At 68.6% G+C, this 44,019-nt stretch carries 43 protein-coding genes and 1 tRNA gene; 15 read left to right on the forward strand and 29 right to left on the reverse strand.

From position 1 onward, the window contains the following. Positions 1-176: 176 nt before the first annotated feature. The 9 genes from E6C70_RS16110 to E6C70_RS16150 all read right to left on the reverse strand — a co-directional run bounded on the left by E6C70_RS16110 (position 177) and on the right by E6C70_RS16150 (position 10,565). Positions 177-1,079 (reverse strand): endonuclease domain-containing protein, encoded by a 903-nt coding sequence (locus E6C70_RS16110; RefSeq protein WP_136425524.1) that lies wholly within the window; start codon positions 1,077-1,079, stop codon positions 177-179. Positions 1,080-1,386: 307 nt separating this feature from the next. Next, a complete protein-coding gene (locus E6C70_RS17270) occupies positions 1,387-3,051 on the reverse strand; it encodes a M23 family metallopeptidase (RefSeq protein WP_168770995.1) in 1,665 nt (554 codons plus the stop codon). 169 nt (positions 3,052-3,220) lie between these two features. After that, entirely contained in the window at positions 3,221-4,024 is an 804-nt protein-coding gene (locus tag E6C70_RS16120; RefSeq protein WP_136425526.1) for an inositol monophosphatase family protein, read from the reverse strand. Positions 4,025-4,130: 106 nt separating this feature from the next. Continuing rightward, the gene (locus E6C70_RS16125; RefSeq protein WP_136425527.1) at positions 4,131-5,126 is read right to left on the reverse strand and encodes an ABC transporter permease; all 996 of its coding nucleotides are present in this window, start codon (positions 5,124-5,126) and stop codon (positions 4,131-4,133) included. Next, complete coding sequence (locus E6C70_RS16130) at positions 5,123-6,106, reverse strand: ABC transporter permease (protein WP_136425528.1); 984 nt, start codon at positions 6,104-6,106, stop codon at positions 5,123-5,125. Before E6C70_RS16130 ends, E6C70_RS16125 begins: the two co-directional genes overlap by 4 nt. After that, positions 6,103-7,722 carry a sugar ABC transporter ATP-binding protein gene (locus E6C70_RS16135; protein ID WP_136425571.1) on the reverse strand — a complete coding sequence of 540 codons (1,620 nt, stop codon included), beginning with the start codon at positions 7,720-7,722 and terminating at the stop codon, positions 6,103-6,105. The genes E6C70_RS16130 and E6C70_RS16135 overlap by 4 nt, the downstream gene beginning before the upstream one ends. A gap of 110 nt (positions 7,723-7,832) precedes the next feature. Further along, complete coding sequence (locus E6C70_RS16140) at positions 7,833-8,912, reverse strand: ABC transporter substrate-binding protein (RefSeq protein WP_136425529.1); 1,080 nt, start codon at positions 8,910-8,912, stop codon at positions 7,833-7,835. Positions 8,913-9,091: 179 nt separating this feature from the next. Then, the gene (locus tag E6C70_RS16145) at positions 9,092-9,853 is read right to left on the reverse strand and encodes a DeoR/GlpR family DNA-binding transcription regulator (RefSeq protein WP_136425530.1); all 762 of its coding nucleotides are present in this window, start codon (positions 9,851-9,853) and stop codon (positions 9,092-9,094) included. 49 nt (positions 9,854-9,902) lie between these two features. After that, positions 9,903-10,565, reverse strand: a complete 663-nt coding sequence (locus E6C70_RS16150) for a recombinase family protein (protein ID WP_136425531.1) — start codon at positions 10,563-10,565, stop codon at positions 9,903-9,905. Positions 10,566-10,756: 191 nt separating this feature from the next. Between E6C70_RS16150 and E6C70_RS16155 the strand changes: the two genes are divergently transcribed. Continuing rightward, a complete protein-coding gene (locus E6C70_RS16155) occupies positions 10,757-11,350 on the forward strand; it encodes a DJ-1/PfpI family protein (RefSeq protein ID WP_136425572.1) in 594 nt (197 codons plus the stop codon). 25 nt (positions 11,351-11,375) lie between these two features. Here the strand turns inward: E6C70_RS16155 and E6C70_RS16160 are convergent. Both E6C70_RS16160 and E6C70_RS16165 read right to left on the reverse strand, forming a co-directional pair. Then, positions 11,376-11,460: transfer RNA gene (locus E6C70_RS16160), tRNA-Tyr, on the reverse strand. A gap of 85 nt (positions 11,461-11,545) precedes the next feature. Next, positions 11,546-12,565 (reverse strand): LacI family DNA-binding transcriptional regulator, encoded by a 1,020-nt coding sequence (locus E6C70_RS16165; protein ID WP_136425532.1) that lies wholly within the window; start codon positions 12,563-12,565, stop codon positions 11,546-11,548. A gap of 151 nt (positions 12,566-12,716) precedes the next feature. Here E6C70_RS16165 and E6C70_RS16170 point away from each other — a divergent pair, with 151 nt between their 5' ends. From E6C70_RS16170 to E6C70_RS16200, 7 genes are all read left to right on the forward strand, one after another. Beyond that, complete coding sequence (locus E6C70_RS16170) at positions 12,717-14,330, forward strand: glycoside hydrolase family 13 protein (protein WP_136425573.1); 1,614 nt, start codon at positions 12,717-12,719, stop codon at positions 14,328-14,330. Positions 14,331-14,394: 64 nt separating this feature from the next. Beyond that, positions 14,395-15,759, forward strand: a complete 1,365-nt coding sequence (locus E6C70_RS16175) for an ABC transporter substrate-binding protein (protein ID WP_136425533.1) — start codon at positions 14,395-14,397, stop codon at positions 15,757-15,759. A gap of 163 nt (positions 15,760-15,922) precedes the next feature. Continuing rightward, complete coding sequence (locus tag E6C70_RS16180) at positions 15,923-16,936, forward strand: LacI family DNA-binding transcriptional regulator (RefSeq protein WP_136425534.1); 1,014 nt, start codon at positions 15,923-15,925, stop codon at positions 16,934-16,936. After that, positions 16,933-17,427, forward strand: a complete 495-nt coding sequence (locus tag E6C70_RS16185; protein ID WP_136425535.1) for a hypothetical protein — start codon at positions 16,933-16,935, stop codon at positions 17,425-17,427. The genes E6C70_RS16180 and E6C70_RS16185 overlap by 4 nt, the downstream gene beginning before the upstream one ends. Before the next feature lie 56 nt (positions 17,428-17,483). Next, positions 17,484-17,690 carry a hypervirulence associated TUDOR domain-containing protein gene (locus E6C70_RS16190; RefSeq protein ID WP_136425536.1) on the forward strand — a complete coding sequence of 69 codons (207 nt, stop codon included), beginning with the start codon at positions 17,484-17,486 and terminating at the stop codon, positions 17,688-17,690. A 26-nt stretch (positions 17,691-17,716) separates the two neighbouring features. Continuing rightward, entirely contained in the window at positions 17,717-18,205 is a 489-nt protein-coding gene (locus E6C70_RS16195; protein WP_136425537.1) for a YajQ family cyclic di-GMP-binding protein, read from the forward strand. A gap of 3 nt (positions 18,206-18,208) precedes the next feature. Next, a complete protein-coding gene (locus E6C70_RS16200; RefSeq protein ID WP_136425538.1) occupies positions 18,209-18,865 on the forward strand; it encodes an NUDIX domain-containing protein in 657 nt (218 codons plus the stop codon). Here E6C70_RS16200 and E6C70_RS16205 read toward each other — a convergent pair. From E6C70_RS16205 to ubiE, 5 genes are all read right to left on the reverse strand, one after another. Continuing rightward, the gene (locus E6C70_RS16205) at positions 18,850-19,851 is read right to left on the reverse strand and encodes an alpha/beta hydrolase (RefSeq protein ID WP_136425539.1); all 1,002 of its coding nucleotides are present in this window, start codon (positions 19,849-19,851) and stop codon (positions 18,850-18,852) included. The two genes, E6C70_RS16200 and E6C70_RS16205, sit on opposite strands and share 16 nt — an antisense overlap. 56 nt (positions 19,852-19,907) lie before the next feature. Then, positions 19,908-20,924: a glucose-6-phosphate dehydrogenase (coenzyme-F420) gene (fgd, locus tag E6C70_RS16210; protein WP_136425540.1), complete on the reverse strand. Its 1,017-nt coding sequence runs from the start codon at positions 20,922-20,924 to the stop codon at positions 19,908-19,910. After that, positions 20,921-22,300 (reverse strand): FAD-dependent oxidoreductase, encoded by a 1,380-nt coding sequence (locus E6C70_RS16215; RefSeq protein ID WP_136425541.1) that lies wholly within the window; start codon positions 22,298-22,300, stop codon positions 20,921-20,923. Before E6C70_RS16215 ends, fgd begins: the two co-directional genes overlap by 4 nt. Positions 22,301-22,334: 34 nt before the next feature. Further along, positions 22,335-23,399, reverse strand: a complete 1,065-nt coding sequence (locus E6C70_RS16220) for a polyprenyl synthetase family protein (protein WP_136425542.1) — start codon at positions 23,397-23,399, stop codon at positions 22,335-22,337. 106 nt (positions 23,400-23,505) lie between these two features. Further along, positions 23,506-24,210, reverse strand: a complete 705-nt coding sequence (gene ubiE / locus E6C70_RS16225; protein WP_136425543.1) for a bifunctional demethylmenaquinone methyltransferase/2-methoxy-6-polyprenyl-1,4-benzoquinol methylase UbiE — start codon at positions 24,208-24,210, stop codon at positions 23,506-23,508. 25 nt (positions 24,211-24,235) lie between these two features. Here ubiE and E6C70_RS16230 point away from each other — a divergent pair, with 25 nt between their 5' ends. Further along, positions 24,236-24,598 carry a DUF427 domain-containing protein gene (locus E6C70_RS16230; protein WP_491044378.1) on the forward strand — a complete coding sequence of 121 codons (363 nt, stop codon included), beginning with the start codon at positions 24,236-24,238 and terminating at the stop codon, positions 24,596-24,598. 38 nt (positions 24,599-24,636) lie between these two features. Then, the gene (locus E6C70_RS16235; RefSeq protein ID WP_235833589.1) at positions 24,637-25,857 is read left to right on the forward strand and encodes an isochorismate synthase; all 1,221 of its coding nucleotides are present in this window, start codon (positions 24,637-24,639) and stop codon (positions 25,855-25,857) included. Positions 25,858-25,859: 2 nt separating this feature from the next. Here the strand turns inward: E6C70_RS16235 and E6C70_RS16240 are convergent, their stop codons facing one another. Genes E6C70_RS16240 through E6C70_RS16250 form a run of 3 tightly spaced genes read right to left on the reverse strand, consistent with a single transcriptional unit; the run spans position 25,860 to position 28,875 of the window. Beyond that, entirely contained in the window at positions 25,860-26,717 is an 858-nt protein-coding gene (locus E6C70_RS16240; protein WP_136425545.1) for a PPK2 family polyphosphate kinase, read from the reverse strand. A 42-nt stretch (positions 26,718-26,759) separates the two neighbouring features. Continuing rightward, positions 26,760-28,511, reverse strand: coding sequence for a 2-succinyl-5-enolpyruvyl-6-hydroxy-3-cyclohexene-1-carboxylic-acid synthase (gene menD, locus E6C70_RS16245; RefSeq protein WP_136425546.1), 1,752 nt, complete (start codon positions 28,509-28,511; stop codon positions 26,760-26,762). Next, entirely contained in the window at positions 28,504-28,875 is a 372-nt protein-coding gene (locus E6C70_RS16250; RefSeq protein WP_136425547.1) for a PLD nuclease N-terminal domain-containing protein, read from the reverse strand. Before E6C70_RS16250 ends, menD begins: the two co-directional genes overlap by 8 nt. A gap of 89 nt (positions 28,876-28,964) precedes the next feature. Here E6C70_RS16250 and E6C70_RS16255 point away from each other — a divergent pair, with 89 nt between their 5' ends. Continuing rightward, the gene (locus E6C70_RS16255; protein WP_168770996.1) at positions 28,965-29,339 is read left to right on the forward strand and encodes a DUF4229 domain-containing protein; all 375 of its coding nucleotides are present in this window, start codon (positions 28,965-28,967) and stop codon (positions 29,337-29,339) included. On the opposite strand, the gene E6C70_RS16260 is transcribed toward E6C70_RS16255, so the two are convergent. The 3 genes from E6C70_RS16260 to E6C70_RS16270 all read right to left on the reverse strand — a co-directional run bounded on the left by E6C70_RS16260 (position 29,253) and on the right by E6C70_RS16270 (position 32,482). Further along, positions 29,253-30,203, reverse strand: a complete 951-nt coding sequence (locus tag E6C70_RS16260; RefSeq protein ID WP_136425549.1) for a 1,4-dihydroxy-2-naphthoate polyprenyltransferase — start codon at positions 30,201-30,203, stop codon at positions 29,253-29,255. The genes E6C70_RS16255 and E6C70_RS16260 overlap by 87 nt on opposite strands. A gap of 168 nt (positions 30,204-30,371) precedes the next feature. Next, complete coding sequence (locus E6C70_RS16265) at positions 30,372-31,568, reverse strand: AMP-binding protein (protein WP_136425550.1); 1,197 nt, start codon at positions 31,566-31,568, stop codon at positions 30,372-30,374. 2 nt (positions 31,569-31,570) lie between these two features. Then, positions 31,571-32,482 carry a 1,4-dihydroxy-2-naphthoyl-CoA synthase gene (locus E6C70_RS16270; RefSeq protein WP_136425551.1) on the reverse strand — a complete coding sequence of 304 codons (912 nt, stop codon included), beginning with the start codon at positions 32,480-32,482 and terminating at the stop codon, positions 31,571-31,573. A 160-nt stretch (positions 32,483-32,642) separates the two neighbouring features. On the opposite strand from E6C70_RS16270, the gene E6C70_RS16275 reads away from it, so the two are divergent. Next, on the forward strand, positions 32,643-33,620 hold the full coding sequence (locus tag E6C70_RS16275; protein ID WP_136425552.1) for an o-succinylbenzoate synthase: 978 nt from the start codon (positions 32,643-32,645) through the stop codon (positions 33,618-33,620). 13 nt (positions 33,621-33,633) lie between these two features. Here E6C70_RS16275 and ccsB read toward each other — a convergent pair whose 3' ends face one another. The 5 genes from ccsB to E6C70_RS16300 are packed head-to-tail and all read right to left on the reverse strand — an operon-like array spanning position 33,634 to position 38,375. Next, the gene (gene ccsB, locus E6C70_RS16280; protein ID WP_136425575.1) at positions 33,634-34,590 is read right to left on the reverse strand and encodes a c-type cytochrome biogenesis protein CcsB; all 957 of its coding nucleotides are present in this window, start codon (positions 34,588-34,590) and stop codon (positions 33,634-33,636) included. A 45-nt stretch (positions 34,591-34,635) separates the two neighbouring features. Beyond that, entirely contained in the window at positions 34,636-36,393 is a 1,758-nt protein-coding gene (gene resB / locus E6C70_RS16285) for a cytochrome c biogenesis protein ResB (protein ID WP_136425553.1), read from the reverse strand. Further along, entirely contained in the window at positions 36,377-37,132 is a 756-nt protein-coding gene (locus tag E6C70_RS16290) for a cytochrome c biogenesis CcdA family protein (protein ID WP_136425554.1), read from the reverse strand. Before E6C70_RS16290 ends, resB begins: the two co-directional genes overlap by 17 nt. Beyond that, positions 37,132-37,731, reverse strand: a complete 600-nt coding sequence (locus E6C70_RS16295; RefSeq protein ID WP_136425555.1) for a TlpA family protein disulfide reductase — start codon at positions 37,729-37,731, stop codon at positions 37,132-37,134. Before E6C70_RS16295 ends, E6C70_RS16290 begins: the two co-directional genes overlap by 1 nt. After that, positions 37,731-38,375 carry a histidine phosphatase family protein gene (locus tag E6C70_RS16300; RefSeq protein ID WP_136425556.1) on the reverse strand — a complete coding sequence of 215 codons (645 nt, stop codon included), beginning with the start codon at positions 38,373-38,375 and terminating at the stop codon, positions 37,731-37,733. Before E6C70_RS16300 ends, E6C70_RS16295 begins: the two co-directional genes overlap by 1 nt. Positions 38,376-38,485: 110 nt before the next feature. Between E6C70_RS16300 and aspS the strand changes: the two genes are divergently transcribed. After that, positions 38,486-39,826 (forward strand): aspartate--tRNA(Asn) ligase, encoded by a 1,341-nt coding sequence (gene aspS, locus E6C70_RS16305; protein ID WP_168770997.1) that lies wholly within the window; start codon positions 38,486-38,488, stop codon positions 39,824-39,826. A gap of 45 nt (positions 39,827-39,871) precedes the next feature. Here aspS and E6C70_RS16310 read toward each other — a convergent pair whose 3' ends face one another. Continuing rightward, positions 39,872-40,543 carry a GAP family protein gene (locus E6C70_RS16310; RefSeq protein WP_136425558.1) on the reverse strand — a complete coding sequence of 224 codons (672 nt, stop codon included), beginning with the start codon at positions 40,541-40,543 and terminating at the stop codon, positions 39,872-39,874. A gap of 13 nt (positions 40,544-40,556) precedes the next feature. Next, positions 40,557-42,203, reverse strand: a complete 1,647-nt coding sequence (locus E6C70_RS16315; protein ID WP_136425559.1) for a SulP family inorganic anion transporter — start codon at positions 42,201-42,203, stop codon at positions 40,557-40,559. A gap of 90 nt (positions 42,204-42,293) precedes the next feature. On the opposite strand from E6C70_RS16315, the gene E6C70_RS16320 reads away from it, so the two are divergent. Next, complete coding sequence (locus E6C70_RS16320) at positions 42,294-43,193, forward strand: formylglycine-generating enzyme family protein (protein ID WP_136425560.1); 900 nt, start codon at positions 42,294-42,296, stop codon at positions 43,191-43,193. A 310-nt stretch (positions 43,194-43,503) separates the two neighbouring features. Further along, positions 43,504-43,905, forward strand: coding sequence for an SHOCT domain-containing protein (locus E6C70_RS16325; RefSeq protein ID WP_136425561.1), 402 nt, complete (start codon positions 43,504-43,506; stop codon positions 43,903-43,905). Positions 43,906-44,019: the final 114 nt, after the last annotated feature.

Here is a 44,019-nt window from a genome sequence, read left to right on the forward strand (position 1 = left end):
TCTTCGTTGCGGCCGATACCCTCCGTTCGCGTCTGATGCCGTCCGTTCGCGTCCGATGCCGTCCGTTCGCGTCCGATGCCGTCCGTTCGCGTCCGATACCCTCCGTTCGCGGTCGTTGTCTTTTCGTTTACAGGATGAGAGCCGACCCACCCCGCACAGCAGGCGTGGGTCGGCTCTCATCCTGTGAACGGAAGGACTAGCGGAGCTGTCGGGCTCTTGCTGCCCCACCGGTGCTCTCCTCGGGCAATCAGTTCGAGGATGGCGGCCGACGTCTGCGGCCAGTCCGCCACGATCTGGCGATACGACAGTCGGACGACCGCGTAGCCCCTCCGCACCAGGGCGAGGTCGCGACGGCGGTCCTCCTCGAAGTTGGCACCGACATGGAAGGTCTCGCCGTCCAACTCCAGGACGAGCCGATCGCCCACCAGCAGATCGACCCGCCCGACCCCGTCGATGTACGCCTGGCTCCGGAACCTCACCTGCCGACGACGGAGGAGGAGACGCACGAGGGTCTCCAATCCTGACTGCGACTGCGGATCGGCCCAGTCGACGAAGCGCCGGAGATCGCGCGAGACCAGGTCGCGCATGTCACTCAGTCCCGTGATCAGGCGCTTGTTGAGCGCCGAGTCGAGGGCAACGAGCGCGGCTTCCGGCCCGTTGCAGCTGAACATCTCGGCGAGGGCGACGACGACGGGATCGCAACCGATGTCCATCCCGGACGACCCGCTGTAGTGCACGCAGACCGCGTGCTTGTCGGCATCGAGGGGGACCTTCCGGGCGTGAGGGGCCGCGAGACGACTCGCCGTCAGTGGCACCCGCACGTGCAGGCGGGAGTCATTCATGGTCCACAGTCGATGACGTCTCGCGACCGATGCCCCGGTCAGCGTTCCACCGACGCGCACGGCGCGGAGGACGTCGTCGGGCGCAGACGGGGGCCCGAACCACCGGGCGCGCACTCGTGTCACGACGCCGGCGCGCACGGCTTCGGCAATCTGCTGCCGGGGGACTCCGAGTCGGTCGAGGGCGCGGTAACTGGCGGCGCCGCCACAGACGTCGATAGCTGAGATCACGTCGTACATGACTGAACGATCGAACGGACGAGCTGCCAGGAGGACGCGCGGCGCCTGAGCTGGGGATGACAGCCGTTGAGCCGCATCTGTGGAGGAGACAGCACGGCGCGCGGCCGGCCGTCGTGCAGGGGACGTTTACAGGACGAGAGCCGAGCCGACGCCGCCAGGAGTGGTCGGTCGGCTGTGGTCCTGTAAACGAGAGTTCACCCACCCCCACCGGGAGATACGTCTGATCAGGCGGCTGGACGTGCTGGCAGAGCAGAGCTGGCCGGGCCCGGTCTGCTTGGACGTGCTGGCCTATAACCGGACCAGCAGGTCAGTTGGTGTTGGCGTAGAGCCAGACGAGCGGATCGGTCCACGGGCCGGTGATGCCGCCCAGCCGGATCTCGAAGTGCAGGTGCGGTCCGGTCGACATGCCGGTGTTGCCGACGTTGCCGATGACGTCGCCGACCTTGATGGTGTCGCCGAGCTTGAACTTCATCGAGCCATGGATCATGTGGGCGTAGACGCTGGTGACGGTCTGGCCGTTGATCTGGTGGGTGATCATCATGTGCACGCCGAGCGAGCCGTCGCCGTCCTCCACGTAGGAGACCACGCCGTCGGCGATCGCCTGGATGGGCGCGCCCAGGCCCGGGTTGAAGTCCTGACCGTGGTGGTCTTCCGAGCAACCGGCACAGTTGCGGTAACCGAAACGGTCGCCGATGTGAACGCCCACCTTGAACGGCCACTGCACCGTTCCGTTGGGATCGTTCGTGAAGGTCGCCTCGAGGCGGATGCCGCTCTCGGCCGCCACCTGGGCGATCGACTCCGCTCCATAGCCGTCGCGCTGCACCGTCGAGTCGCCGACGCCGTCGCTCACCCGAACGCTCTGGGCGATGCTGTCACCATTGCCGTCGCCACCGGCCGCTGGAGCCTGCGCCGCGAGCGACGCTGCCTGCACGTCGGCAGAGGTCAGTAGGGCGTTCGCCGGGGTGGATGTGGCGACGGCGATGAGGGTGACGAAGATGATGGCCGCCGTCGCCATGCCCTTCGCGGCGAGCCGTCGCGACAGGGGCGCCGCCGCCGGGCGCCTCGTGACCGGAACGCTCACCGCTTGAGCGGGCGAAACCGGCGCAGGGGCTAGGGGAACGGACGGTACCGATGCGGATGCGGCAGACACGGATGCAGCAGAGGGCGCGGATGCAGTCGGGGCGGCCGCGCGACGACCCTGCCGCGGGCGGACGGTCTCGGCGTCAGCGGGAGTGCTCGCATCAGCGCGAGTCCTCGCGACACCTGGCGTGCTCGCATCGGCAGGCGTGCTGGCGTCGGCAAGCGTGCTCGCGTCGACGTCCGCGCTCGCGTCAGCGCGAGTGCTCGCGTCCGCGGGCATGCCCGTGTCGGCGTCCGTCTCGGCCAGGAAGATCGAGAGAGGGTCGGTGTCGGTGAACGTGTCGAGCGACGCCGCGTAGCCGTCTGGCTCGCTCGGAACGACCAGTCGAGCACGGGCTTCACGACGCGAGAGCGGTGCATCGGGCTGTGGCAACGGAGGTTCCGCGATGGACGTAGTGGGCGCCACCGCGAGGGGCGCATCCGTCACGGCGCTCGCAACCGGAGTCTCAGGCTCGGCGGGGACGGAGTGCTCAGGCGCGAGGATCTCGTCGAAGGAGACGACGGTGGGCCGCTCCACGAGCCGGGACTGCACAGCGGCGGGCTGCACAGCGGCGGGCTCGACTGCGGGCCGCTCCACGAGCGGGGGCTGCACCGGGGCCGACTGTGTCACGGCCGGCTGCGACGCCACGAGCTGCGACTGTGCGTCCGCCTGCGACTGTGCGTCCGCCCGAGTTTCCGCGGCCGGCCGCGGCATCACGATGCGCGAGTCGAGCGCGAGGAAGGCTTCGAGTCCCGTGGCCGGAGCGATGACGGCCGGCTGGTTCTCCCGTTCGCGATCACGCAGTTGCCGCCGGGTCAGCGCCTCAGGCGGGGTCTCCCGGTCACCAGGCACAGCTGGGTACTGGGAGTCGTGATGCAAGAGAGAAAACCTTCGGCACAGTGAGGGCGAAAACCGGCGAGGGGACCGGTAACGGATCGATAAAGCGTAACGAACGGATGCTGGAAACTCTATGAAAGCGAATCAAGTCACCCCCAATCGGGTGGCGACCCGGATCAGTCTTTCACACCATCGCTCCACTCTCCACGAGCAACGCCTCCAGCGCGTCGAACAGGTCGGGCGATGCCGCGACCGTCATCCCCACGCCCTCTGCAGCGCCCCGCAGACCGCCCACCTTGGCACCCGCCTCCCGCGCGATCAGTGCGCCCGCCGCGTGATCCCACGCGTTCAGCCCACGCTCGAAATGCGCGTCGAGGCGGCCTGCGGCGAGGAACGAGAGGTCGAGCGCGGCCGATCCCAGTCGACGGATGTCGCGCACGCGCGGCAGGAGCCCGGTCAGGATCCCGGCCTGCCACGCGCGGGTCTCCGAGGAGTACGAAAATCCCGTGCCGACGAGGGCGAGCGGCAGCTCGACGCCGTGGTTCACCTCGAGGCGGCGGTCACCGAGCCACGCCCCGCCGCCGGCGCTCGCGACGAAGGTCTCGCCCGAGCTGGGGTTCACGACGACTCCCGCGAGCGTCGTCCAGGTCGATGGATCGGGATCGCCCTCCACGACGGCGACGCTCACCGACCACGACGGGATGCCGTAGAGGAAGTTGACGGTGCCGTCGATGGGGTCGACCACCCAGGTGAGTCCGCTCGAGCCGCGCGAGGCATCCGACTCCTCTCCGAGGAAGCCGTCGTCGGGTCGCGCATCGGCGATGAGCGAGCGGATGAGCGCCTCCGTCTCCCGGTCGGCGAACGTGACGATGTCTTCCGGAGCCGACTTGGATGCCGCGACCTCGACCCCCTCGGCGCGGCGACGGGCGGCGAGAGCTCCTCCTTGCTCGGCGATGCCGCAGGCGATGGCCAGGAGTGCGCTGCTCATGCGTCCACGCTAGCCCTCGTGAAACCCTCCGTTGGGCAGTAGATGTCCCCTCGGGCCTCAACGCGCGACACCTACTGCCCAGCGGAGACAAGCAGCCAGGCGGGCGTCAGAGGCGCTGCGTGCGCGACAGGACGGTCTGGATGATCACGACGATCGCGAGGAACGTGCCGGACACCACCGCTTGCACCGACGAGGTCAGCGAGCCGACCTGGTTGATGAGGTTCTGGATGACGGTGAGCAGCAGTACGCCGGCGAGCGTGCCGATCAGGTTCCCGCGGCCGCCGGAGAGCAACGTGCCGCCGATGACGACAGCCGAGATCGCGGAGAGCTCGAGCCCGACGCCGACGGTCGGAACGCCCGACGACGAATATGCGGCGTTCAGCGTGCCTGCCAGCCCGGCGCACAGGCCGCTGATGACATAGACGGTGAACGTGACCCGCGCGACCGGCAGGCCCATCAGCGTCGCGGCACTCTCGGATCCTCCGACCGCGAGCACCGCCTGACCGCCGCGCGAGCGGGAGAGCAGGATGCTGCCGATCACCACCGCGGCGAGAGCGAAGAACACCGGCAGCCGAAGCCCCAGCACGTCGCCCTGCCCGAGGAAGACGACCGCGCGGTCGGCGATGAGGGGGGTCGCGGATCCGCCATCCGTCACCGCCAGCACCAACCCGCGAACGCCCAGCAGCCCGGCGAGGGTGACGATGAACGGTGCCATCTTGCCGTACGCGACCAAGGCGCCCTGCAGCACCCCGATCAGGCCGCACACCACCAACGGCAGGGCGAACGCGCCGAACAGCCCCCACGCCGATCCGTAGGCGGCGAGCACACCGCCGAGCGCATACACCGAGCCCACCGAGAGGTCGATGCCGCCGGTGAGGATGACGAACGTCATGCCCACCGCGATGATCATGAGGAAGGAGGACTGCGTGGCGATGTTGGTGAAGTTCGACACCGACAGGAAGGTGGGGAACGCGATGCTCCCGAACACCAGCAGGATCACCAGCACGATGGCCGCGCCGTAGCTCTGGACGATGGCGGCGATGCGCTCGCGGCCGATCTGGCGGGCGGTGGCCGGCCCGGCCTCGCTCTCGAGAATGGTCATCGCACGGCCGCCCTTCCCCGCTGGATGTAGACCGCCAACAGGATGATGACCGCCTGGGTGATCTGCGAGTAGGCATCCGGCACGTCGTGCTTGACGAGCGTCGCGGTGATGAACTGCAGCAGCAGCGCGCCCGCGACCGTGCCCCCGACCTTCACCTGGCCGCCGGTGAGCGGCGTGCCTCCCACGACGACGGCCGTGATGGCGGAGAGCTCGATGAGGTTGCCGAGCGTGGAGGGAACGGATGCGCCGAGCCGGGCGGTTCCGATGATCCCCGCGATGGCGGCGAGGGCGGCGCAGAGCACATAGGTGAGCAGCAGGATGCGCTTGACCGGCAGGCCCGCGAGCTCGGCGGCGCGACGGCTGCCTCCGATGGCGATCAGCTGCTTTCCGAACGTCGTTCGATTCACCAGCAAGGCCACGATGACCACCAGCACGGCGGCGACGATGACGGCGTAGGGGATGCGGAACGCCTCCCCCTCGAACAGGCTTCCGCGGCCGAGGCTGAGCACGCCGGGGTCCGTCACGCTCCGCAACTGCTCGTTGGCGATGAGCAGCGCGATGCCGCGGCCCGCCACCATGAGCGAGAGGGTTGCGACGATCGGCTGCACGCCGATGAACGCGACCATCGACCCGTTGATGACGCCGACCACCGCGCCGACGACGATCGCGAGGATGGCGGCGGGAATCAGTCCGTACCCGATGTAGAGGGGAATGACGGCCGCCGCGAGCGCCATCACGGCACCGACGGACAGGTCGATGCCCTCGGTGCCGATGACGAGCGCCATGCCGAGCGCGACGATCATGACGGGCACGACCTGCACGAACTGCGTGCGGAAGTTGTCGAGCTCGAAGAAGTTCGGCGTGAAGATGAGGTTGTAGATCAGCAGAGCGGCGATGGCGATGTAGACGCCGTAGCGCTGCATGATGCCGAGGGCGGTGCCCCGCCGCGGAAGCGTGATGGTCACGGTGGCCTGGCTCATGCGCGCTCTCCCCGCGAGTCGGTGACGGATGTCGGTGCGTCGGCATCCGTCTGCGCGTCGTGGGTGCGCGGATCCTCCGCGGCCTCGCCGGCGTCCCCGGCGAGAGCTGCGAGCAGGTGCTCCTCGTCGACCTGGGCGCCCGTGAGCACCGTCTCGACCTCGCCGTCCCGCAGCACGATCACCCGACCGGAGCCCTCGACGACCTCCTCGACCTCGCTCGAGACCAGCACGATCGCGAGACCCTCTCCCGCGAGTTCGTCGATGAGCGCCTGCACCTCGGCCTTCGCCCCGACGTCGATGCCGCGGGTGGGCTCGTCGAGCAGCAGAACCTTGGGGCTCATGGCGAGCCAGCGGGCGATCATCACCTTCTGCTGGTTGCCGCCCGAGAGTTCCGAGACGATCTGGTCGGGGCCGGATGCCTTGATGTGCAGCCGCTTCATGAACACGTCGACGACGGCGTCCTGGTTCCTGCGCGACGAGAAGCCGGCCTTCGACAGGCGCGGCAGGGCGGCGAGCACGATGTTGTCACGCACCGACAGGCCCGGCACGATGCCCTCGGCCTTACGATCCTCGGGCAGCATGACGATGCCGGCTCGGATGGCCGCTGGCACGGATCCGCTGCGCACCGTCTTGCCGTCGATCTGGACGGATCCGCGATCGAGCTGCATCACGCCGGCCATGGCCTTGAGGGTCTCCGACCGCCCCGATCCGAGCAGGCCGCCGAGCCCGACGACCTCGCCGGGCTTGATGGTGATGTCGATGCCGTCGATCTGGTGACGCCTGCTGAGGTCCTCGGCGACGAGCACCGGCGGTGCGTCGCTGGTGTTGTCCGAGCCGAACGCGGTCACTCCCCCGCGGTCGCTGCTCTCGATCGTGCGTCCGAGCATGAGGGAGACGAGCTCCATCCGCGGCAGCGCGTCGAGCGCTCCGACGTGCACCACCTTGCCGTCGCGCAGCACGGTGGCACGGTCGCAGACCCGATAGATCTCGTCCATCCGGTGGCTCACGTAGACGATGGCGATGCCCTGCTGCCGCAGCAGGCCGATCACGGAGAACAGGGTCTCCACCTCGCGCGCCTCGAGCGACGAGGTGGGCTCGTCCATGATGACGACCTTGGCGTTGATGCTGACGGCGCGCGCGAGGGCGACCATCTGCTGCACGCCGAGCGCGAGGCTGCGCAGCGGCCGGCGCACGTCGACGTCGATGCCGTAGGTGTCGAGCAGGGCGCGGGCATCCGCGTACATCCGCTTGAAGTCGATCAGGCCGAGCCGCGTGCGCGGCTCGCGGCCGATGTAGATGTTCTGCGCCACCGACATGAGCGGAACCAGGTTGACCTCCTGGTAGATGGTCGAGACCCCCGCCTTCTGCGCGTCGAGGGGACGAGCGAAGGTGACCACTGCTCCGCCCAGACGGATCTCGCCCTCGTCGGGCTGGTAAACGCCGGTCAGTACCTTGATGAGCGTCGACTTGCCGGCGCCGTTCTCGCCCATGAGGGCAAGCGACTCGCCGGCCCGCAGCTCGAAGTTCACGTTGTCGAGCGCGGTGACGCCCGCGAATCGCTTGGTCACGCCGCGTGCCTCGAGCACGGGTGGGTCATCGGTGAGGGGGGACTCCATCGTCACGCCGGTGGCCTTTCTGGTTGCTGGGCGAAGCGGATGCCGCGGCATCCGCTCACAGGAGTCGTGCCGGCGGCGTCCTCCGCCGCCGGCACGATCATCCGTTCGGATCAGAAGGCCGAGTCGACCTTGTCCTTGGCGTTGCTGGGATCGTACTCGCTGTCCTCGATGATGATGTCCTGGCCGACCTTGTCGCCCGACTCGAAGGACTGCAGCGTCTTGAACGCCAGCGGGCCGAAGCGCGGGTTGGACTCGATGACGCCGTTGTAGGCTCCGGCGACGATCTGCTCGACGGCGTTCTTGGTTCCGTCGATCGAGTAGATCTGGATGTCCTTGCCCGGCGTCTTGCCTGCGGCGATGATGGCCGCCTGCGCTCCGAGGCCCATCTCGTCGTTCTCGGCGTAGATCACGCTGATGTCGGGGTTCGACTGCAGCAGCTGCTCCGTGACCGACTGCCCCTTGTCGCGGGCGAAGTCCCCGGTCTGCTGGGCGACGATCTTGAGGTCGGGGCCCTTGGCGGCGATCTCGTCGACGAATCCCTTGGTGCGGTCGGTGGTCACGCCGTTGCCCGACGAGCCGAGCAGGATGGCGATGTTGCCCTTGCCGCTGGTGCCCTTGATGAGCTGGTCGGCCGCGCGCTTGCCCTGCTCGACGAAGTTCGATCCGAGGAAGGACACGTAGGTGTCGCAGGCGCCCGAGCTGAGCTTGCGGTCGATCGTGATGACGGGGATCTTCTTCGCCTTCGCCGCACTCAGGGCCGGCTCGAGCCCGTCGGAGTTCAGCGGCGCGACGATGAGGGCCTGAGCGCCCTGCGAGATCATGTCCTGGATGTCGGAGATCTGCTTCGACAGCGTCGACTGGGCGTTCGTGGTGATGAGCTTCTTGACGCCGATCTTGGCGGCCTCGTCCTTGATCGACTGCGTCTCGGCGATGCGGAAGGGGTTGTCCTCCTTCTCGGACTGCGAGAAGCCGACGACGGCGTTCTTGAGGTCGAGCTTCTCTCCGCCGTAGGTCGCGAGGTCGCAGGTGGGACCACTCGCGGCCTGCGCGGTCTGCGCCGTGTCGGTGGATCCGCCGGTCGATCCCGACCCGCTCGTACCGGTGTTCGTGCAGCCGGTCAACGCAAGGCCGAGAGCCGCGAAGATCGCGACCGCCCCCGTGACGGACTGAACCTTGCGGTTCGTGTTCATTGATTCCAACTTCCTCGTTGTGTGGTGCGTCGCAGGCGTTCCGGCGGGAACCGAAACGATCAGAACGTGGCAGAAGGGAACAAAACCTTCCGCCTCCGAAACAGATTGTTGCTAAAACATGTCCAAATGTCCAGAACCCTGTCCGAAAGTTCTCGAATCGTGTCGTGATTCGTTATGCATCAGCTCGCGATGTGCAGTGACACACCCAGCCTGCCGAGCCCGTCCAGCTCGGTTCCGCGTGCGCCGGCATCCGTGACCAAGTGCGCGATCGCGTCGGCCGGCAGGGTCTGGATGGCGGTGCGTGCGCCGATCTTGGTGTGGTCGGCGAGCACCACGATCTCGCGGCCGGACGCGGCGATCGAACGATCGGTGTCGGCCACGGTCAGGTTGGGGGTCGAGAGTCCGAACTCGGCGTCCAAGCCGTTGCCCGATAGGAAGGCGAGGTCGGCGTGCACGGCGCGGAAAGTGCGCGCGGCGGCCTCGCCGACGAGGGCACGGATGGGGCCGCGCAGCGTCCCGCCGGTCATGATCACCTGATTGTCGCGGGAATCCACGAAGGCCTGCGCTACCGGCAACGAGTTGGTGACGACCGTGAGGTCCGTCCGCAAGCGCAGTTCGAGCGCGAGCGCCTCGGTGGTCGTCCCCGGCCCGATCGCCACGACGTCGCCGTCGTGGACCAAGGTGGCGGCCAGGCGCCCGATGGCCAGCTTCTCGGTGGCGGCCTGCGTCACCTTCTCGGTGTAAGGGGATTCCGGCTGCGGGGTTCCGGCCACCGCCCCGCCATGGGTGCGCGCGATGAGGCCGAGCGAGTCGAGGTGGTCGAGGTCGCGGCGGATCGTCACGGGCGACGTGTCCAGCCGCTTGGCGAGGCTCGCGATCGACGCCGCCCCGTCTGCACGCACGATCTCGACGATGAGGTTGCGTCTCTGGGCGGCGATCACGCACTCATGCTACGCACGCGATGCGAGATTGTGATCTGTTTTGATCGAATCAGTTCTCGGAGGCGGCGATCTGATCGCCGTCGTGGTGGAGCTTCGGCGGGGTGAACGTGACGGTGAGCGCGTGCCGCTCCTCGGCATCCGCTGCCGCGATGGCATCTGTGTTCACGGACTCGAGCGCCCGGTACACCGTCGCGCGCGAGGTTCCGAGCTCCTCGGCGATCTCGCGAACGGATGCGCCCTGCTCGCGCAGCGCGACGACGCGCTCGACGTTGGTTCCGGAGAGCGCTCGTGGGCGACCGGCCACCCGGCCACGGGCCTTCGCCGCGTAGACGCCGACCATCGTGCGCTCGCGGAGCAGGTTGCGCTCAAGCTCGTTGAAGGCGGTAATGATGGTCAGGAGCGAGGCGCCCTCATCCCCCGATGTGTCGAGGTTCTCGGCGATCGCTGCGACGCCGACTCCCCGGTGTCCGAGCAGTTCGAGCAGCGAGAGCACCGAGGGCGAGGTGGTACCGAGCCGGTCGAGGCGCCACACCACGAGGGTGTCGCCCCGACCGATCGCGTCGATGGCGTTGGTCAGCTCAGGACGGCGTGGACTGGTGGTGTTCGGGCTGATGTCCTCGAAGACGCGCGTCACCCCGCGCTTGCGCAGCAGGTCGCGCTGGAACTCGGCATTGTGCTCGAGCGGGCCGACGTAGAGGTACCCCACCTTCATGCCGCGTACCCGCCTCCCGTCGTGACCGGCATCGTATCACCGCGGTATTGCAGGACCATTTCACCCGGCTCGTCATAACCGCTGGGCACTCGTTGTCGTCCCCGGGCGCCGAACGCGACAACTACTGCCCAACGGACGGGCGGGACATGACAACAACTGCCCAACGGATGACGGGGTGGATGATTGGTGCCGTGAGAATAGAGATCGTCGTTTTCGACGGCTTCGATGAGATTGACGCCTTCGGTCCGTTCGAGGTGCTGTCGACAGAAGGGTTCAGCACCTCGCTCGTCGTCATCGGTCCGCCGCGGACGATCATCAGTCAAGGCGGTCTGCAACTGGTGATCGCCGACTCCCTCGGTGACCCGGACGGAGTGGTGGTCCCCGGTGGCGGCTGGCTGAACCGGGCGGTTCGCGGGAGTTGGGCAGAGGTCGAGAAAGGGGATCTCACCGAGGCACTCCGAGGCAAGGCGTCCCAGGTGCAATGGCTCGCCTCGGTATGCACGGGCGCGCTCGTACTGGCCGCAGCCGGCCTGCTGGAAGGGCGTTTCGCGACGACGAATCGCAATGCGTTCGATGAGCTTCGTCCCCATGTTCGCGACGTCCTCTCGGCCAGAGTCGTCGACGAAGGGGACCGCATCACCGCTGCAGGCCTGACGGCCGGCATCGACCTGGGCCTGTGGATCATCGAGCGCACTCTCGGCAGAGAGCGTGCCGACCAACGCGCCGGCGAGATCGAGTACGAGCGGCAGGGTCGCGTTTGGACGAAGCGGAACAGTAACGACTGACTTTCGCTGTTCACGGAGCCCGGAATGGTGGCGAGTGAGGGATTCGAACCCCCGAATGCTGAGCAGTCTGATTTACAGTCAGATCCCTTTGGCCGCTTGGGTAACTCGCCAACGCGCACCCGACCACGTGATCCACATGACCGAAGACGCGTCCTCAGGATACCTGCCGTCGCCGCCCTCGTGAAATCGTGCCGATCACGCCTCTCGCGGACTCCCGACCGACCCCCGTTCGAGCACCCGGACGGGCAGGGTGATGCCGGTTCGAGGAGCGGCCGGGTCGTCGATCGCGTCGAGGAGCATGCGGGCCGCGACGGCCACCTTGTCGCCGATGTCCTGCGCGATCGTGGTCAGCCTCGGGGTGACGTACGCGCCGATGTCGAGGTTGTCGTAGCCCACCACCGACACGTCCCGGGGCACCCGGCCGCCGGCATCCGTGACGCCCTCGATGATGCCGATCGCGAGGATGTCCGCGGTGGCGAACACCGCGGTCACGTCCGGATAGCGCGCCTTCAACTCCCTCCCGAGGTCGACGCCCGAGTCGTGGGTGGTCGTGACGGATGCGACGAGCCCGTCATGCCAGGCGATCCCCGCCTCGACGAAGGCCGCGCGGAAGCCGTCGAAGCGCTGACGCACGACGCCGATGTCGGTGAAGGTCGGGCCCGCGAAGAGGACCTCGCGGTGGCCGCACGCGAGCAGCAACCGCCCGGCCAGCAGACCCCCCTGATAGTCGTCGGTGCGAACCCCCGTCGCCAGCGGATGTGAGGCGTAGCTGTCGAGCGCGAGCAGGGGGACGTCGGCGGGCAGGTCGAGGGCGTCGATCTCCTCGTCGAGGAACCCGAGCAACAGGGCTCCGTCGAGATCCCACGCCTGCACGGCCTCCGATACCTCTCGGGGGTCTGCGATGCCCCGCAGCAGCAGGTGATAGCCGCGCTCGCGCAGGGCGCGCTCCATCCCGCCGATGACGGCGACGTTGTGCGGGCTCATGAGCAGGCTGTCGTCGGCGGCCACCGGCACAAGGACGCCGATGACGTGCGATCGTCGGGCGGCGAGGTTGCGCGCCGAGACGTTGGGCACGTACCCGCGCGCCTCGACGATTCGCTGCACCCGGTCAATGGTGGTCTGCGACACCCGTGACCGATTGCCGTTGATGACGTTGGACACGGTCATCACACTCACGCCGGCCTCGGCGGCGATGTCCCGCAGCGTCACTGCCATCCGGCCTCCCGTCGTCATCCTATGGCGCTTGACACCGAGCTCCCGCCCTGCATATGCTCTGGCCGTTGACCAATTGGTATAACGCTAAACCTCAATCGATGAGGATGCCGTGCACTCCGAGCTCACTGCCGAGCAGTCCGATAAGACCATCATGGTCGCGGGCGACAGGATCGCCCCGCACGAAGCCTGGTGGCGCGACGCGGTGGTCTACGAGATCTACGTGCGCAGCTTCGCGGACGGCGATGGCGACGGGACCGGCGACCTGGCGGGAGTGCGATCTCGGCTCGACCACCTCAGCGACCTGGGAGTGGACGCGCTCTGGTTCACGCCGTGGTACCTCTCCCCCCTCGCCGACGGCGGCTACGACGTGCAGGATTATCGCGCCATCGACCCCGCCTTCGGCGACCTGGTCGAGGCCGAGGTGCTCATCGCCGAAGCGGCGGAGCGCGGCATCCGCACGATCGTCGACATCGTGCCCAATCACGTCTCGAGCGAGCATCCCTGGTTCCGCGCGGCTCTCGCCGACCCGTCGGCTCCGGAGCGAGCCCTGTTCTGGTTCCGTCCGGGTCGAGGCGAGAACGGCGACCTGCCTCCCACCGAGTGGACGTCGAGCTTCGGGGGACCCGCATGGACGCGCACGACGGATCCTGACGGTTCGCCCGGCCAGTGGTACCTCCACCTGTTCGCACCCGAGCAACCCGACTTGGACTGGGGAAATCCGGCGGTCCAGCGCGAGCACGCCGACGTGCTGCGCTTCTGGTTCGATCGGGGAGTCGCCGGCATCCGCATCGACTCCGCCGCGTTCCCCGCCAAGGATCCCGCGCTGCCCGTCACGATCGACGCCGACGCTCACCCGCACCTCGATCGGGACGAGGTGCACGAGATCTACCGGGAGTGGCGGGCGATCGCCGACGAATATTCCCCGCCGCGCATGCTCGTCGGCGAGGTGTGGCTGGCTGACGACGAACGCTTCGTCCGCTACCTGCGCGACGACGAGATGCACGGCGCGTTCAACTTCGAGTTCATGGTGACGCCGTGGGACGCCGCCGCGTTGCGATCCTCCATCCAGCGCACTGTCACCGCCCACGCGAGCATCTCCGCCAGCCCGACGTGGGCCCTCGGCAATCACGACGTGACCCGGGCGGCGACGCGGTACGGGCGCGCTGACAGCTCCTTCTCGTTCGATGCCAAGCGGTTCGGCACCGAGACGGACGCCGCACTCGGCCTCCGTCGAGCGCGCGCGGCCGCGCTCCTCGCTGCCGCCCTGCCGGGGTCGCTCTACATCTACCAGGGCGACGAGCTCGGTCTCCCCGAGGTCGAGGACCTGCCGCTGCACGCCCTGCGCGATCCGATGCACGAGCGATCGGGCGGTGTGGACCCGGGTCGTGACGGATGCCGCATCCCCCTGCCGTGGACGGCGTCCGAGCCGGCCAGCGGCTTCGGAGGCGACCCGTGGCTGCCGCAACCGGACGGGTGGAGCGAGCTCGCCGTCGATCGCCAACTCGCCGACCCGCTCTCGACCCTCGCCCTCTACCGCAGCCTCTTGCGCATCCGCCGGGCCGAGGCGGCCCTGCACGATGCGCCGCTCGAGTGGATGCCCTCCGACGCGCACACCATCGCCTTCCGGCGGGGCGACCTGCTCTGCCTCACGAACTTCGGCTCGGAATCCGTCGCCCTGCCGTTGCACCACCGACTGCTCATCAGCAGTGCTCCCCTCGACGGCGGGCGCCTACCGGGCGATTGTGCAGCGTGGCTGCGCCTATAGTCCTGCTGGCCCCGGCATCACCCCACCCACCCGCACCACCACCTCGATCCAAGGAGACAAGACAATGAAGTCGCTACGAATCGCGGGCGCCGCCGTCGCAACGGCCGCCCTCGTCGGAGGCCTCGCCGGCTGTGCAGCATCGGGCGGTGATTCCGCCGACGGCAAGACCAGCATCACCGTGTCGATGGACGCCGGGCTCGAGAAGCCCGCCAAGCAGGCGTTCGACGATCGCATCGCGCAGTTCGAGAAGAAGTACCCCGACATCACGGTCAAGGCGAAGGAATTCACCTGGGACGGCACCACGTTCGCTGCCGCGCTCGCCGGTGGCACCCTGCCCGACGTGTTCCCGATCCCCTTCACCGACGGCCGCAGCCTCATCGCCAACGGTCAGGTCGCCGACGTCTCGGCCGAGATCGCCAAGCTGCCGTATGCGGACAAGTACAACCCCAAGGTCGCCATCGCCGGCGAGAACACGGATGGCAAGCTATGGGCCGTGCCGATTGCCGCGTACAGCCAAGGCCTGCACTACAACCGCACCCTGTTCACGGAGGCCGGGCTCGACCCCGACAAGCCCCCGACGACGTGGGACGAAGTTCGCAAGGACGCCAAGATCATCGCCGACAAGACGGGCGTGGCGGGCTACGCGACCATGACGCAGTCGAACACCGGCGGATGGATTCTCACCACCCTCGACAACGCCTTCGGTGGCAGCGTCGAGACCGGCGCGGGCAAGACGGTCAAGGCGGCCGTCGACACACCGCAGATGGAGGCCGTGCTCGAGATGCTGAAGACCATGCGGTGGACGGACAACTCGATGGGCGCCAACTTCCTCTACGACTGGAGCGGCATCAACCAGGCGTTCGCATCCGGCCAGCTGGCCATGTACGTGTCCGGAGGCGGCAACTACGGCAACCTCTTCACGCAGAACAAGATGAACCCCGACGACTACGGGCTCAGTGTGATTCCGCTGACCGACTCGAAGAACGCCGGAGTGCTCGGCGGCGGCACGCTCGCCGCGGTGAGTGCGAAGGCCGACAAGGCGCAGCAGGCCGCAGCCGTCAAGTGGATCGACTTCTACTACATGGGAAAGCTGACCGACAAGGACGCCGCGGTGCAGGACGCCAAGGTGAACGCCGCGCAGGCCACCCCGGTCGGCGCTCCCCAGATGCCGATCTTCGACCGGGCCACCTACGAGGAGTCGCAGACGTGGATCAAGGACTACGTCAATGTGCCCCTCGACCAGATGACCAGCTACACCGACAACATCTTCAACCAGCCACTCCTGCCGGAGCCGGGCGTCAAGACGCAGGAGCTCTACGCACTCCTCGACCCGGTGGTGCAGGCCGTGCTGACCGACCAGAACGCCGACATCGACAAGCTGCTGTCGGATGCTCAGAAGCAGGCTGAGACACTCCTGGCTTCGAGCTAGAAAGCTCCCGACTCTGTGGAGGAGTCGGGTGGATGGGGGCGGCCGGGGGCGGCCGCTCGGGGGTCGGAGCTCACGCTCCGGCCCCTTTCCCATGCGCCCGCGCTGCTCATCGGCGCGGCACCCCGCCAGTAGGATTTCCTGCAGACCGCACGGAGGGCAGCTGATGGCCGGCATCGAAGAGGTCGCCCGGTTGGCGGGCGTCTCGACTGCGACGGTCTCGCGCGCACTGAGCGGAAACGTGCACGTCTCCCCCGCCACCCGCTCCAAGGTCGAGGCCGCCGCCCTCGAACTCGACTACGTGGTGTCGTCGAATGCGTCGAGCCTGGCATCCGGTCGCACGCGCAACATCGCGGTGGTGGTGCCGTTCCTGGCCCGCTGGTTCTTCTCCTCCGTGCTCGAAGGAGTGCAGAGCGCTCTCCTCCGCCACGGCTACGACCTCACGCTCTACAACCTCTCCGGAGACGCGGATGAGCGCCACAGCGTCTTCGAGCACTTCCTCCTCCGCCAACGCGTCGACGCGGTGATCGCCATCTCGCTCGAACTCACCGAGGCCGAGGTCAAGCGACTCCACACGCTCGCCAAGCCGCTCGTGGGCATCGGCGGCCCGATCTCCGGTGTGCGCACGCTGTCCATCGACGACACCCTCATCGCCCGCCTTGCCACCGAACACCTCATCTCCCTCGGCCACACCGAGATCGCCCACATCGGCGGGTCGCCCGAGTTCGATCTCGACTTCCACATGTCGACGAACCGGCGGCTGGGCTACGAGAGCGCGCTGGAGGCGGCCGGCCTGGCCGCGGACCCCGCATCCTTCGCCCCTGCCGACTTCACCATCCACGGCGGCTACCACGCGGCGAAGCAACTGCTCGGCGCACCGCAGGGGCGCCCGACCGCCGTGTTCGCCTCATCGGACGAGATGGCGATCGGCGCCATCCTCGCCGCCCGCGACCTCGGGCTGGTGGTGCCGCGCGACGTGTCGATCGTCGGCGTCGACGACCACGACCTCTCCGACTTCTTCGGTCTCACCACCGTCGCCCAGTTCCCGCGCGGGCAGGGCGAGATGGCGGTGGAGATCCTCATGGAGGAGCTGAAGCCGACGACGGAGGCCGCGCCCGCGGCGCCCGCCCTGCCCTACGAGCTGATCGTGCGCTCCTCGACGGCCGTGCCGCCCGCGTGAGTGCGGATCATCAGACCGCTCCGGCGCCGGCGTCCTTCGGCGCGACGGTGTTGTCAAAAGGCTGGGTTCGCGCGCTCGCTCGCCGCGCGGGAGTGCTCGGAATGCTCGGCATCGCGGTCATGTTCGAGGCTCGATCCTCTTTTCCGCGCATCGGGTGGATGCCGTACGGCGACGGCGGATACCACTCCGCAGAGATGAACGGCTATGCGGCACTCGTCGCTCTGGTCGCTGCGATCGCGGGGCGCGTCGTGCTGGGGCGAACCGCTCCGCTCCGGGGACTCGTGTTCGCGATATGGGCGCTGCTGACAGCGTGGCTGTCGGCATCCGCCGCCGTCGCCGACCTCTGGTGGACGAGCACCTCGACCGTCCTGATCTGGTGGAATGAGTACCTCGGCACGTCGATGATCGGCGCCGCTCTCTTCTTCGCCGCCGTCGGCACGTTCGGGTTGATGCTCGTCCTGGGCCCACGGCTGCTCGACCCGCAGCGCTGACGACGCGATCCGTCAACCCCCGGGCGAGGATGACGCCACCGGATTACCGTCGCTTCATGGTTGACCTATCCAAGGGCGACTCCGTGAGCTGGTCGACGTCGCAGGGCACGACCCACGGACACGTCGTCGGCAAGCGAGTCAAGGACTTCACGTTCGACGATCAGCAGTTCCGGGCGAGTTCCGATGAGCCGATGTACATCGTCGAGAGCGAGAAGACAGGAGCCCAAGCGGCGCACAAGGCATCCGCTCTCCACAAGCGGTGATGGGCTTGCGTCGCTAGGCTCTCACCATGGCTGATTCCACGTTTGACATCGTCTCCAAGGTCGACAAGATGGAGGCCGAGAATGCCGTCAATCAGGCGCGCAAGGAGGTCGAGCAGCGCTACGACTTCAAGAACGTCGGCGCATCCGTCGAGTGGAGTGGCGAGAAGATCCTCCTGAAGGCCGCGACCGACGAACGCGTCAAGGCGGTACTCGAGGTCGTCGAGTCGAAGTTCATCAAGCGCGGCATCACCCTGCGCTCACTGGACACCGGAGAGCCCTACCCGTCGGGCAAGGAGTTCCGCGTCGAGATCGCGCTCAAGAACGGCATCGACAGCGACAACGCCAAGAAGGTCTCGAAGATCATCCGCGACGAGGCGCCGAAGAGCGTCAAGAGCCAGATCCAGGGCGACGAGCTGCGGGTCTCCTCCAAGAGCCGCGACGACCTGCAGGCGACCATGGCGCTGCTCAAGGGCAAGGACCTCGACGTCGCCCTGCAGTTCGTCAACTTCCGCTGACGGATGGCGGAGGGCGTCGACACTCCCGACCGTCGCGGGCGCACCGGCCTGGATCGCGCGGGGCGTGACCTCACCGGCAATCCACGCGTGCGCGTGCGCGACGTCGAGGTGGTCTCGTCGAACTGGTACGTGACGCGTCGGACGACGTTCGACTTCCAGCACTCCGACGGCACCTGGTCGGTGCAGGAGCGCGAGACCTACGACCGCGGCAACGGCGCGTGCATCCTGCTCTACAACCGCTCTGCCCGTACCGTGCTGCTCACGCGCCAGTTCCGGTTCCCGGCGTACGTGAACGGGCATCCCGACGGCGAGCTCATCGAGGTGGCGGCTGGCCTGCTCGATGAGGACGACGCGGAGACCGCCATCCGTCGCGAGGCCCAGGAGGAGACCGGGCTCGAGGTCGGTGACGTCGAGCGCGTCTTCGATGCCTTCATGAGTCCGGGCTCGGTGACCGAGGTGCTGCATTTCTTCGCGGCTCCCTATGAGCGCTCCATCGGCGAGCGCGCCGGTCTCGTCGACGAGGGCGAGGACATCGAGATCCTCGAGCTGGCCTTCGATGACGCCCTGACTCGAATCGGCGGCGACATCATCGACGCGAAGACCATCATGCTGCTGCAGTGGGCTGCCCTGCGGGGGCCGTTCTCTCAACGGGGGGCGTAGCCGGCCATCCAGCGGGTGATCGCGGCGAACGCCTCCTGCCGCGGGCGCGGCGCCGAGAGCACGACGTCGTGCAGCGCGCCGTCGATCCGCGCGACGGTCACGGTGCTGCCGAGGTGCAGGGCCGCCCGAGCGGTGTCCTCGACGTCGAGGACGATGTCGCTCCGGGTCATGGCGGGCGACCACGTGGCGGACATGGTCGACCGGGCCGACAGCAGGGTGAGCGCCGGCGTCGGCATCGCGAGCCCCGCGGCCACACGTGCCTGACCGGCGAAGATGGCCGCCATCCATCCCGGATGCGTGTCGAAACCCCGCGCCGGCCGCCAGGTGGTGTCGTACTCCCACTCCCCTCCGAGCGCGGCCGAGACAGAGCGGGTGTAGTAGCCGAGGTCGACCTTGGGCTGCACCCCGAGCGGATCGAGGCTCGCGCGCGCCCGCTCGATGGGCGTGATCACCGTCCGCGCGAGGGCGCGCGCCTGGAACTCGAGCCACGGGCTGTTGAGCACGAGGGCGGCGACGCGCTCCGGATGGCGGGCCGTCCAGAGGCTGAGGGTGAGGCCGCCGGTCGAGTGCCCCATCAGGATGAGGGATCGCTCGCCGAGCGGATCCGCGAGTCCGTGCCCCATCACGTCGAGGGCGGCCTCGATGTCGTCGTCGTAGGTGCCGAGATCGGTGACGTAACCCGGGGTCTGTCCCGGGCGAAGGCTCCTCCCGTACTTGCGCAGGTCGAGCGCGAAGAACCGGGCTCCCTGCTCGCGCCAATACGCGGCGAGTGGCTTCTGGAAGAAGTAGTCCGACCAGCCATGGACGTAGAGCACGTCCGTCCCGCGCAGTGGACCCCGATGCAGGTCGGCCAGCGCGCCCACCTGATCCGCGCGTCGCACGAGCGTCGCCACGACATCGCCCTCATCGTCGGCCGCGAGCGGCAACGTCAGCTGTTGGTACGGCGCCCCCAGAACGTCGGGCTGCCAGTCGTGATGCTTGGCCACGGTGCCAGCCTATGGTCCGCCCTCACGCCCCCGAAAGCACCAGGCTTTCCGAAGGACTAGAGCGAGCGCAGCCGCGGCGCGAGGTCGCGCTCGAACAGGGTGAGGAACCGCCGCTGGTCCTCGCCCGGAGCGTGGAAGACGAGATGGGTGAAGCCGGCGTCGACGTACTTCGCGATCTCGGAGGTCACCGCATCCGGGTCGCTGCCGACGATCCAGCGCGAGGCGATCTTCTCGATGGGCAGCGCGTCGGCCGCCTTCTCCATCTCGATCGGGTCGTGGATGCTCGACTTCTGTTCGGCCGAGAGCGCGAGCGGGGCCCAGAACCGGGTGTTCTCGAGCGCGGCGTCCTCGGTCTCCTCGTACGACAGCTTGATCTCGATCATGCGATCGATGTCGTCGTAGGAACGGTCGGCAGCCGCAGCGCCCTCCTTCACGGCCGGCACGAGCTGCTCGGTGTAGAGGTCCCACCCTTTGCCCGACGTGCAGATGAAACCGTCCCCGGCACGGCCGGCGTACTTGGCGACCGTGGGACCACCCGCGGCGATGTAGATGGGGATGCCGCCCTCGGGGCGGTCGTAGATCGATGCGCCGTGGGTCGAGTAGTACTCGCCCTCGAAGTCGACGCGATCCTCACTCCACAGCGCGCGCATGAGCCGAACGCTCTCGCGGAGGCGGCCGAAGCGCTCCTTGAACTCCGGCCAGTCCTGCTCGCCAGTACCCCGGAAGCCGGTCGCGATCTCGTTGAGCGCCTCACCGGTGCCGAAACCGGCGATGATGCGGCCGGGGTAGAGGCAGCCGAGAGTCGCGAAGGCTTGGGCCAGCACGGCCGGGTTGTAGCGGAAGGTCGGCGTCATGACGCTCGTGCCGATGCGGATCGTGGAGGTGCGCTCGCCCACCGCCGCCATCCACGCCAGCGAGAACGGCGCGTGCCCGCCCTCGTGGCGCCAGGGCTGGAAGTGGTCGCTCGCGAACGCCGATTCGAACCCGTGCTCCTCGGCCGCGACGGCGAGCTCGACCAGCTCGCGGGGCGCGAACTGCTCGGCGGATGCCTTGTATCCCAGCGTCAGTGTCATGCGCTCAGCTCCGCTCGTGAAATGTCGACCATCTCGTCGCGGGGAACGACCTTGATGCGCGTGCGTTGCGCATCCGTTCCCAGCGCGAGCTCGTGCTCGTCGAGCCGGTGCCAGCCGTCGAGGTCGGTGTAGCGGATGCCACGGGACTCCAGCAGCTCGACGACGCTCTCCTCCGACGGCGACTCGGGACGCCACCAGTTGCCGAGGTCGTTGATGAGGTGGCGGACGGTCTCCATCGCGTCGCTCTTGGTGTGCCCGATGAGGCCGACCGGGCCGCGCTTGATCCAGCCGGTGGCGTACACGCCGTAGAGCTGGCGCGACTCCCCGGTCTCCTTGTCGCGGACGAGCACCTGGCCCTCGTGGTTCGGGATGACGCCGAAACGCTTGTCGAACGGGATTCCCGGCAGCGAGGAGCCGAAGTAGCCCACGGCACGGTAGAGCGCCTCGATGGGTATCTCGCGGATCTCGCCGGTTCCGACCACTCCGCCCTCTCCATCCGGAGCGGTCCGCTCGTAACGGATCGCTCCGACGCGCCCGTTGCCGTCGTCGAGGACCTCGAGCGGCTTGGCGAAGAAGTGCAGGTGGAGTCGGCGGGATGCCTGGCCCACCTCGCGCTGGCGCCACTGCTGCAGCACCTTGTCGATCACGAAGACCTGCTTGTTGCCGGCCACGGCCGCCCGGGCGGCGTCGTCGTAGTCGAAGTCCTCGTCGTGCACGATCATGTCCACGTCGCGCAGCTCCCCGAGCTCTCGCAGTTCGAGCGGCGTGAACTTGACCGACGTCGGTCCGCGGCGACCGAACACGTGCACGTCGGTGACGGGAGAGTCCGCGAGGCCGTCGTAGACGTTGGCGGGTATCTCGGTCGGCAGCAGGTCATCGGCGTGCTTGGCCAGCACGCGCGCGACGTCGAGGGCGACGTTCCCATTGCCGATGACCGCGACGGATCGGGCCTCGAGCGGCCACTCGCGCGGGTAGTCGGGGTGCCCGTCGTACCAGCTGACGAACTCGGCCGCGCCGTAGGAGCCCTCGAGCTCGATGCCCGGGATCCCCAGGTCCGCATCGCGCACGGCCCCCGTGGCGAAGATGACGGCGTTGTAGTGCTTCTTGAGGTCGTCGAGGGTCAGGTCCTCGCCGAAGCGCACGTTTCCGAAGATGCGGATGTCGCCGCGGTCGAGCACGTCGCGGAGGGCTGTGATGATGCCCTTGATGCGCGGGTGGTCGGGCGCGACGCCGTACCTCACGAGCCCGTACGGTGCCGGCAGGTGGTCGAACAGGTCGATGGACACGTCGAAGTTGCGCTCGGACTTGAGCAGGATGTCGGCGGCGTAGATGCCGGCCGGGCCAGCGCCGACGATGGCCAGACGGAGCTTGGTCATGTAAGCCTTCCGGAGGGGTCGAGGGGTGTCGTTGCTAGTTGCTGCGTTCGACGACGGTGTCGGCGAAGCGGGTGAGCGCCTTGGTGACCTGACCCTGCGGCAGCGGGTCGAGGGACGATACGGCGTCTCGGGCCCAACGGTGCGCCTCAGCGAGGGTGTACTCGGTCGCCGGATGCGCGCGCAGCTCGGCGATGAGCGCGTCGGCGACCGGATCGTCACCCTCGGGCACACCGATGACGTCGCGCTCGAGGCGGTCGAGGAGGTCGGCGGATGCCGCATCCGTCTGGGCGAGTTCGCGAAGTCGCAGCAGCGGGAGGGTGACGACGCCTGCCCGGAGGTCGGTGCCGGGAACCTTGCCCGTGTCGCGTGGTTGCGGCGAGAGGTCGATGACGTCGTCGATGATCTGGAACGCGACGCCCACCCGCTCGCCGTACTCGACGATGGGCTGCTCGAACTCGTCGGGCGCTCCGGAGAAGATCACGCCCGAGCGCGCTGCGGCGGCGATGAGCGAGCCGGTCTTGTCGGCGAGCACCTGCAGGTAGTGCTGCACGGGGTCCTCGCCGTCTGGCGCGCCCACCGTCTCGTGCAACTGGCCGAGCACGAGGCGCTCGAAAGTCGCGGCCTGCAGACGGATGGCCCGCTCCCCGAGTTCGGCCATGAGCTGGCTCGCGCGGGCGAACAGCAGGTCGCCCGCGAGGATGGCGACCGAGTTGCCCCACACCGTCTGCGCCGACGGCACGCCTCGACGCTTGTCGGCGTCGTCCATGACGTCGTCGTGGTAGAGCGAGCCGAGGTGGGTGACCTCGATGGCCGTGGCGGCAGCGATGACCTCGTCGGTGATGCCCCGGCCGAGGTGTGCGGTGAGCAGGGTGAGAACCGGCCGAACGCGTTTGCCGCCCGCTTTGAGGAGGTAGCTCGTGGTGGTGTCGGCGATCTCGTCGGCGAACCGAACCTGTTCGGCCAGGTCGGCCTCGACCCGGTCGAGACCCGCGTCGATGTCGCGGGCGAGTTCACGGTCGGCGGGCGTGGATCGAAGTCGGTCCACGAGTCCGAGTTGCGCTGCGAGCGCTGTACTGCGCCGGACGGCCCGAGGATTCACCCGTCCAGCCTACCGGGGCGCGCTGGTACGTTCCGCTCTGGGTCGGATGCCCAGATGGATGCGTTGCCGGATGCTCAGCCGATGCCCGAGGGGGCGCCGCCGGGCCTCAGACCGGCTTCACTCCGCGATGCAGCGCCACGACGCCCGCGGTCAGGTTGCGGTGGGCGACATCCGTGAATCCTGCCTCCCGCAGCCAGGCCGACAGGGCCGCCTGGTCGGGCCACGCGTTGATCGACTCGTTGAGGTACTCGTATGCGGAGTCGTTCGAACTCGACAGCCTCACGAGCGGCGGCATGACGTAGCGCTGGTAGAAGCCGTAGCCGAACCGGACGAGCCCGACGGGAGGCGTCGAGAACTCGCAGATGACGAGCCGGCCGCCCGGCCGCAGCACGCGCAGGAACTCGGCGATCGCCTTCTTCGGCTCGACCACGTTGCGGAGCCCGAACGAGATCGTCACGGCGTCGAACGACCCGTCGTCGAAGGGCAGCGCCGTGGCATCCGCCTCGACGAAGACGATGTTGGGCACCCCGGCCTGGCGCCGCCGACCGACCTCGATCATGCCCGGCGAGAAGTCTGCGGCGGTCACGTAGGCGCCGCTGCGAGCGAGCGATGCGCTGGACGTGCCGGTACCAGCTGCGACGTCGAGCACCGACTCACCGCGCTGCGGGGCGACGGCCCGCGTGGTGGCCGCGCGCCAGAGCGCGGCGTTGCCGACCGAGAGGACGGTGTTGGTGCGGTCGTAGCTGGCGGCGACCTCGTCGAACATCGCCGAGACCTGCTCGGGCTGCTTGTGGAGGTCGGCGCGCATCATGCATCGAGTCTAGGCACGGCGGGGAATGGGATGCCGGGTCGGGCGGTTGCACCCAACGACCAGCGGGCATCCGTCCGCCGCTTGCGAACTTCCGAGGAGAAGAACGATGAAGGCCATCTGGAACGGAACCGTGCTCGCCGAATCCGACGAGACCATCGAGGTCGAGGGCAACGCGTACTTCCCGCCGAGCTCGATCAACCGCGAGTACTTCAGCGACAGCCAGCGCCACACCGTATGTCCGTGGAAGGGCCTTGCGAGCTACTACCACGTGAGCGTGGACGGCAAGGAGAACCCCGACGCCGCGTGGGTCTACCCCGAGCCCAAGGACGCCGCGAAGGAGATCACCGACTACGTGGCCTTCTGGCGCGGCGTCGAGGTCGTCGCCTAGCGCCGATCCCCGGCCTGCCCGCGCGTAGGCTGAGAACCGTGACGGATGCCCAGGCCCTGACGGTGCGCACGCGCCACACGGCCGGGCTCCGATCGCTGGTGTTCCTCGCAGACCCGCGGCATCCGCTGCTGTGGATGCGCGGAGGCGATGGCATCGCCGGCTACGGCGAGGCCCTGAGGCTCGAGTTCTCGGGCCCCGATCGACTGACGGATGCGGCTGCCGCGTGGCGGGACGTGGTCGCGCGGGCGCAGATCGACGACGATGTGCGGCTACCCGGCAGCGGACTCGTCGCGTTCGGCACGTTCGCCTTCGCCGACGAATCGAATGCGACGAGCGTGCTCATCGTGCCCGAGTTGATCGTCGGCCGGCGGGGCAGCAAGGCGTGGGTGACGCGCATCGGCGACGGAGCGGGCATCGACCCCGTGATGCGGGCGTTCGGCGACGACTTCCGGGTCACCCTCCGCGCCGGGCAGACGTCTCCCGCCGACTACGTCGACGCCGTATCGACCGCGGTAGGCCGGATCAACGACGACGAGCTCGGCAAAGTCGTGCTCGCCCGCGACCTGATCGGCCGGCTGCCCGCCGGATCCGACGTTCGCCGGATCGCCGCGGAGCTCGCCATCGGCTACCCGGACTGCTGGACCTTCTGCGTCGACGGCATGGTCGGCGCGAGCCCTGAGACCCTCGTGCGCAGCGAGAAGGGCACGGTGTCTGCGCGCGTGCTAGCCGGAACGCTGCCTCGTGGGCGCGACGACCGCGCGGACGCGGAGGCGGCGGACTCCCTCGCCCGGTCGCCCAAGAACACGGCTGAGCACGCCTTCGCGGTGCGGAGCGTTCTCGACACCCTGGGTCGCCACACGATCCGGCTGCAGAAGTCGCAGCCGTTCACCCTGCGGCTGCCGAACCTGTGGCACCTCGCCACCGACGTCGAGGGGGTGCTGCACGACGGATCGACCTCACTCGACCTGGTCGCCGACATGCATCCGACCGCCGCGGTGGCGGGAACACCGACGGATGCCGCGCTCGCCGTCATCCGCTCGCTCGAGAAGTTCGACCGCGGTCGCTATGCGGGACCTGTCGGATGGATCGACGCCCACGGGGACGGGGAATGGGCGATCGCCCTGAGGTGCGCACAGGTGGACGAGGACGACGTGGTGCACGCCTACGCCGGATGCGGCATCGTCGGCGATTCCGACCCCGCGGCCGAGCTCGCCGAGTCGCGCATCAAGTTCCGGCCGATCGTCGAGGCCCTGGCGTAGCGTCAGGTGGCGGCGAGGCGCTTCTTCTCGAGCTCGACGTCGTAGTCGGCGGTCGGATAGGCGGGGTCGATGTCGCGGAGCGCGTCGATGAGCAGGTGCTGCACCGCCAGCCGGGCATACCACTTGTGGTTGCCCGGGACGACGTACCACGGAGCGTTGGCGGTGGAGGTCAGGTCGAACACGCGCTGATACGCCTTCTGGTACTCGGCCCAGCGCATCCGCTCGTCGACATCGGTCGGGTTGTACTTCCAGTGCTTGTCTGGCCGATCCAGCCGAGCGGACAATCGCTCCTTCTGCTCGTCGCTCGAGATGTGCAGCATCACCTTGATGACCGTCGTGCCCGTCTCGGTCAGCCGACGCTCGAAGTTGTTGATGGCGACGAAGCGTTCGTCGATCTCGGCGGGCGGTGCCAGCTGGCGGACGCTCCCGATGAGCACGTCCTCGTAGTGCGATCGGTCGAACACGCCGATCTGGCCGGCGGGCGGCAGCTCTCGGTTGATGCGCCAGAGGAAGTCGTGCGCGCGCTCCTCGGCCGTCGGCGCCTTGAACGCGTGGTAGGCGATGCCTCCGGGGGCGACCGCACCCATCACGTGCTTGGTGATGCCGCCCTTGCCCGCGGTGTCCATCGCCTGCAACACGAGGAGGATCGAGCCGCGTGCCCCGAGAGTGCTCGCGGCGAAGAACATGTCCTGCAGGTCGGAGAGCACGTCCGCGCCCTCGGCGAGTGCCTTCTCGGCGTCCTTCTTCTTGCCCGAGAACCCGGGCGTATCGGCCGCCCGAGCCTCGTCGAGCACGAATCCGTCATGCACGCGCAGCAGCGACGTCGGGTCGTCGTCCCAGAACTTCTCGATACCGGCCATCGACTGCCTCCTCGCACACGCGTGTGAGGCCATCCTGCCGCATCACCGCTGCAGCGGCACCTCGAGAATCGTGGGGGCGGTGACGGATGCGGTCAGCGCGTCGATGAGTCGAGCCTGCGTCTCGGCGCGGCGGTACTCCCAGCCGTACGCTGCGGCGAGCGCTGCGACGTCGACGGACTGCGGCGTGAACATCACCCGATCGAAGGCATCGCGGGGAGCGGATGCGGCCACTTCGAGTGTGTCGAAGATGGTTCCGCCGCCGTCGTTCCCGACGATGAGCAGCACCCGCGGGCGGATCTCCCCGTCGCCGATCAGCAGCGACCCCGCGTCGTGCAGGAGGGTGAGGTCGCCGATGAGGGCACGCGTGACGCCGGGCGACCCGTCGGCCTGGCTGGCGAGCGCGACCCCGAGCGTGGTGGCGACCGTCCCGTCGATGCCCGCGAGGCCGCGATTGGCGTGCACGGTGATGCGCTTGCCCGGCGCCGACCGGTCCACATCGCGCACCAGGCGACTGGCTCCGAGCACGAGTCGGTCGTGCGGCCACGTCGCGTTCCACACCGCCTCAGCGAGCATGCGGCGATCGATCGCCCGCTTCGCGACGGCCAGCTCGGTGGCGAGGAACTCGCGGCGCGCGTCGACCCCACTGCCGAGGGGGACGAGCGGATCGGTGGTCCGGCTCTCGTCGAGCAGGCGTCGGCTGGCCGACACCCATCGCCCCGTCCATCGCCGCTCATCGGGCGTCTGCTCGTGGTCGGCCACCCGGGCGGACGACACGAAACGATCGACGGCGTGCCCGGGGTCGTAGCGGTCGGCGCCCGCAGAGTGGACGACGACCGTCTCGACATCGCCCCGACGCACGAGAGCGGGAACCTGCCGGCTGAGCGAGGGGGTACCGAAGACGATGGCGCGCTCCACGGCACCACCGAACTCGGCGTCATCCAGAAGCTCGCGATAGGCCACGACCAGGTTCGGTCCGAAGTGCGCTCCGCTGACGACCTCCGCCAGCAGCGGCCAGCCGCCCGCACGGGCGAGCGCCTCCGCCTCCTCCCCTGCCCCACTGCCGGCGACCACCACGGTGCGCGGGCCGTGCTCGAGCACGACGGGCTCGCCGATGTCGCGCCCAGGCGAGGAACGGATGGCGGACACGTCGACGGCGTCATCCTCGGAGGCCACCGCAGCAGTCACCTCGACGGCGAGAGGCGCCGCCAGCGCGGTCGGCCGAGTCGCGGCGGCGGAGAGCGGTTCGCGGTACTGCAGGTTGAGATGCACCGGCCCCGGATCGCGGACATCGGTGGCAACGGCCACCGCATCCAGCGCCAGCCGGCGCACCGCCCCGAGCTCGCCGTCGGCACCCGTCGGAGCCGCCACATCCACCTCGTAGCGGCGGGTGTCGTCGAAGATCCCGGCTTGGCGCGTGGTCTGGTTCGACCGGATGCCCCGCAGCTCTTCGGGCCGATCGGCGGTCAGCGCGATGAAGGGCACGCCCGAATGGGTCGCCTCGAGCATCGCCGGGTGCAGATTGGCGACCGCTGTCCCCGACGTCGTGATGACGGGAGCCGGCACCCCGCTCTCGCGTGCCATGCCGAGCGCGAGGAAGCCCGCCCCGCGTTCATCCAACCGCACGTGCAGCCGCAGGGCTCCGACGCGATCGAGCTCGGCGGCGGCCAGGGCGAGTGCCTGCGAGCGCGAGCCGGGGCACACCACGACGTCTCGGATGCCGGCATCGACGAGGGCCTCGAGCAGCACGAACGCCGCATCCGTCGCCGGGCTCGCCGAGCGACCGGCTTCAGGCATCCGTCCTGCCGGGCTTGTCGCCGTCACGGCGATCGGTGGAATCCGGCTTGTCGTCGTCGAGGTCGGCGAGCTCCTGCTCCAGGCGGCGGATGCGCTCCTCCTGTGCGGCGTCGCGCCCCAGCTGCCCGAGGAATTCGGGGTCGTCGTCTGGGGCCATGCTGCGGGCTCCGCCCGACGAACGCCGGCCGCGTCCGATGATGAACCACAGCACCCCGCCGATGACCGGGAGGAGAAGGATGACGATGATCCAGACGGCCCGAGGCACGCCGCGGATGCGCGTCTTCTCGAAGAGCGCGCAGTCGACGAGCGAGAAGATCGTGAAGACCACGACCGCGACGCCGAGGCCGAACAACAGGCGGACCATGCACGTAAGTCTAGGTCGGAATCCTGCGACATCTCCGGGGAGCGGGCCGTGAGATCCGCTCCCAGTCGGCGAACGTAGAATCGAGGATCGTGAAGGCATCATCCTGGGTAGGGTTCACCGTTCTGCGGTTGTTGGCGTTCTTCGTGCCGCTCGCGGTGCTGCTCATCGCCGGAGTGAACCCGTGGCTCTCCGCCCTGCTCTCGGCCATCATCGGCCTGTGCGTGTCGTACATCTTCCTGCGCCGCCCGCGCGAGAAGGTCTCGACCGCCATCTACGACGCCCGCCACCCCGACAAGCCCGTCGTCCACGTCGACGACGAGAGCGAGGATGCCGCCATCGATCGGGCCCAGGCCGATGCGCGTCAGCGCGCTACGGCGTCAGAACGCGAACGCGGCCCCCAGACCGACGCCGATGATCAGGCCGACGAAGCTCGTGAGCTTCAGCGCAAGGATGAGCTCGGCTGAGGTCTTCGCCGTGCACGTGATGAGCGCGGCGGGAAGAGCGAGCAGCAGCCCGAACAGGGTGAGCCAGCCCAGCGGATACACCAGTGCGATGAGCGCGACGATCACGAACGGCGCCAGCAGGAACACGCAGTAGACGACCTTCGACGCCGTGCGGCCGATGAGCACCGAGAGGGTGCGCTTGCCCGCGAGCCGGTCCTGGTCGCGATCGCGCAGGTTGTTCACCATGAGCACCGCGCAGGCCACGAGGCCGATGGCGACGCCGGCGAGCCAGCTCTCCAGGCTCACGTAGAGCACCTGCACGAAGGTGGTGCCCGCCGTTGCGACGAGGCCGAAGAACACGAACACGGCGAGCTCGCCCAGGCCCGCATAGCCGTAGGGGCGTCGGCCGCCGGTGTAGAACCAGGCGGCGACCAGAGCGACCGCACCGACGGCGAGGAGCCACCACTGCTGGGTCAGCACGACGAGAGCGAGACCGGCGACCGCGGCGATGCCGAAGAACACCAGCGCCACGACCAGCACCCGTTTCGGGCTCACGGCCCCCGACCCCGTGAGGCGTGCCGGGCCGACGCGGTAGGCATCCGTCCCCCGGATGCCATCGGAGTAGTCGTTGGCGTAGTTGACCCCGATCTGCAGGCCGAGCGCGACGACGAGGCACAGCAGCGCGCGCACCCAGTGGAAGACGCCCGGGCCCGCGATCACGATGGCCGCGCCGGTTCCTGCGGCAACGGGTGCGATTGCGAGAGTCAGGGTGCGGATGCGGGCGCCCGCGATCCAACCGGCCGCCCCGGCCGGAACGGCCGCTGCGCGTTCGGCGACGGCCCTCTTGGCCGGGTTGCCGCTGCGGGAGGGGTTGCTGGAGCTCACTCTGGTCGCCTGTCGGGGTTGCGCGGGTCGTGTCTCCGCCGGTCGAGGATGCGCTGGTCGCGATTGCGAGGGTCGAGGTTGTGCCACGAGGAGGATTGTAGAGGGCGCCGGCCGGACGGACGACGGGCGCCGCTATGAGTCGCCTCTGCGTTCATGAAGCGGGCCGATTCATGAGGTCGCACCGCTCCGGACTTCACCAACACTCGAAGCGTCGGCGGGATCCAGCAGAACGGCCACCGCGCGTCGGTCGGGCTTGCCCGTGCTCAGCAGCGGTATACGGTCGACGACCAGGATGCGATCGGGTCGGGCGGCCGGCCCCAGCTCGGCCCCGACACGAGCGCGCACGTCGGCGATCGTCGCTCCCGCCGAGGTCGCGACGACGACGGGCACCTGGCCCCACTGCGCGCTCGACGTCGATATGACGACGGCATCCTGGAGTCCATCGAGGCCACGAACGGCGCGTTCGACCGCGTCGAGCGACACCTTGGTGCCTCCGCTGATGATGACGTTGTCGGCGCGCCCGGTCACCCGCAGCGATCCGTCGCCGCCGAGGCCGCCGAGGTCACCCGTGCGGTACCAGCGCCGGTCGTCGTGCACCGTGAACGCGGATGCGGTGCGTTCGGCATCGTGAAGGTAGCCCTCCGCGAGCACCGATCCGCTGAGCTCGACCGCTCCGCCGACGATCGCGATGCGGGTGTCGCCGATCGGTCGGCCGTCGTACACGCAGCCGCCCGACGTCTCGCTCGATCCGTACGTCCTGGTCACGGCGAGTCCCAGAGCCCGGGCCCGATCGAGCAGGTCGCGCGGCGCGGCCTGGCCGCCGATCAGGATGCGGTCGAACCGCGCCGCCACAGCTCGCACGGCGTCGTCGCGTTCGGACGCGTCGACGATGCGGGCGAGTTGCACGGGGACGAGGGCGGTGTAGCGCCCGACCTCCTGCATCCGCTCGGCGGCGACGGAGAACTCGTGGGCGTCGAAGTGGCCGACGGTCATGGGCACGGGCTCGCTACCCGCGACGATGCTGCGCACGAGCACGTTGACCCCGGCGATGTAGTGCGTGGGCAGCGCCATCAGCCACTGTCCGCTACCGCCGATCGCCGCTGCGGACGCGTCAGCCGACGCCAGCAGTGCGGCGGCCGAGAGTGCCACGCGTTTCGGGCGGCCGCTCGACCCGCTCGTCTCGATCACCAGCGCGACCTCGTCGGCGACCTCCGCAGGCACGGCGATTGCCGCGTCGGCCCCGTCTGCCGCGTCGACCACGTCTGCCGCCGGGAACACCGCCGGCCCACCGTCCAACGCCGAGCGGAGCGCATCCGTCACGGCGCGCGGATCGCCTCCGTCGACGCGCAGGAGCGGGCGCGCCATGCTCAGAACTGCCAGGGGTAGGGCGACCAGTCGGGTTCGCGCTTCTCGAGAAAGGCGTCGCGGCCCTCGACCGCCTCGTCCGTTCCGTAGGCGAGCCGGGTGGCCTCGCCGGCGAACACCTGCTGGCCGACCAGTCCGTCGTCCACCGCGTTGAAGGCGAACTTGAGCATGCGGATGGCGGTGGGCGACTTGGTGAGGATCTCGCGCGCCCACTCGATGGCCGTCGCCTCGAGCTCGGCGTGAGGCACGACGGCGTTCACGGCGCCCATCTCGTAGGCGCGGCGGGCCGAGTACTCCCGGGCGAGGAAGAACACCTCGCGCGCGTTCTTCTGACCGATCTGGCGCGCGAAGTAGGCGCTCCCGTAGCCCGCGTCGAAGGAGCCGACATCGGCATCCGTCTGCTTGAATCGGCCGTGCTCCTCGCTCGCGATGGTGAGGTCGCACACCACGTGCAGGGAGTGTCCACCGCCCGCCGCCCAGCCGGGAACGACGGCGATGACGACCTTGGGCATGAAGCGGATGAGCCGTTGCACCTCGAGGATGTGCAGGCGCCCGGAGCGGGCGGCATCGATGCCCGTCGCGGTCTCGCCATCCGCGTATTTGTAGCCGTCCCGGCCGCGGATGCGCTGGTCGCCGCCCGAGCAGAAGGCCCAGCCGCCATCCTTCGGGCTCGGCCCGTTGCCGGTGAGCAGTACGACGCCGACGCGCGGGTTGCCGCGGGCGTCCTCGAGGGTTGCGTAGAGCTCGTCGACCGTGTGCGGGCGGAAGGCGTTGCGCACCTCCGGTCGATCGAACGCGACGCGGGCGATGCGCCCATCGACCGAGTGGTGGTAGGTGATGTCGGTGAGGGCGCTGAAGCCGTCGACCTCGGTCCATGCGCTCGCGTCGAACAGCTCGGAGACCTCTGCGCTCATGTCACCCAGCCTATTCCGCGTCCACATCGGGCACCGCCCCGTCTCATCCGCTCACGTTCCCTCGAAAACGCAGGACGTGAGCGCCGATGGCTGCGATATGCGTCCATCGCCGCTCTCATCCTGCATTCTGCGATCATCGCGGGGATGACAGACTGGGCGGGTGCCACTGCCGCCGCTCGCCGAACTGCTCGCCACCGCGCGAGTGGTCGCGCTCCCCCTCCGCACCCGCTTCCGCGGCATCGACGTGCGCGAGGCGATGCTGCTGCGCGGACCCGAGGGGTGGACCGAGTTCTCTCCGTTCGCCGAGTACGACGACGTCGAGTCATCCGCGTGGCTGTCGGCGGCGATCGACTTCGGCTGGCGGGCGATGCCGGTGCCGCTGCGTGACCGCATCCCCGTCAACGCGACCGTTCCGGCCGTCGACGCGGATGCCGTGGCGGGCGTCCTGGAGCGCTTCGCCGGGTGCCGCACCGCGAAGGTCAAGGTGGCCGAGTCGGACTGCACCCTCCCCGACGATGTCGCCCGGGTAGCGGCGGCGCGGCGGGTGCTCGGACCGGAGGGCCGCATCCGCGTCGATGCCAACGCCAACTGGAACCTCGACGAGGCCGAGCACGCCATCCACGCCCTCTCCGCCTACGACCTGGAGTACGTGGAACAACCCTGCGCGAGCGTCGACGACCTCGCCGAGCTGCGTCGGCGCACGAAGTACATGGGCATCCCGATCGCGGCGGACGAGAGCGTTCGGCGGGCGGAGGATCCCCTCGCGGTGGCCGAGGCGGGGGCGGCCGACCTGCTGGTGATCAAGGCCCAGCCACTCGGCGGCATCCGGCGCGCGCAGGAGATCATCGGCGCGGCGGGCCTGCCGGTCGTCGTCTCGAGCGCCCTCGACACCAGTGTCGGGCTGGCGATGGGCGCCTACCTCGCCGCGTCGATCTCCGACCTGGAGTACGACTGCGGCCTCGGCACGGCCGAGTTGCTCGCCGCCGACGTCACGCGGGATCCGCTGTCCGTGCGGGACGGCGCGATCGACGTGCGGCGGGTCGACGTCGATGAGGCACTTCTCGATGAGCACGCCGCCTCGCCCGAGCGCACGCAGTGGTGGCTCGCCCGCCTGAAGCGGGTCTACGGCCACCTCTGAGCGGCCGCCGGCATCACAGGCCGGAGTAGGCGTGCAGGCCCTTGAAGAACAGGTTCACGATGGTGAAGTTGAACATCACGGCCGAGAAGCCGATGATGGCGAGCCACGCCGCGCGTGAGCCGCGCCAGCCGCGGGTGGCCCGCGCGTGGATGTACCCGGCGTAGATCACCCAGATGATGAAGGTCCAGACCTCCTTGGTGTCCCACCCCCAGTAGCGCCCCCACGCCTTCTCGGCCCAGATCGCTCCGGCCATGAGCGTGAACGTCCACAGGATGAAGCCGATGATGTTGATGCGATAGGCCAGCGCCTCGAGTCGCTCGGCCGACGGCAGCGTGGCCATCAGGCGCTGCACCGCCGAGGTCGCGCCGGCCGCGATCGACTCGCGCCGCGCCTGCAGCAACTGCGCCACTGACAGGCCGAAGCCGAGGGCGAAGAAGCCCGTGCCGGTCGAGGCGACGAAGACGTGGATGATGAGCCAGATCGACTGCAGCGCCGGTGGCAGCGGCGTGACGGCGACGTAGAAGTTGACGGATGCCAACCCCAGCAGGATGAGCACGAGCCCGGTGATGAACGTGCCGAGGAACCGCAGGTCGATCTTGATGTTGACGATGAGGTACACGGTGACGATGACGAGCGTTCCGGTCATCGCGAACTCGTACATGTTCGCCCACGGCACCCGCCCTGCCGCGACTCCCCGCAGCACGTCGGCCGAGAGGTGCAGCACCCAGGCGATGACCGTGAGCGCGACGCCGATGCGCAACGAGGGCGAGCGTCCATAGCGAGCGGCACCGGCATCCGTCGTGTCGAGGGTTGTCGTGTCGCGCACGAGCGTCGTCGTCACTCCGGCGGCCTGCGCGCCCGCTGCCCGATCAGCTGCGACCGGCGACGCGCTCTCGACCACACCGACCGCGGAGGAGCGGCGGGCCAGGTCGACCGCATAGAAGATGAAGGCGAGCGCGTAGACGGCCATCGCCGAGTAAAGGGCGATGACGGATATCTCGTCGAAGTTCACGGCCTACGCCTCGCTGTTCTTCTCGGGTACTGGCTTCTCGGCAGCGGGAGGGGCGGATGCGCCGAGCCCGGCTGCGTGTCTGTCCGCGACGGCGGTGACGGCGGCCTTCAGGCCGGGATCCTCGCCTCGTGCAAGTCCAGCGTATTCGATGATGAGCGCGCCATCGCGGCCTTCGTCTGCACGAACCTTCACCCAGATGCGCCGGCGCGGGATGAACAGCGAGACGATGAGGCCGCCGAGGATGAGTGCGGCGAACAGGGCGACCCACCCCTGCGTCGGGTCGTGGTGGAAGTCGAGCGACGCGAACCGGGAAACGGACTGCGAGTAGTCGTCTGTTGATGCGGTCGGCGACGCGTTCTCGAAGGTGACGGATCCGAGGCCGTTCGGCAGCTGCTGGGTCTGGCCGGGCATGAGCTCGAGCGCCTTGGAGGCAGCCTTGCCGCCCGCGATCTCGGTCATCGTGTCGGTGTTCAGCGTGTACACCGACGTCGGCGTGCCCTTGTCGATGCCGAGGTCGCCCTCGAACACCTGCATGGTCAGCACGGGGTACTCCAGGTCAGGGTAGCTCGAGAAGAAGGGGGGTTGCTTGGCGCCTTGAGTCGGGTAGAACAGCCCGATCATGCCGATCTGCTTGGCGAGGCCGTCGGGCACCTTGACGATGCCGATGGAGGTGAGCTGGGGGTCCTGCGGAAGAAACGGGATGCTGTCGGTGAAGACGACCTTGCCGCTCGGGTCCTTGACCGTGATGGTCGGCGCGTAGCCGTTGCCGAGCAGGTAGATGTCGGTGCCGCCGGTGCGGAGCGGCTCGTTGACCTTGATGCGCTGCTTGGTCGGCTTCTGGCCCTGGTGCGAGACCGAGACGGAGGCGAGGTAGTCGATCGGCTGCCCGAACGCCTTCGCGTTCTTCTGCTCGTACGTCACCGACATGTCATCGAGGGTGAGGGAGTACGGGTCGAGCGCGTCGGGGCTGAAGAACCGTCCGGGGTTGAACGAGTCGTAGGCGGAGAGGGTGTTGACGAACGTCTGGCCCTCCACGAGCACGCGCTGGCCCGTGAATCCCCATCCGCTGCCGAAGCCGACGGTGATGAGCATGCCCACGAGCGCGGAGTGGAAGATGAGGTTTCCGGTCTCGCGCAGGTACCCGCGCTCCGCCGAGACGCTCTTCTCGCCGCGGGACTCGAACAGCGCCACGCGGTAGCCCGCCGACTTGAGCTGCGACCGGGCGGCCTCGATCGCCGCATCAGCGTCGGCGTTCGCCGTCCGTTCGGTATGCACGTCGAGGCGGGAGAGGCGGGCCGGTGTGCGGGGCGGCTTGGCGCGGAGCGCCTCGAGGTGGTGCTTGGTGCGCGGGATGACGCAGCCGATGAGGGAGATGAACAGCAGCAGGTAGATGGCCGAGAACCAGGCCGAGCTGTAGACGTCGAACGCCTGCAGCTTGTCGAGGAAGGGCGCGAGGTGGGGGTTGTCGCGGAAGTACTGCGTGACACCGTTCGGGTCACTCGAGCGCTGGGGCACGAGGGAGCCCGGCACCGCCGCGATCGCGAGCAGCAGCAGCAGGAACAGCGCCGTTCGCATGCTCGTGAGTTGCCGCCAGAACCAGCGCAGCCAGCCGACGAAGCCGAGCTTCGGGCTGGTGACGGAATCGTCGACGGATGCCGGTGCCTGCGAATCGACGTGGTCGTCGGGCCGGGCGAGGTTCGCCTCGCCGTCGCCGTCGTGCGCACGCTCGTCGGGAGTGCGGTCGTCAGAGGAAGAGGTCAAAGCTCGCCATCACCGCCTGCAGGCTCGACATCCACGCTGTCCAGACTCCCGTCACCATCAACAGGCCCACCACGATGAGCAGTGAGCCGCCCACGATATTGATCGCCCGAATATGCCGCTTGAAGAATGCCACGGCGCCCGTCACCCAGCTGAAGCCGAGAGCGACCAGGAGGAATGGGACGCCGAGGCCGATGCAGTAGGCCACTCCGAGGAGCGCCCCTCGCCAGACCGACGCCGAACTGAGCGAGAGGTTGAGCACGGCGGCGAGCGTCGGCCCGATGCAGGGCGTCCACCCGATGCCGAAGACGATGCCCAGCAGCGGAGCGCCGGCGAGGCCGGTCGCCGGTCGCCAGCCCGGCTTGATGGTGCGCTGCAGGAAGGTGAACTGGCCGATGAAGACGAGTCCCATGAGGATGACGACGACGCCGAGCACGCGGAAGATCAGGTCGGAGTACACCTTCAACCAGATTCCGATCGCGCCCGCCGCGGCCGAGAAGGCGACGAACACGAGGGTGAACCCGAGCACGAACAACGCGACGCCGAGCAGAAGCCGGCGGCGGTAGTGACGTTCGACGCGCGCGTCGCCTGAGGCATCCGTGAACCCGCCGACATAGCCGAGGTAGCCGGGCACCAGCGGCAGCACGCACGGGGAAAGGAAGGAGACCAGCCCTGCGGCGATGGCGATGGGCACGGCGGCGAGCAACTGCCCGCTCATCACGATGTCTCCGACTCCGCCCATCAGTCGGTTTCGGCGATGGTGTCGCGCACAAGGGTCTCGAGGATGTCGGGGCTCTGCAGCTGACCCAGGATGCGCGCGGCCACGCGATGCTTCGCGTCGAGCACGAGCGTGGTCGGCACGGCGTTCGGCGGAACGGTACCGGCGAAGGCGAGCTGAACGCTTCCGGTCTGGGCGTCGATGATCGACGGATAGCCGACCGAGTAGGTCTGCTCGAAGGAGGCGGCGGTGGCGGCCTGGTCCCGCACGTTCACGCCGACGAAGGTGGCACCCTTGCCGCCGAACTCCTTGTTGATCTTCTCGAGGTCGCCCGCCTCGGCACGGCAGGGCGCGCATGCGGCGTACCAGAAGTTGACCACCATGACCTGGCCCGCCTGGTCGGCCGAGGAGAACGGGTCGCCGCTCTCGGTGGTTCCGCTGAACTCGACCGCCGCAGCGCGATCCTTCTGGGCGATCTCGGTGACCGTGCCGTCGCCGGCGACGTAGTTCTTGCCTGAGCCCGCCTTGTACTGGTCGGCGAGCGGCTCACTCGAGCAGCCGGCGAGGGCGAGCGTCGCACTCAAGGCGAGAGCCACGACCGCGGTGAGGTGGCGCCCGCGCATCAGACGGCGCCCACGTCGGTGGCCGAGCCGCTGAGGTGCGCCGCGGGGTCGGAGTAGCCGACCTCGACGTAACGGTCGCCGTGCTTCTCGAGGCTCGTGATGCTCGACAGGTTGCAGCGGCGAGTGCCCGGGTTGTGCGCGAGGCCCTTGCCCGCGACCGATCGGGCGACCATCGTGATGCAGGCCTGGTGGCTGACGATCACGACGTCGCCTCCATCGACCGAGGCGTCGGCATCCGCGATCCCCGCCATCATGCGAGAGACGATGGACGAGAACGGCTCACCCCAGCTGGGCTTGAACGGGTTGGCCATGTACCGCCAGTTGCGTGGGTCACGGAGGGCGCCGCCCGGTCCGCGCATCCGCTTGCCCTCGAAGGCGTTGGTCGGCTCGACGAAGCGCTCGTCGGTCTGAATGGGCAGCGCGAAGGCGGTAGCAATGGGGGAGGCCGACTGCTGGGCGCGCAGCAGGGGCGACGCGAACAGGGCGCTCACCGGGCGACCGGATGCGGTGAGCTCATCGCCTGCCGCCTGGGCCATCTGCACGCCGAGCGGCGACAGGCCGAAGCCGTCGAGTCGTCCGTAGAGCACGTGCTCGGGGTTGGCCACCTCGCCGTGCCGCACGAGATGGATGCGGGATGCTGGCACCCCCCAATACTACGGAGCGCCTTGCCGCGAGTTCGCCGAGAGCGCGGGGCGCCGTGCTGAGCAGTCCGGGCCGACGGGCGCCCGGCATCGCGCGGGTAGAATCGTCGCTTGTGACTTCCCGCACCCTTGTCAAGAACCTCGCCTCCCTCGCCGACGGCCCTGTGACCGTCTCCGGATGGGTGGACACCGTGCGCGACCAGAAGAAGGTGCAGTTCGTCATCCTGCGCGACGAGTCCGGTGCCGTGCAGCTCGTGAACCCCGCCGTACGCGAACTCGATGAGGCCGACAACGCCTCGGCTGCGCGCCTGGCGACGACCGAGGCCATCTCGGCGCTCTCGCACGGCTCGTTCATCACGGTCTCCGGAGAGCTGAAGAAGGACGAGCGCGTCAAGCTCGGTGGCCTCGAGGTGAAGATCGGGTCGCTCGAGATCGTCGCCGAGGCGAACCCCGAGACGCCGATCGCCGCCGACTCCAGCCTCGACAAGCGGATGGACTGGCGCTTCCTCGACCTCCGTCAGCCGCGTCAGGCGCTCATCTTCCGCATCCAGACCACGTTCCTGCACGCGCTGCGCACGTACTGGGTCGAGAACGACTTCGTCGAGATCCACACCCCGAAGCTCATGGCGAGCGCCAGCGAGTCGCGCGCCGAGCTCTTCGAGGTCGGCTACTTCGAGGGCAAGGCCTACCTCGCCCAGAGCCCGCAGTTCTTCAAGCAGATGGCGCAACCGGCCGGGTTCGGCAAGGTGTTCGAGGTCGGTCCCGCGTTCCGCGCCGACCCGTCGTTCACCTCGCGTCACGCGACCGAGTTCACGTCGGTCGACGCCGAGATCAGCTGGGTGGGTTCGCATGAGGACGTCATGAAGCTGCACGAGGAGCTCATGGTCGCGGGCTTCAGCGCCGTCAAGGCCAAGCACGGCGCCGAGATCGCCGAGCTGTTCGGCATCGAGCTCGAGGTTCCCACTACCCCGTTCCCCCGCATCCCGCTGGCCGAGGCGAAGCAGATCGTCGCGGACCGCGGCTACGAGATCCCGCGCGCGGACGACGACATGGACCCCGAGGGCGAGCGTCAGATCTCCGCGTACGTCAAGGAGGAGTTCGGCCACGACTTCGTGTTCCTGACCGACTACGCGTCCAGCATCCGGCCGTTCTACCACATGCGCAACGCGGCGGATGAGTCGATCACCAACTCGTACGACCTCATCTACAACGGCACGGAGATCTCGACGGGCGCGCAGCGCGAGCACCGCATCGACGTCCTGGTCGAGAACGCGAAGTCGAAGGGCCTCGACCCCGAGGAGCTGGGTTTCTACCTCGACTTCTTCCGGTATGGCGTTCCGCCGCACGGTGGATTCGGCATGGGCCTGGCCCGAGTGCTGATGCTCATGCTGGGCGAGTCGTCCATCCGCGAGACCACCTACCTGTTCCGCGGACCGACGCGACTGCTGCCGTAGCACCGCGCTAGGCGCGTGGCCCCTCGGGAGGCCGCGACGACAGGATCAGAAGCTGCCGATTCCCTTGCCGACCATGACCACGCCGATTACCAGCAGGAGGATGGCCATGACCGTCGTGTTGTTGTGCACCAGCCACCCCCGCAAGCTTTGGAGCGGCGCAGCCATTCGGTCTGCCGCGACGAGGTAGGCGATGACCGGCACGGCGACCGAGCTCGCGGCGATGACGATGAAGACGACGATCGCGATGACCTCGGCGCCGACGGATGCCCCGGCTCCGCCGATCGCCACGCCCCCTCCGGCCGCCATCAGCAGGTTCTTCGGGTTGACGGCCGAGAGCAGGAAGCCGAGCACGAGGGCGCGCTGAACGTTCATCGTGTCGATCGCGCTCATCCACTTGGGCAGAGCGGGCTCGGCGTCACCCGTCGGTCGGCCGCGGAACTGCCGCGCCGCGAGCAGGAGGAGGAGCGCTCCGAGGATGATCTTGATCCAGCCGGCGATCGGCTTCGACGCGTCCGGATCGGATGCGGGGATGATGGACGCGAGCAGTGTGAAGACGACGACCGCCACGGTGATGCCGACCACCCAGCCGATCAGGAACCCGACACTGGTGCCTCGCGCCTTCGGCGAGAGCAGCATGAGGATGGCGGCGATGATCGGGATCGGGCTGATCGCGACGCCCAGCGCAAGGGGGAGGATCTCCCCGATGATCGAACCCATTGTCGTTCTCCTCTCAGCGAGTCTCCGTCAGCGCCCCGATGGCTGAGCGGTTGGTCGCGTACACCTGTTGGTCGCCGAGGATGCCGAGGTGTCGCATCCGATCCGCCACGGGAGGCCGCAGGCGACTGAAGCCCAGCGTCACGTCGTTGTCGTCGAGCCACTGCGTCATCGACTCGAACGCCTCCGCCGCCGTCACGTCGACATCCGTCACGCCCTCCATGTCGATGACCAGATGCTGCACGGACCCGTCGGGTGCTGCCGTGATCGCCCGCTTGACGGCATCCGAGAAGACGGTCCCGTTCGCGAAGAAGAGGGGTGCGGCCATCCGCACGACGATGACCCCGGGCGCCGTGACGGAGCCGACGGGCGCGTCCTCGAGGAGCGAGCTCTGCGGGTCGTCGTCGGAACCGAGAACGTCGATCGCGGGGTTGGCGGCACGCTTGGCCAGGTTGATGAGAGCCAGCACGAAGGCGACGACGATGCCCGGAATCGATCCCACGAACAGGGTGACCAGAAAGCAGACGGCGCCGATGGCGAACTCGAAACGATCGGCGCGCCAGAGGGCGATGAAATCGCGGATGCCGAGCAGCGGCAGCACGGCGACACCCACGATGGCGCCGATAGCCGGAGAAGGGATGTCCGCGAGCAGTGCGGTGCCGAACAGCAGGAGCAGGAGTGTGCCGACCGCGAGCACGAGGGACGGCAACTGGGTGCGAGAGCCCGCCGAGTCCATGGCCGCGGTGCGGGAGGTCGACGAGCCGACCGCGAAGGATCCGCTGGCGCCAGCGGCGACGTTGGCGACGCCGAACGCCAACAGGTCGCGGTTCGGGCTCGTGGGGTAGTCCCTCTTCTCTCCGAAGGAGCGCGACACCAGGAGGCCTTCGGCCGTCGTGACGAGCGTCAACGCGATCGCCGACGGCACCAGCAGCAGCCACGTCTTCCAGTCGATGATGGGCCAGGTCAGTGCCGGCGGTCCGGCCGGAACCGCCCCGAGCACCGAGACGCCGGCCGCATCGAGGTGGGCGATGACGACGACCAGGGTCGCCACGACGAGCACGACCAGCGCCCAGGGAACCGCCGCCGCGAAGCGCTTGCCGAGCAGGAGCACGATGACGGAGATGACGGAGATGGCGAGCGAGATCAGGTTCGTCGTCCCGATGCCGGAGACCAGCCCGACCACCTTGTCGACGAACTCACCGCCGGAATCGATCGTGACGCCGAGCATCTTGGCTATCTGGCTCACCAGGATGTCGAGTGCGAGGCCGCCGACGAACCCGACCAGGATCGGCTTGGACAGGAAGTTGGCGAGGAATCCGAGCCGGAAGAAGGCGAGCAGCAGGAACATCCCGCCGCAGAGGATTGCCTGAGCGAGCGCGAGGGTTGCGTAGTCGGCGCTCCCGGCAACGGCCAGCCCGCCGATGGAGGATGCGACCAGCGCGGCGGCCGCGGCATCCGGAGACGCCACCAGCTGACGGGACGACACGATCAGGGCGTACAGGATCGTCGGCACGATGAGCGCGTAGAGGCCCGCCGTGGGAGGCAGCCCGGCGATCTGCGCGTAGCCGATGTTGAGCGGGATGGCGATCGCCAGCAGGGTCACGCCGGCCACGAGCTCACGGACGATGTTGCTTCCGTTCAGGCCGGCCAAGGGCTTCTGCATGGGTCCGCTCCTCCTCTGGCCAACCTATCGGGAGGAGACGTCGCGTGGCAGCATCCTGCGCCTTAGGCTCGGATGGTGAACGAGACGCCGATGGCACTCATCGATGGGGGAAGCTTCCGGATGGGATCCGCGGCGTTCTACGCCGACGAGACGCCGGTGCACGAGCGGACCGTCACCGCGTTCGAGATGGACACGCATCCGGTGACGAATGCCCAGTTCGCCGCGTTCGTCGATGAGACCGGCTATGTCACCGTCGCCGAGCGGCCGCTCGATCCGGCGGACTTCCCGGGCGCCGATCCGGCCGACCTGGTGCCCGGCGGACTGGTCTTCGCACCCACAGCCGGCCCGGTCGACCTGCGCGACTGGCGGCAGTGGTGGCGGTGGGGCGCCGGCGCGAGCTGGCGGCAGCCTTTCGGCGCGGAATCGGGCATCGACGACCGGCTCGACCACCCGGTCGTGCAGGTGAGCTTCGAGGATGCACAGGCCTACGCGTCATGGGCAGGCAAACGGCTGCCGACCGAGGCGGAGTGGGAGTTCGCCGCCCGGGGTGGCCTCGACCAGGCGCTGTACGTGTGGGGCGATGAGCCCGATTCGCCCGGCGCCCTCGGCGGCAACCATTGGCAGGGGCGATTCCCGTACCTGAACACAGGGGCGAACGGATGGGTGGGCACATCGCCCGTCGGGACGTTCCCGCCCAACGGCTACGGTCTCTTCGACTGCGCCGGAAACGTGTGGGAGTGGACCACCGACTACTACACCGAACGTCACGTGCTGCCGGGTGCTGCATCCGTCGACGCCGGCAGTCGGGTCAACCTACTGGCCGCTGCGAGCGCCGAACCGGGATCGCGCATTCCGCGGCGCGTGCTCAAGGGAGGCTCGCACCTGTGCGCGCCGGAGTACTGCCTGCGATACCGGCCGGCCGCGCGATCCCCCCAGGCCGACGACACGGCAACGACGCACATCGGCTTCCGGTGCGTGCGCGACATCTGAACGGCTCGCACGAGGGTGATCCTCGAAGCGAAGGAGCACGCATCCCGATCGGATGTCGAGGCTCTCACGTCCAGCTTGATCTCACCGCGGAATTGGACGACTCATGCTGACCAACCCGCCGTTGTCGCGTGCTCCGCCGACGCGCCCGCGTCCGATCTGTGACGATAGCGCGCCGTGTGGGAAAGGGCGGGAACCTACGGAACGCGAATCAGCGCCGTTCTCCACCGTCAGCGGATGCAGCGCTAGATTGAACCAGCAGCCGTAGGCCGGCCGGTCCGCGGATACCCTCACTCAGAGAAAGGAGATCTCCATGGACTGGAGCAACTTCTGGAGCATCATCTGGCTATTCTTCTGGAGCTTCGCGTTCATCGCCTACCTGATGGCGCTGTTCTCCATCATCGGAGACCTGTTCCGCGACCACACCCTCAACGGATGGTGGAAGGCCCTGTGGATCATCTTCCTGATCTTCGCTCCCTTCATCACCGCACTGGTGTACCTGATCGTCCGCGGGCAGGGCATGGCCGAGCGTTCGCAGAAGGCCGCGAAGCAGGCCCAGTCGCAGGCGGATGACTACATCAAGTCGGTCGCCGGAACCAGCGCGTCCGACGAGATCGCCAAGGCCAAGAGCCTGCTCGACGCGGGGACGATCACCCAGGACGAGTACAACCTGCTGAAGGCCAAGGCGCTGCAGCACCCGGCTCAGACCGTCTGACCCACGGTCTCACGGAGGGCGTCGGCTTCGGCTGGCGCCCCTCGTCGTGTCGGGGCGGGTTTCGAAGCTTCTATATGTCAATGGGGGCAGAGGAGTGGGAAGAGTTCGCGGCAG

Origin of the sequence: Orlajensenia flava, assembly GCF_004801905.1 — a bacterium.
GTDB lineage: Bacteria > Actinomycetota > Actinomycetes > Actinomycetales > Microbacteriaceae > Orlajensenia > Orlajensenia flava.

Bases quoted from the DNA above. Each gene is read 5' to 3' on its own strand.
- E6C70_RS16110 (WP_136425524.1), bottom strand. From the start codon at position 1,079: ATGTACGACGTGATCTCAGCTATCGACGTCTGTGGCGGCGCCGCCAGT.
- E6C70_RS16120 (WP_136425526.1), bottom strand. From the start codon at position 4,024: ATGAGCAGCGCACTCCTGGCCATCGCCTGCGGCATCGCCGAGCAAGGA.
- E6C70_RS16125 (WP_136425527.1), bottom strand. From the start codon at position 5,126: ATGACCATTCTCGAGAGCGAGGCCGGGCCGGCCACCGCCCGCCAGATC.
- E6C70_RS16130 (WP_136425528.1), bottom strand. From the start codon at position 6,106: ATGAGCCAGGCCACCGTGACCATCACGCTTCCGCGGCGGGGCACCGCC.
- E6C70_RS16135 (WP_136425571.1), bottom strand. From the start codon at position 7,722: ATGGAGTCCCCCCTCACCGATGACCCACCCGTGCTCGAGGCACGCGGC.
- E6C70_RS16140 (WP_136425529.1), bottom strand. From the start codon at position 8,912: ATGAACACGAACCGCAAGGTTCAGTCCGTCACGGGGGCGGTCGCGATC.
- E6C70_RS16150 (WP_136425531.1), bottom strand. From the start codon at position 10,565: ATGAAGGTGGGGTACCTCTACGTCGGCCCGCTCGAGCACAATGCCGAG.
- E6C70_RS16165 (WP_136425532.1), bottom strand. From the start codon at position 12,565: ATGGCAGTGACGCTGCGGGACATCGCCGCCGAGGCCGGCGTGAGTGTG.
- E6C70_RS16170 (WP_136425573.1), top strand. From the start codon at position 12,717: ATGGTCGCGGGCGACAGGATCGCCCCGCACGAAGCCTGGTGGCGCGAC.
- E6C70_RS16175 (WP_136425533.1), top strand. From the start codon at position 14,395: ATGAAGTCGCTACGAATCGCGGGCGCCGCCGTCGCAACGGCCGCCCTC.
- E6C70_RS16180 (WP_136425534.1), top strand. From the start codon at position 15,923: ATGGCCGGCATCGAAGAGGTCGCCCGGTTGGCGGGCGTCTCGACTGCG.
- E6C70_RS16190 (WP_136425536.1), top strand. From the start codon at position 17,484: ATGGTTGACCTATCCAAGGGCGACTCCGTGAGCTGGTCGACGTCGCAG.
- E6C70_RS16195 (WP_136425537.1), top strand. From the start codon at position 17,717: ATGGCTGATTCCACGTTTGACATCGTCTCCAAGGTCGACAAGATGGAG.
- E6C70_RS16200 (WP_136425538.1), top strand. From the start codon at position 18,209: ATGGCGGAGGGCGTCGACACTCCCGACCGTCGCGGGCGCACCGGCCTG.
- fgd (WP_136425540.1), bottom strand. From the start codon at position 20,924: ATGACACTGACGCTGGGATACAAGGCATCCGCCGAGCAGTTCGCGCCC.
- E6C70_RS16215 (WP_136425541.1), bottom strand. From the start codon at position 22,300: ATGACCAAGCTCCGTCTGGCCATCGTCGGCGCTGGCCCGGCCGGCATC.
- ubiE (WP_136425543.1), bottom strand. From the start codon at position 24,210: ATGATGCGCGCCGACCTCCACAAGCAGCCCGAGCAGGTCTCGGCGATG.
- E6C70_RS16230 (WP_491044378.1), top strand. From the start codon at position 24,236: ATGGGATGCCGGGTCGGGCGGTTGCACCCAACGACCAGCGGGCATCCG.
- E6C70_RS16240 (WP_136425545.1), bottom strand. From the start codon at position 26,717: ATGGCCGGTATCGAGAAGTTCTGGGACGACGACCCGACGTCGCTGCTG.
- menD (WP_136425546.1), bottom strand. From the start codon at position 28,511: ATGCCTGAAGCCGGTCGCTCGGCGAGCCCGGCGACGGATGCGGCGTTC.
- E6C70_RS16250 (WP_136425547.1), bottom strand. From the start codon at position 28,875: ATGGTCCGCCTGTTGTTCGGCCTCGGCGTCGCGGTCGTGGTCTTCACG.
- E6C70_RS16265 (WP_136425550.1), bottom strand. From the start codon at position 31,568: ATGGCGCGCCCGCTCCTGCGCGTCGACGGAGGCGATCCGCGCGCCGTG.
- E6C70_RS16270 (WP_136425551.1), bottom strand. From the start codon at position 32,482: ATGAGCGCAGAGGTCTCCGAGCTGTTCGACGCGAGCGCATGGACCGAG.
- ccsB (WP_136425575.1), bottom strand. From the start codon at position 34,590: ATGGCCGTCTACGCGCTCGCCTTCATCTTCTATGCGGTCGACCTGGCC.
- E6C70_RS16290 (WP_136425554.1), bottom strand. From the start codon at position 37,132: ATGGGCGGAGTCGGAGACATCGTGATGAGCGGGCAGTTGCTCGCCGCC.
- E6C70_RS16295 (WP_136425555.1), bottom strand. From the start codon at position 37,731: ATGCGCGGGCGCCACCTCACCGCGGTCGTGGCTCTCGCCTTGAGTGCG.
- E6C70_RS16310 (WP_136425558.1), bottom strand. From the start codon at position 40,543: ATGGGTTCGATCATCGGGGAGATCCTCCCCCTTGCGCTGGGCGTCGCG.
- E6C70_RS16315 (WP_136425559.1), bottom strand. From the start codon at position 42,203: ATGCAGAAGCCCTTGGCCGGCCTGAACGGAAGCAACATCGTCCGTGAG.
- E6C70_RS16320 (WP_136425560.1), top strand. From the start codon at position 42,294: ATGGCACTCATCGATGGGGGAAGCTTCCGGATGGGATCCGCGGCGTTC.
- E6C70_RS16325 (WP_136425561.1), top strand. From the start codon at position 43,504: ATGGACTGGAGCAACTTCTGGAGCATCATCTGGCTATTCTTCTGGAGC.